The organism is Polaribacter sp. (assembly GCF_051251875.1).
In the GTDB taxonomy this organism is placed as follows: Bacteria; Bacteroidota; Bacteroidia; order Flavobacteriales; family Flavobacteriaceae; genus Polaribacter.
Window position 1 is genome coordinate 1 of the sequence record NZ_JBPOGL010000031.1, and the last position, 50,508, is coordinate 50,508.

At 30.1% G+C, this 50,508-nt stretch carries 45 protein-coding genes and 1 tRNA gene; 21 read left to right on the forward strand and 25 right to left on the reverse strand.

Annotated elements, in window-relative coordinates; all coding sequences use genetic code 11:
• Positions 1-359: 359 nt before the first annotated feature.
• From ACSHW5_RS13070 to murQ, 10 genes are all read right to left on the reverse strand, one after another.
• Positions 360-1,415 carry a polysaccharide lyase family 7 protein gene (locus ACSHW5_RS13070; RefSeq protein WP_435676587.1) on the reverse strand — a complete coding sequence of 352 codons (1,056 nt, stop codon included), beginning with the start codon at positions 1,413-1,415 and terminating at the stop codon, positions 360-362.
• Positions 1,416-1,472: 57 nt separating this feature from the next.
• Positions 1,473-1,907 (reverse strand): RbsD/FucU domain-containing protein, encoded by a 435-nt coding sequence (locus ACSHW5_RS13075; RefSeq protein WP_435676588.1) that lies wholly within the window; start codon positions 1,905-1,907, stop codon positions 1,473-1,475.
• Positions 1,908-1,988: 81 nt separating this feature from the next.
• Entirely contained in the window at positions 1,989-2,759 is a 771-nt protein-coding gene (locus ACSHW5_RS13080) for an SDR family NAD(P)-dependent oxidoreductase (RefSeq protein WP_435676589.1), read from the reverse strand.
• Between the two features lie 25 nt (positions 2,760-2,784).
• Positions 2,785-3,873, reverse strand: a complete 1,089-nt coding sequence (locus ACSHW5_RS13085) for a polysaccharide lyase family 7 protein (protein ID WP_435676590.1) — start codon at positions 3,871-3,873, stop codon at positions 2,785-2,787.
• A 7-nt stretch (positions 3,874-3,880) separates the two neighbouring features.
• Positions 3,881-4,597, reverse strand: a complete 717-nt coding sequence (locus ACSHW5_RS13090) for a FadR/GntR family transcriptional regulator (RefSeq protein ID WP_435676591.1) — start codon at positions 4,595-4,597, stop codon at positions 3,881-3,883.
• A gap of 67 nt (positions 4,598-4,664) precedes the next feature.
• Complete coding sequence (locus ACSHW5_RS13095) at positions 4,665-5,939, reverse strand: Nramp family divalent metal transporter (RefSeq protein ID WP_435676592.1); 1,275 nt, start codon at positions 5,937-5,939, stop codon at positions 4,665-4,667.
• Positions 5,940-5,957: 18 nt separating this feature from the next.
• Positions 5,958-7,859, reverse strand: a complete 1,902-nt coding sequence (gene gndA, locus ACSHW5_RS13100; RefSeq protein ID WP_435676593.1) for an NADP-dependent phosphogluconate dehydrogenase — start codon at positions 7,857-7,859, stop codon at positions 5,958-5,960.
• Positions 7,860-8,339: 480 nt separating this feature from the next.
• Positions 8,340-10,721, reverse strand: a complete 2,382-nt coding sequence (locus ACSHW5_RS13105; RefSeq protein WP_435676594.1) for a polysaccharide lyase 6 family protein — start codon at positions 10,719-10,721, stop codon at positions 8,340-8,342.
• 320 nt (positions 10,722-11,041) lie between these two features.
• Positions 11,042-12,253 (reverse strand): exo-beta-N-acetylmuramidase NamZ family protein, encoded by a 1,212-nt coding sequence (locus ACSHW5_RS13110; RefSeq protein WP_435676595.1) that lies wholly within the window; start codon positions 12,251-12,253, stop codon positions 11,042-11,044.
• A 255-nt stretch (positions 12,254-12,508) separates the two neighbouring features.
• Complete coding sequence (gene murQ / locus ACSHW5_RS13115; RefSeq protein ID WP_435676596.1) at positions 12,509-13,333, reverse strand: N-acetylmuramic acid 6-phosphate etherase; 825 nt, start codon at positions 13,331-13,333, stop codon at positions 12,509-12,511.
• 352 nt (positions 13,334-13,685) lie between these two features.
• Between murQ and ACSHW5_RS13120 the strand changes: the two genes are divergently transcribed.
• Positions 13,686-13,841, forward strand: a complete 156-nt coding sequence (locus ACSHW5_RS13120; RefSeq protein WP_435676597.1) for a hypothetical protein — start codon at positions 13,686-13,688, stop codon at positions 13,839-13,841.
• 235 nt (positions 13,842-14,076) lie between these two features.
• The gene (locus ACSHW5_RS13125) at positions 14,077-15,720 is read left to right on the forward strand and encodes a glycoside hydrolase family 10 protein (RefSeq protein WP_435676598.1); all 1,644 of its coding nucleotides are present in this window, start codon (positions 14,077-14,079) and stop codon (positions 15,718-15,720) included.
• A 12-nt stretch (positions 15,721-15,732) separates the two neighbouring features.
• Here the strand turns inward: ACSHW5_RS13125 and ACSHW5_RS13130 are convergent, their stop codons facing one another.
• Both ACSHW5_RS13130 and ACSHW5_RS13135 read right to left on the reverse strand, forming a co-directional pair.
• Complete coding sequence (locus ACSHW5_RS13130) at positions 15,733-16,974, reverse strand: glycosyltransferase (protein ID WP_435676599.1); 1,242 nt, start codon at positions 16,972-16,974, stop codon at positions 15,733-15,735.
• Positions 16,975-17,448 carry a heme-binding domain-containing protein gene (locus ACSHW5_RS13135; protein WP_435676600.1) on the reverse strand — a complete coding sequence of 158 codons (474 nt, stop codon included), beginning with the start codon at positions 17,446-17,448 and terminating at the stop codon, positions 16,975-16,977.
• Between the two features lie 135 nt (positions 17,449-17,583).
• Between ACSHW5_RS13135 and lpdA the strand changes: the two genes are divergently transcribed.
• The 3 genes from lpdA (at position 17,584) to ACSHW5_RS13150 (ending at position 20,757) form a co-directional block, all read left to right on the forward strand.
• Positions 17,584-18,984 carry a dihydrolipoyl dehydrogenase gene (gene lpdA, locus ACSHW5_RS13140; protein ID WP_435676601.1) on the forward strand — a complete coding sequence of 467 codons (1,401 nt, stop codon included), beginning with the start codon at positions 17,584-17,586 and terminating at the stop codon, positions 18,982-18,984.
• 312 nt (positions 18,985-19,296) lie between these two features.
• Positions 19,297-19,647 carry a hypothetical protein gene (locus ACSHW5_RS13145; protein ID WP_435676602.1) on the forward strand — a complete coding sequence of 117 codons (351 nt, stop codon included), beginning with the start codon at positions 19,297-19,299 and terminating at the stop codon, positions 19,645-19,647.
• A gap of 3 nt (positions 19,648-19,650) precedes the next feature.
• The gene (locus ACSHW5_RS13150) at positions 19,651-20,757 is read left to right on the forward strand and encodes a hypothetical protein (RefSeq protein ID WP_435676603.1); all 1,107 of its coding nucleotides are present in this window, start codon (positions 19,651-19,653) and stop codon (positions 20,755-20,757) included.
• A gap of 20 nt (positions 20,758-20,777) precedes the next feature.
• Here the strand turns inward: ACSHW5_RS13150 and ACSHW5_RS13155 are convergent, their stop codons facing one another.
• A complete protein-coding gene (locus tag ACSHW5_RS13155; protein ID WP_435676604.1) occupies positions 20,778-21,395 on the reverse strand; it encodes a DUF4230 domain-containing protein in 618 nt (205 codons plus the stop codon).
• Between the two features lie 156 nt (positions 21,396-21,551).
• Here ACSHW5_RS13155 and ACSHW5_RS13160 point away from each other — a divergent pair, with 156 nt between their 5' ends.
• From ACSHW5_RS13160 to ACSHW5_RS13220, 13 genes are all read left to right on the forward strand, one after another.
• Positions 21,552-22,772 (forward strand): hypothetical protein, encoded by a 1,221-nt coding sequence (locus tag ACSHW5_RS13160; RefSeq protein ID WP_435676605.1) that lies wholly within the window; start codon positions 21,552-21,554, stop codon positions 22,770-22,772.
• Positions 22,773-22,794: 22 nt separating this feature from the next.
• A complete protein-coding gene (locus ACSHW5_RS13165) occupies positions 22,795-24,099 on the forward strand; it encodes an anthranilate synthase component I family protein (RefSeq protein WP_435676606.1) in 1,305 nt (434 codons plus the stop codon).
• Positions 24,100-24,150: 51 nt separating this feature from the next.
• Complete coding sequence (locus tag ACSHW5_RS13170) at positions 24,151-25,470, forward strand: serine hydrolase domain-containing protein (RefSeq protein ID WP_435676607.1); 1,320 nt, start codon at positions 24,151-24,153, stop codon at positions 25,468-25,470.
• A 25-nt stretch (positions 25,471-25,495) separates the two neighbouring features.
• Entirely contained in the window at positions 25,496-25,729 is a 234-nt protein-coding gene (locus ACSHW5_RS13175; RefSeq protein ID WP_435676608.1) for a hypothetical protein, read from the forward strand.
• Positions 25,730-25,833: 104 nt separating this feature from the next.
• Positions 25,834-26,655 carry a lysophospholipase gene (locus tag ACSHW5_RS13180; RefSeq protein WP_435676609.1) on the forward strand — a complete coding sequence of 274 codons (822 nt, stop codon included), beginning with the start codon at positions 25,834-25,836 and terminating at the stop codon, positions 26,653-26,655.
• 92 nt (positions 26,656-26,747) lie between these two features.
• Entirely contained in the window at positions 26,748-28,076 is a 1,329-nt protein-coding gene (tilS, locus tag ACSHW5_RS13185) for a tRNA lysidine(34) synthetase TilS (protein ID WP_435676610.1), read from the forward strand.
• A 216-nt stretch (positions 28,077-28,292) separates the two neighbouring features.
• Entirely contained in the window at positions 28,293-28,667 is a 375-nt protein-coding gene (locus tag ACSHW5_RS13190; protein ID WP_435676611.1) for a hypothetical protein, read from the forward strand.
• A 175-nt stretch (positions 28,668-28,842) separates the two neighbouring features.
• Positions 28,843-31,422, forward strand: a complete 2,580-nt coding sequence (locus ACSHW5_RS13195) for a phosphoenolpyruvate carboxylase (RefSeq protein WP_435676612.1) — start codon at positions 28,843-28,845, stop codon at positions 31,420-31,422.
• 79 nt (positions 31,423-31,501) lie between these two features.
• The gene (locus ACSHW5_RS13200) at positions 31,502-32,029 is read left to right on the forward strand and encodes a hypothetical protein (protein ID WP_435676613.1); all 528 of its coding nucleotides are present in this window, start codon (positions 31,502-31,504) and stop codon (positions 32,027-32,029) included.
• A gap of 37 nt (positions 32,030-32,066) precedes the next feature.
• Positions 32,067-32,573, forward strand: coding sequence for an SdpA family antimicrobial peptide system protein (locus ACSHW5_RS13205; protein ID WP_435676630.1), 507 nt, complete (start codon positions 32,067-32,069; stop codon positions 32,571-32,573).
• The gene (locus tag ACSHW5_RS13210; RefSeq protein ID WP_435676614.1) at positions 32,570-33,472 is read left to right on the forward strand and encodes a sporulation-delaying protein SdpB family protein; all 903 of its coding nucleotides are present in this window, start codon (positions 32,570-32,572) and stop codon (positions 33,470-33,472) included. Before ACSHW5_RS13205 ends, ACSHW5_RS13210 begins: the two co-directional genes overlap by 4 nt.
• Before the next feature lie 447 nt (positions 33,473-33,919).
• Positions 33,920-35,992 carry a thioredoxin domain-containing protein gene (locus tag ACSHW5_RS13215; RefSeq protein ID WP_435676615.1) on the forward strand — a complete coding sequence of 691 codons (2,073 nt, stop codon included), beginning with the start codon at positions 33,920-33,922 and terminating at the stop codon, positions 35,990-35,992.
• A 103-nt stretch (positions 35,993-36,095) separates the two neighbouring features.
• Positions 36,096-37,631, forward strand: a complete 1,536-nt coding sequence (locus ACSHW5_RS13220; RefSeq protein ID WP_435676616.1) for a YifB family Mg chelatase-like AAA ATPase — start codon at positions 36,096-36,098, stop codon at positions 37,629-37,631.
• A gap of 3 nt (positions 37,632-37,634) precedes the next feature.
• Here ACSHW5_RS13220 and ACSHW5_RS13225 read toward each other — a convergent pair whose 3' ends face one another.
• From ACSHW5_RS13225 to ACSHW5_RS13270, 10 genes are all read right to left on the reverse strand, one after another.
• A complete protein-coding gene (locus tag ACSHW5_RS13225; RefSeq protein ID WP_435676617.1) occupies positions 37,635-38,639 on the reverse strand; it encodes a 2OG-Fe(II) oxygenase in 1,005 nt (334 codons plus the stop codon).
• 403 nt (positions 38,640-39,042) lie between these two features.
• Positions 39,043-40,035 carry a GTP 3',8-cyclase MoaA gene (gene moaA, locus ACSHW5_RS13230; RefSeq protein ID WP_435676618.1) on the reverse strand — a complete coding sequence of 331 codons (993 nt, stop codon included), beginning with the start codon at positions 40,033-40,035 and terminating at the stop codon, positions 39,043-39,045.
• The gene (locus ACSHW5_RS13235) at positions 40,036-40,449 is read right to left on the reverse strand and encodes a YeeE/YedE thiosulfate transporter family protein (RefSeq protein ID WP_435676619.1); all 414 of its coding nucleotides are present in this window, start codon (positions 40,447-40,449) and stop codon (positions 40,036-40,038) included. It lies immediately after the preceding gene.
• 92 nt (positions 40,450-40,541) lie between these two features.
• A complete protein-coding gene (locus tag ACSHW5_RS13240) occupies positions 40,542-41,099 on the reverse strand; it encodes a YeeE/YedE family protein (protein WP_435676620.1) in 558 nt (185 codons plus the stop codon).
• 2 nt (positions 41,100-41,101) lie between these two features.
• Positions 41,102-42,334, reverse strand: coding sequence for a 3-deoxy-D-manno-octulosonic acid transferase (locus ACSHW5_RS13245; protein WP_435676621.1), 1,233 nt, complete (start codon positions 42,332-42,334; stop codon positions 41,102-41,104).
• A 252-nt stretch (positions 42,335-42,586) separates the two neighbouring features.
• A complete protein-coding gene (locus ACSHW5_RS13250; RefSeq protein WP_435676622.1) occupies positions 42,587-43,309 on the reverse strand; it encodes a LytR/AlgR family response regulator transcription factor in 723 nt (240 codons plus the stop codon).
• Between the two features lie 94 nt (positions 43,310-43,403).
• Positions 43,404-45,326 (reverse strand): sensor histidine kinase, encoded by a 1,923-nt coding sequence (locus ACSHW5_RS13255; protein ID WP_435676623.1) that lies wholly within the window; start codon positions 45,324-45,326, stop codon positions 43,404-43,406.
• A 129-nt stretch (positions 45,327-45,455) separates the two neighbouring features.
• Positions 45,456-45,716, reverse strand: coding sequence for a 50S ribosomal protein L27 (gene rpmA / locus ACSHW5_RS13260; protein WP_036824185.1), 261 nt, complete (start codon positions 45,714-45,716; stop codon positions 45,456-45,458).
• A gap of 42 nt (positions 45,717-45,758) precedes the next feature.
• The gene (gene rplU, locus ACSHW5_RS13265) at positions 45,759-46,403 is read right to left on the reverse strand and encodes a 50S ribosomal protein L21 (protein ID WP_435676624.1); all 645 of its coding nucleotides are present in this window, start codon (positions 46,401-46,403) and stop codon (positions 45,759-45,761) included.
• A gap of 148 nt (positions 46,404-46,551) precedes the next feature.
• Positions 46,552-47,427, reverse strand: coding sequence for a DMT family transporter (locus ACSHW5_RS13270; RefSeq protein ID WP_435676625.1), 876 nt, complete (start codon positions 47,425-47,427; stop codon positions 46,552-46,554).
• A gap of 164 nt (positions 47,428-47,591) precedes the next feature.
• On the opposite strand from ACSHW5_RS13270, the gene ACSHW5_RS13275 reads away from it, so the two are divergent.
• Entirely contained in the window at positions 47,592-48,062 is a 471-nt protein-coding gene (locus ACSHW5_RS13275; protein ID WP_435676626.1) for a cation transporter, read from the forward strand.
• 101 nt (positions 48,063-48,163) lie between these two features.
• Here ACSHW5_RS13275 and ACSHW5_RS13280 read toward each other — a convergent pair whose 3' ends face one another.
• Both ACSHW5_RS13280 and ACSHW5_RS13285 read right to left on the reverse strand, forming a co-directional pair.
• The gene (locus ACSHW5_RS13280; protein WP_435676627.1) at positions 48,164-48,772 is read right to left on the reverse strand and encodes a 50S ribosomal protein L25/general stress protein Ctc; all 609 of its coding nucleotides are present in this window, start codon (positions 48,770-48,772) and stop codon (positions 48,164-48,166) included.
• A gap of 57 nt (positions 48,773-48,829) precedes the next feature.
• A complete protein-coding gene (locus ACSHW5_RS13285; RefSeq protein WP_435676628.1) occupies positions 48,830-49,771 on the reverse strand; it encodes a ribose-phosphate pyrophosphokinase in 942 nt (313 codons plus the stop codon).
• Positions 49,772-49,970: 199 nt separating this feature from the next.
• On the opposite strand from ACSHW5_RS13285, the gene ACSHW5_RS13290 reads away from it, so the two are divergent.
• Both ACSHW5_RS13290 and ACSHW5_RS13295 read left to right on the forward strand, forming a co-directional pair.
• Positions 49,971-50,273, forward strand: a complete 303-nt coding sequence (locus tag ACSHW5_RS13290; protein ID WP_435676629.1) for a GIY-YIG nuclease family protein — start codon at positions 49,971-49,973, stop codon at positions 50,271-50,273.
• 3 nt (positions 50,274-50,276) lie between these two features.
• Positions 50,277-50,358 (forward strand) — tRNA-Leu (locus tag ACSHW5_RS13295).
• Positions 50,359-50,508 lie beyond the last annotated feature (150 nt).

Genomic DNA, 50,508 nt, shown 5'->3' on the forward strand with positions numbered 1-50,508 from the left:
ATTACTTTTACAAAAGAACAACCTATTCTGAATCAGTCAGAAGGGCTTCCGACCGATAGGGAGGATTCGTTCAACAACAAATAAAACATTAGCAATTTAATTTCGTGCTGTTGTGTTCAAAAATAAAACCTGTGAATCAAAGAATACTTCTTTTCAGTTTTACAGAACAAAAAAAAGCCCAAAACACTACATAATAGCATTTTGAGCAAAGCATAATATTGTAAAAAGAAATCTTCTTTTAACATCAACCAAAACCTAATACTCCTACTCTAGTTAAAATACAATATGAATCCATTCAGTTAGAATTCAATTTGGTAGGTTTATTATTTCTTAGTTCATAATTGAGAAAACATATATTTTTAATTAGGTGCTGTACCAGCTCCTACAGTTGCTTCTTTAAACCAAACTTCGGCAAAGCATCCATTTGCATATTGTTTAGCAATATCACCATCATAGGTTTCAGATCCGGTATACCAAACCAAATTATCTTCAGGATTCTTACCATTTGTTTGATTGTAGGCACCTTGTTTAAAATTCTGTAACTCACCTGCATAAGCGTTTTCCTTTTCAACTCCATCTCTACCTATTGATGCGTATAACGTTAATATTTGCTGCGGAATATCCTCTTTTTTAGAAAATTCAGATTTTAATAAATTTTTAGTAAACTTTTTAGTCTCATGACCTTCACTTGTAAAAGTTAAATACATGATACCTTCGTATACATTTATTTCATAACTAAATTCTTCTCCCAACGCAATTCCATCAGAGGGTTCTTCTGGATAAGTAGTTGGAGAAGATCCAATAACAGACATATCATACCCCCAAACTGCGGTAGAAAAATCCCATCTTCCAGAATTGTCACCTTCGGTATTAATTTCATAATTCCAATAAAGAGAACCTTTTTTGTGTCCAGGAAATTTTTTATAAAATATTTTTAATGGCTCGTTTTCGTGTCCATCATTTCCATGAATTTGTCCAACTACTACTGCGTAGGAAGCGGCAACTCTTGCATCGCCAGTGGTAGAAACATGCATTACTTTAGCAGTACCTGTTAACTTACCGCCTTCCATAGGTTTCCAATATTTTTTCTGACCTAATTCTGTTCTTGTATTACTAGATGTTCTAGATGTAATACCAGAGTTTGGTGTTTTATATACTACCCAATTAGTTGTACCATCATTAGAAACATAAAAATAATCTTTGTTTTCAAAATTCACCAAATCCTTAGAAGCCGTACCATCACCACAAAGAATTTTCCATTCATCCATAAACGGAATTACATCACTAGGATACACGGTAGCTTTTGTAGTTTTATTTTCAGACTTTTTAGCAGGTTTATCACAACTTGTTAGTGCTGCCATAAAACCAATCATTAAAAAAAATTGAAATATTGATTTACTGTTTTTTATATTCATTTTATAATTTTTTAAGTTTTTGATGAGTATTACTTTATACAAACCTTATTAAAGTTTTTAAAAACCACTTTCTTCTGCCATTTTTACAACTCCTACTGTTAGTATCAAATTAGCAAATCTACGCTGTTCTCCTGTTTGAATAATTAATGTAGTATTTTGATCTCTAATTTTGTCATAAAAAGCCCATCGTTCCATTTCGTCCCAGGTTACATCTCCAAGTAACTCTTTATACGCATGGTGTATTTCTGCATTGGCTTCTGCAGGTTTTTCCATAACAATTGCACCTTGAACAGGACAAACCTCTAAGATACCTTCTAATACTGTAATTGCATCTAATAAACCCGGACGAAAATTTAAATGTACTGTGGTAGAATTAGGGCCTGTCATAGCAGCAACAGGTAAATTGCCATCTGCAATAACAACTTGCGCAAAATGACCTGATCGCGCAAGCATTTCCATAATTGTTGGGTGTATAACTGCGGTCTTTAACATAAATTAATTTTTTAGAAAATGATTATATTTAAAACACTAGGTACTTTTATTTTACCTAGTGTTTTTATTTTTTAGAGGAAACTACATATTGTAAACGCCACCATTAATATCTAATGTAGCGCCAGAAATAAAACCATCAAACTCAGATGCCAAAAATAAAACAGCACGAGCTACGTCTGCCGCATTACCTGCTCTTTGTATTGGAATACCTGCAGTAGTTTCTGCCGCAGATTCTTTAGTTGTATGCGTATTATGAAATGACGTGCCAAGAATTAAACCCGGAGCAACGGCATTCACTCTAATTCCTTGAGGTCCTAATTCTGTAGATAGTGCACGTGTATAAGTTAATATAGCACCTTTACTTGTAGCATACACTAATGAGCCTGGATGCCCTCCTTTACGGCCTGCAAGTGACGCCAAATTAACAATACTACTATGCTCGTTTTTTGCTAAATAAGGAGCAGCTGCTTTTGTTACAAACATCATAGATGTAAGGTTTATGTCCATTACCTTGTGCCAGAACTCAGCTTCCATTTCACCCAATAATCTTCTAGCAACCAGAGAACCCGCATTGTTAATTAGAATGTCTAAACCGCCAAAAGATTCTATTGTTTTTTGAACCATTGAAATTGCATCGGCTTCTTTTGTTAAATCACCAGAAATGGCAACTGCTTTTTGTCCTTTAAAAATTGCGTATTCAACAAGTTTATTTGCCGTATCTGCACTAGAAAAATAATGGATAGCAACATTGGCACCACAATCAATAAAGTGCCTTGTGATTGATTCTCCAATACCTTGAGCTCCAGCAGTTATAAGAACATTTTTACCAACTAATTTATTATTGTTTTTCATAATATACTTTTCTTAAATAATTATTTTAATCGTTTTTAGTAAAATAGCCTTCATTAGATACGGCAGCATCACTTACCAAAATACTTGCAGTTTTAAACCAAACTTCCGCGTAGTTTCCGTCTGCATATTGTTTTTGAATGTCTCCATCATGCGTTTCAGCTCCAGAACACCAATTTTTATTTACATCAGGAGATTTGCCATTTGTTTGATTGTAACAACCAAGCTTAAAAAAACAACCTTCTCCGGTATATGCTTCTTTACGTTCTACCCCATCTTGACCAATTGGTACAAATAGTTTTTGTGTTTGTTCAGGAATATCTGCTTTTGAAGTATATTCAGATACTATTAAGTTTTTTGTAAAGGTTTTTGTTTCATGCCCTTTACTGGTAAATGTTAAGTTCATAATACCATCTTTAACATGAATTTCATAACTAAATTCTTCACCAAAAGCAATACCATCTTTAGGTTCTTCTGGATACGTATCTGCCTCTTTACCAACTACAGAAAAGTCATTTCCCCAAACAGCTGAAGAAAAATCCCATCTTACAGCATTATCATCACCTGCCGTATTAATTTCATAATGCCAAAAAACAGACCCTTTGGTGTGACCAGGATATTTTTTATAAAATATTTTAAGCGGTTCGTTTTCAAATGCATCAGCACTATGAATTTGCCCTACAACAACAGCATGTGAAGCTGCTACGCGTGCATCACCAGTTGCAGATACATTCATCACTTTAAGCGTTGCTGATAATTTATCATTCGCTGTTTTTGGATACCATTTTTTTATTTGTGCCAATTCTGTTCTTGTATTGTTTGAGGTACCGTGTGTGTCTCCGCCATTAGGCGATTTAAAAACAACCCATGCCCCATTGGCATCATTTGTAGTATAAAAGAAATCTTTGTTTTCAAATTTATTTGCAATTCCGGCATTAGAACCATCACCTAAAATCAATTTCCAATCATCAAAAAACGGAATAACATCACTTGCAAATACGGTTTTCTCTACTTCTTTTTTATCATTTTGTTTCGGTTCTTTTTTACAGCTATTAAGTGTTAATAAAGCACCAAAAATTAGGAATACTAATGAGGAAGTTTTAATTTGTTTTTTCATTTTTATATTATTTAGTTTCATTTATATCTTTTTTTTCTATGTGTTTTGATAATTTATAAAAGTGATCTTTCATGCTTTTACTAGCAAGTTCTTTGTTTTGAGATGCTATTGAATTATAGATATCTTCGTGTTTTTTTATTTCAGAATTTACTAAATCTCCTTCACAAACCGTATCTCTTTCATAGGTTATGAGAATTGGCGGCGTTATAAGTAACATTAAAGAAACCATTGCTTTATTTTTACTTGCTTTAGCAATAGCTAAGTGAAATAATAAATCTTCTTCTAAATAATCATCTCCCAAAATAAGTTTATTTTTGAAAGCATTCAGTGCATCTTTTATACTTTCTAAATCTGCGTCTGTTCTTCTTTCAGCAGCTAACTTAACGGTCTTTAACTCTAGTGATATTCTTGTTTCTACAAGTTCCTTAAAAGAAGGAGCTTCTAAAGAGATTATTTCATCTACCATGCCATTAAAACCTGTTAATCCTATTGCCAAAATAGTACCACTTTGAGACATGGATTTTAAGATACCATAAAACTCTAGCCTTCTAATTGCTTCTCTAATATGATTTCTTTTTACATTAAATTTCTCTGACATAAGTCTTTCAGACGGCAATCTATCTCCACGCTCTAAATTTTTAGCGTTAATCAATTCACAAATCTTAGAGATGACCTCATTTTGTAAAATTCTATTCGAATTATCATCTATTAAACTTATTTTCACAGTAATTCTTTATTTTTAAGTTAGAGATACATCTTATTAATTATGCTTATTAACCCTCTTTAATTATTTAAAAGTAATCTAAAAGCGCTAAGATACCATTGTAAGAAATTACCAAAGAAAAGAACAAAGCTGCATACAAGCCAATGTATACGCCTAGATTTGTTTTATACTCTTTCATTACCTTTTTACTTCTTAACATCAATATAATACCTAGTACTACAATTGGTAACACAAAAACATTAAATACCTGAGATAAGATCTGAATTTCTATAGGATTTGCCCCAAAGGCTGGCCCAATTAGCGCAACCAAACAAGCAATGGCAGTAATAATTCTAAACTGACGAGAATTGGTATCTAACTCTCCAGATTGATAATCTGCAATTAATAAAGGAGCTATTAATAAACAAGGAAAAATAGACGACAAACCTGCACTTAAAGCACCAAAAAAGAAAATAGAAACTGCCCATTTACCAGCAACTGGCTCTAAGGTATTTGCCATGTCTAAAACCTGAGTAACTTCTTTACCTTCATAAAACAAAGCACCAGCTGCAACAGCCATAATAACACCACTGATTACAAAAATTAAAATTGCTGCCGTAATAGCATCTTTTTTCTGTTGATCTAAATTTTTAATGGTCCATCCTTTTCCTTTTACAAATAAGGGTCTCGATAAAAAAGTAGCGGAAGCCATTGTGGTTCCTACAAAAGCGGCAACTAACATTTTTCCGCCAACAACATCTGGTATGGTGGGTATTAATCCTTTAACAACATCTAAAGGTAAGGGCTGTACAAAACATAATGATAGCACAAATGAAAACCCCATTAAGGTTACAAATATGACAAGTATTTTTTCGAAGAAAGTATATTTACCTACCAACATTAATAAGTAAAAAGTTACAATGATAATAATGGCAGTTATTAAAACGGTTTCATACTTATAAGCACTTAAACCATCAAAATTTACTGCAAGAATTTCAAAAATGATATTGGCCGAAATTCCTAAAATACCCATTAGTGAGTTCCATTGCCCAAAAGTGATACCAATAATAATTAAGACGGCTAAAATTTTACCGTATTTTAAATGTTTTTTAAAACCATAAAGCGCAGTTTCTCCTGTTAGTAACGCATAATTTCCGTAGGCAAACATTAACACTCCAGAAAAAGTACAGCTTAATAAAAGTACCCATAATAATTGCATATTAAATTTACTTCCTGCAACAATCATAGAGGTTACACTACCTGTACCAATGGTATAACCAATGGCAAAGATTCCAGGACCAAATCCTAAAATAATCGCAATTATTTTTTTTAGTAATGACTTTTTATTTTCGGTTGTGGCCATGTTTATTGTTGTTTTAGTTTAGTTATTTATCCAATTAGTGTGATAAAATTTGTTTGAATCATCATCTTTTCTTTGATAGGTGTGTGCGCCAAAATAATCTCGTTGAGCTTGTATTAAATCTGCTGATGAATTTGCAACTGCAAAACTATTTAAAAAACTAATTGACTCACTAAAACTAGAAATTGCCAACTCATTTAAAATACATTCAGAAACCACTTTTTTAACGCTTGGTTTTAATGATTTTATTTTTTGAATTATTGTTTCATTGGTTAACAAATTATCTGTTGTTTTAAAGATGTCAACAAATTCTGCCATCAAATCAGATTTGATAATACAACCACCTGTCCAGATTCTAGCTAATTCACTTAAATTTAAGTCCCATTTGTAACTTTTAGAAGCTTCCAGAATTAATTTAAACCCTTGATAATGATTAATAATTCTTGCAAATTGATATGCTTTTAAAATATCTTCAGTGGTAAGGTTTAAATTATGAGTAGTTTTTTCTACAAAATGTAAACTTGCAGCAATGCGTTCATCTTTATAAAATGAAGTATAACGTGCAAACAATGCAGCAGCAATCATAGTACTTGGTACACCTAATTCTGCCGTTGCTATAGTGGTCCAGTTTCCTGTTCCTTTATTTCCTGCTTTGTCCATTATTTTATTCACCAACCAATCAGTTCCTTCTTTTTTTCTTAAAATATCAATCGTAATTTCTAAGAGATAACTATTTGTTGATTCTTTCCAAGATTCTAAAATGTCTGCAATTTGATCTGGGTTATACCCCAAAGCCTTTAACAATACAAACACCTCAGCTAATAATTGCATTTCTACATACTCAATTCCGTTATGAACCATTTTTACAAAATGCCCACTTCCTTCTGTTCCTATATGAGTGCAACAGGGTAAATTATTAACGTCTTTGGCTGCAATGGCTTCTAAAAAAGGCTGAACTTCTTTATATGATTCTTTATCACCTCCTGGCATAATAGAGGGGCCTTTTAAAGCTCCTTCTTCACCACCAGAAACTCCAGTTCCAACAAAACGAATGTTTTTAGATTTCAAATAATGAAAGCGTTCTTTTGTTTTATTGTAATTAGAATTACCTCCATCAATTAAAATATCACCAGCATCTAAAAATGGCAAAAGATCTTCAATTACAAAATCTATTGTTTTACCGGCATTTACCATCAGCATTATTTTTCTTGGTTTCTGAAGAGAATTCACAAAACTTGTTACATCATCAAAAGGTAGACTTGTTGACAGTTCTTTAAATTGATTCTTAAAGTTTTTTGCAACATCTTCTTCTACTCCTTTTACATGTCTGTTAAATAATGATATGTTAAATCCCTTATTTGCTAAATTTCTACTAAGGCTTTTACCCATAACTCCCAATCCAAACAAACCAAATTCTGACTTTTTTAAGATTTCCGTACTAATCATTTCTACAATATTATTAGGTGTTAAGTTTATATTTATTTCTATTGCTTTTTTTGGCGCCTCCAAAATATCAAATTGAGACTTTAACAAATCTGAGCTCATAAAATGATTCTCACGCTGATTAATTCTTTCTTTAATTTGTTCAAATGATCCATTAAGGAAAACCCATTTTGAGTGATCTACAATATTAGCAGTTAAAATGTCTCGATATTTTTCTTTTAATGCTGAGCAAACAATTACACAACCTTTCATTGATAATTGCTTTATTGCCAATTTATTTAACGTCTGCAACCAGCCCAATCTATCATGATCATTTAAGGGTTCTCCTTTTAACATTTTTAAAATATTACTTTCAGGATGAAAATCATCTCCATCAAAAAAAGGAATCTTTAACTTCTTAGACAATAAGTTTCCGATAGTGCTTTTGCCAACACCAGAAACTCCCATGATAAATATAATATTTGATTTTTCTTTCGTCATAATTCTGGTTAACCAGTTTGGGCACCCAAATATAGGTTTTTTTAATTAAATATTACGGTTCTATGTGTTTTATTTTAAAACACAAGGTAATAAACTGATTATTAGTAGATAAATAAAAATTTCATTTTGAAATAAATCTCATTAAAACTCTAAAAAAACATCTAAAAACAACAAATGATACTACTTTTACACACTCATCTCATGAAATTATCTAAAGAAAAGCAAACGACATTGCTTTATTTCAATTTCAAATTTAGTCGGTTTTATCCTAAACGAATCGCCTAAAAAAAGGCTTAGTAATTCCTCTTTTTATTACTTACAAATTGCTTATAAAAATAAACCTGTTTCACGAGATTAAAAAAACAAGAAAACTATTTTGGTTAAAAAAAATCCCCATTGAGATGACACATAATGGGGATTTACTGTTTTTACTTTTTAAACTTTAAAAAGTATGTATACTGGTTTACACCAAAATTATATTTACTGTTTTAAACCTATATTTTCAACATCATTATTATCCTTTAATAGTGGCGATTTATCACTTGGGACAAAAAGAACTTTGTCTTCCCATTTAGGATTTTTATAAATAATATTATCTTGTTGTGCGCCAACAGATACTTTTACAAAACCACTATCATGTATTAAACAATTTTTAATAAAATTAAACCTTCCTTCTAAATCTATAGGTGCTTTTATTTTATAACTACCCTCAATAACAGAATTGGTAATTTCTACTGCATGAATGCCATCCGTTTTTAAAACCTTCCCTTTTTCTTGATTAAATACATCACTAAAGACACAGTTTCTCACAATTAATTTACCTCCGGGAAGATCTACAGCTGGTGTTTTTCTAAAATAATTAACCGCCGCTTCTTCAATATTTTTAAAAATAGTATTTTCAAGTAGAATGATATTTGCATTATGCATACCCATTATATCTTTATCATAGGATAAATTTAAACCTCTAAAATTATTTTCGAATCTTGAATTTTTAAAACTTAAGGTATCTGCTTTTGTTCCATTATACGCTTTAAAAACAGACCCTCCATTGGTGTTTTTAAAGTTTAGGAAGGTAATATTATCAATAAATAAATTATAAAGTTCCTTTTCTTGTTTATCTGGCGATACAATAGCATATTTTAAATCAGAGTTTACACCGTCTAAAATTGCGTTGCTCAAATGCAAAGTAACTCCTTCATTTACTCTAAAAAGATAGCTCAAAGGTTTTTCTAATTCTTTTTTAGCTATTATAATGGTTGCCCCTCCTTTGTCTCCAATTAAAGTAATATTTTTAGTAAGTTTAATAGATTTTTCAAGAATATATTCTCCTGTTTTTAATTTTAATACAGATCCTGACGCAGCTTTACCAATTGCTTTTCTTAAGGTTTCTTCACCTGGTTCTACCGTAATTTCTTCCGCTTTTATCACTGGTGCAATAATTTCTGGTTTCCAACCAGGACCAGCTCTTAACTTTAATGCTTTTGGTAAATCTTTAGAACCTAAATTAAAAGCACCTGCATTAAAGCGCTGTTTTTCAGCATTTGTAATATCTGTATCTATACTTTTACTGTTTTTTGTAACGGTTAATAAGTCGGCATTATTTACTGTAGGAATAGGAAAAGTACCAATCTCATTCCAATCAATTTTTGTTAAAGAAAATCCATTAATGACTTCAGAATTTGGCGCATCTATATAATTACTATTAAAAGTAATTCCGTCTACATTATCCACAAAAATAATATTCTTACTAACTTTAGTATGGACTATTATATTGTTAGAAAAATTGGTATTTATAGGGGCTAAAGACTTTTCATCGTCTTTTCCTTCTCCAAAAGAAATTGGTCCTGAATTAATAATTGTATTGTTTTGTATGTCTACATTTTTAACTTGCTCATATCTATTTAAAGGTGAATTTGGCACACCATTCATCACTACAATTGGACCTCTATAACCATCTCCATTTAAGCCAATAAACAAGTTATTTCTAATGATATGATCTGAATTAATAACTCTTACTCCTCCAGTTTTAGCAACACCATTTCCTAAGAAAACATTACGTTCTACCAAAGCATTATTACCATGTCTTAATGTTAATGCTCCTTTACTCCCAACAAATAAATTGTCTCTAAAAACATTGTCGCAAGACTTGTTAGAAATTATTTCTATTTCGCCATCGCAATTCTGAAAAACATTTCTTTCTACGAGAGTTTTAGAAGATTTCTTAGAATTTGTACTTGTACCTATTCTAATTGTTTCACCACCATTTGTGCCTAATTCTGGTCTTGGACCAAATAAATTGTTATCAATACTATGATTATTTTCTATATGTTCCTCACCTTTTAGCCAAACTACCAATGTAGTTCCTGGACTTGTTTTTCCGGTAAAATTATTATGATCTACTCTGTTGTTTTTTCCCCAAATATCTACCCAATGATCTTTAATTCCTTCATGAACATTGTTATATGAAATGGTTGAATTTGTAAACCTGCAATTATTTGCAAAAATTTTTGAGTCTTTTCTAAATTGAACCACAGATTTATAAGAAGAATTTCCATTTTTAAACCATAAACCACTTACAATAATATAGTCTCCATAAATATTTAAAGTAGAATTACCAGAAATAATTACTTCTCCGGCGGTTTCAGCTTTTATAACAATGTGTTTGCCTTCTTCTCCTTTACCATAAGCGTTTATTTCAACGTCTTTCCAAACTCCATTTTTTAAGACAATAACATCTCCTGCTTTTGCCTTTTTAATAGTCTCATTATATTCGGAAATATTAGAAACCATAAATTCTTGTGCTGTTGTTTCTAAAGAAATCAAAGACAAAAAAAGAACATAAATAAGGGCTATTTTTTTCATAAAAATTAAGATAAAAGTTTACTATTTTTTTTTCAAAAAGCGGGTCAACTCCATTTTCTGTCACTTTAAAATGCTTGTTTTTTTACTACTTTGATATTAGAACTGCTGTTAATATGATTACAATGATGTACCTAAAAGCTTTAAAATAAAAAATTTGGTTAACCACACTGGTTAACCAAATATACATAAGTTATTTAGATAAAAAAACGATTCTTTAAAATTGACTAATTTTTAGCACTTCTTTTTGGTCAAAAAATGAAATTTAACACGTAAAGTTAAAAGTATCTACCAAAAATCAAATCGAAATTTAAAGATGTACATTATTCATAAAGGGTGTACTTTTTTCGAATTTTTTGGAACGCTATTAAATCTTTCTGCCAACTGAGCTTTATTTTTTCAAATGAGACACCCTCTTCTATCTGCTTTTGTAGTTCTTTTGTTCCAGCTAATTTTACAAAGAACTTATTAAAAAACTTTTCTTTATACTTTGTATGTGCATAAGATTCTATGAGCCATTCTAAATTTATACCGCTTAACTTTTTATTTCTTCGTAAATCTTTACCAAAACAAATTTCTCCATTGTGTTTTGGATGTTTAGCACCAAAATTTGGTTGTGGTGTAAAACTAAAATCATAATAATCTTTCGCCAAAAAAGGCGAACCAAAAATTTGAAATTGCATTTCTGTACCTCTACCTGCACTTACATTTGTTCCTTCATAAAAACATAAACTAGGATATAAATTAATAGATTGTGCGTTTGGTAGGTTTGGTGAAGGTAAAATTGGTAAATTGTACTCAGAATTATGTGTGTAATTCGTTAATGGAATCACCGTTAAATGACACTGAATGCCATTTTTTAACCATTTTTCACCATTAATCATTTTTCCATACTCACCAATTGTCATTCCATAAACTGTAGGAACTGGATGTAATCCTACAAAACTTTTTGCCTCTTCTTGCAACACAGGTCCATCTATATAATGTCCGTTAGGATTAGGACGATCTAACACTATTAACGGAATCTTTAATTCTGCACAAACTTCCATTATATAATGCAAGGTAGATATATAGGTATAAAAACGTACGCCCACATCTTGAATGTCAAACAACATTACATCTATACCTTTTAAATGCGCTAACGATGGTTTTCTGTTTTTACCATATAAAGAAATAATTGGCAAACCAGTTGCAGCATCAATACCATCTGCAACATATTCACCCGCATCTGCTTTTCCTCTAAAACCGTGTTCTGGAGTAAAAACTTTAGTAATATTTATTCCCAAAGAAACTAAAGAATCTACAAGATGAACATTGGTTTCACCTTTAAAAATAACACTTGTTTGATTGGCTGCAATACCAATGTTTTTTCCTTTAAGCAACGGTAAATATTTTTCCGTTTGGTTTGCTGCAACAATAATTTTAGTAGTTTCTTTTACAGGTACTAAATTAGTCTTTTCTATTTGCTTTTCTTTTTTAGGTTTAGCACTACAAGAAATTAAAACAAAAGTTAATATTAGTATAAAATTTTTCATGACTGTAATATATAAAGGTGATTTTACAATACAAATATGTTTAAGTAATTTTTATTTTAAAATATCAATTCCAGAACCCGCAATAAATTCATCATTCAAGGAAGTAGATAATTTTCTTTTGCAACTTTATTTCCCATAATAATTTCTGCGGATGCTTGTTTGGCTATAATTTAAAAAAGTGTTTAGACCATACTATTTTGTGTGCAATAAAGACCAATAAACATAAGACTTTTAGTCTTCAATTCATTTCTGTTTTTATAGATTTAATTCTTTTTTATATGCTTCTATAGATTTTCTTACACTTTTATGCGTTTGTAATAGTTTAGCAGCCAACTCACTTTCAATACTTAACTCATCTATTATCATTTTTATTCCTCTAGAAACTAGTTTTTTATTAGAAAGTTGCATGTCTACCATTTTATTTCCTTTTACCCTGCCTAACTTTATCATCACAGTTGTAGAAATCATGTTTAAAGCTAATTTTTGAGCAGTACCTGCTTTCATTCTTGTGCTTCCTGTTACAAACTCTGGTCCAACTACCAATTCTATAGGAAAATCTGCTTCTAATGCAAGTGGCGAACCTTGATTACATGTAATGCAACCCGTAATAATGTTTTGCTCTTTGGCTTTTTGCAAACCTCCAATTACGTAAGGTGTTGTGCCAGAAGCCGCAATTCCTATTAAAACATCTTTATCAGAAATAACATGTTCTTGTAGAGTTTTCCAAGCTAATTCTGTATCATCTTCGGCATTTTCAACTGCTTTTCTCAATGCACCATCTCCGCCAGCAATAATTCCGATTACCCAATTGTCAGAAACACCATAAGTTGGCGGACATTCAGATGCATCTAACACACCCAACCTTCCGCTTGTTCCTGCTCCAATATAAAATAGGCGTCCTCCGTTGCTCATTTTTTCATGAATTACATCTACAAGTTTATGTATAGATGGAATTGCTTTTTCAATTGCTAACGGAACCAATTTATCCTCAGTATTCATATTTGTCAGCAACTCCGTGGTACTCATTAATTCTAAATTATTGTAACCTGATGCTTGCTCTGTAGTTAATTTGTTATTCATTTCTATTTCTTATATGGATTAAACATACTACCGTAAGACAAGCATTCAACAAAATATTCATAAAACCTAAATCAAATGAAAACTTAACTTTAACAATGTAATATATATAATAAGTTAGTATGGCAATAAAACACAAATATATAATACCATTATATATTTAATTTATATTTTAAAGAAAATTCTATGGAGATACAACCCTAATAATTGACAGTATGTAAACCTTGCCACTTTAAAATTTGTTGTAATTACATCTCCTTTCTGAAAATAACATGATAATTATGAAAATCAGCATAGAAAAACCATGTAAAAAAATATTTTTGAGTCGTTTTTTTCTTTTGGATTTTTATGAGTGATGTCTAAAAAATCAAACGTAAAAGATGCAATTAACGCCGTTATTGACGTATCTACACTAGAAAATGAAGCTGCAGTAATTCCTAAAATAAAACTGATTGCCGCTACACTTGTAAAACTACTAAGAGAAAGCATTGGAAATAAATTATCTGTATAAATAAATTTACCGTTTTCTATTTCTACTTGAATTCCGAATTATTTAAGGTAAAGATTTAGAAAAAATAAACTAAACATCAGACTTAATTATGATATTTGCGTCAATAAAGATCTTAATACTGCAATTACAAATTTAGAACTAAAAGATCCTATATTAAAACCTTATGTAGACGCTGGCGTAGTGTTCATGTAATTTTTACCTAATAAATTAGGCAAAATTATTAAAATAAACATCAATGAAAATACTTTTTTACCAAAATACCAAACCAATACATTTTATATTACTTATTACTTTCCTATTTATAAATTGCAGTAAAAAGGTATACAATACAGAAGTAAAAAAAAGTAACGATACACAAAAAAGTATTGAGGTTGAAAAAAACAATAAAACACAAAAAAGTGTTCAAGTTGAAGAAAGTAATGAAATACAAAAAAATATTGAGCTAATAAAAAGAGAAATCCCTTTCCCTGAAAGAGAATTTAGAGCTGCTTGGATTGCAAGTGTTGCCAATATTAATTGGCCAAGTAAACGAGGTCTTACCACCAAACAACAAAAAGAAGAAGCTATTAAATTATTAGACCTTCTCCATAAAAATAATTTTAACGCTGTTGTATTACAAATAAGACCACAAGCGGATGCCTTGTACCAAAGTAATCTAGAACCTTGGTCTTATTTTTTAACAGGCACACAAGGCAAAGCACCTTCTCCATATTATGATCCGTTAGAATTTTGGATTAAAGAAGCACACAAAAGAGGACTTGAAATGCACGCGTGGTTAAATCCTTATAGAGCACATCACACAACGGGTGGCAAAATAACAGAAGCTTCTATTGTACTTAAAAACCCAGAATTAGCCGTAAAACTAGAAACTGGTTTTTATTGGCTAGATCCAGGGAATAAAAAAACACAAAACCACAGCTACAATGTTGTTATGGATATTGTAAAAAGATATAATGTTGATGGAATTCATTTTGATGATTATTTTTATCCTTACCCATCATACAATAACAATAAAGATTTCCCAGATGAAAAAAGCTGGCAAACATACTTAAACTCTGGTGGAAAATTAAAAAGAAATGATTGGAGACGAGAAAATGTAAATCAATTTGTTGAAAAAATATATACAAATATTAAAACAGTAAAACCCAATGTTAAATTCGGAATTAGTCCTTTTGGTTTTTGGCGCCCTAATTACCCAGCTTCAGTAACTGCTGGCTTTGACCAATATAACGAATTGTATGCGGATGCAAAACTCTGGTTAAATAAAGGATGGATAGATTATTTTACACCACAATTGTATTGGCCTATTAATAGAATGGATGTAAGTTTTCCTGTTTTATTAAATTGGTGGAAACAAGAAAACACAAAAGAAAGACATCTTTGGCCAGGAATGAGCATTGGAAGAAAAAAAGGAGATGAAGCCATAGATGAAGTGATAAATCAGATTATGATTACTCGAGGAATGACGCCAAAATCTCCCGGAACTATTCATTGGAGCATTGCTCCTTTGGTAAATTCACCCGAACTTACAAAAGCTATTTTTAATGGTCCTTATAAAAAACAAGCCCTAGTACCTAGTTATCCTTGGCTTAACAGTACAGCACCAGAATCTCCAACATTAAATTATACTACAGAAAAAGACAATTTATTGGTCACTTGGACTCATAAAAACATCGATAAAATTGCAAATTGGGTGGTGTATTACAAATACAACGCTACATGGAATTATAACATTCATGGTTCTTTTACAAACTCACAAAAAATCCCATTATTAAAAATTGATGCTAAGAACGTAAAAAGCAAATTAAGCGCAATTGCAATCACTGCTGTTGATAAATTTGGAAATGAAAGTGTTATTAAAGAAATTAAATTACCCTAAATAAAACGAAGCCTAAATGTTATTCTTAGCTTCAATCCATTTACTCATAAATTTAGTGGCTTGTAAGGTTTGGTGTTGCAGTAATCCTCCTAAAAAGTTACGCGTTCTATGATTTTCTAATTGCTCTTGTATTTCTAATATTTGGTTGATAAAAAGCGGTCCTAATTTCTCTTTATTATAAATATGGTTAATAATTTCAAAACCCGTTAATTGATAAATTTCCCACAAATTTTTACTTCTATACAATTCTGCAGACATCAATGCAAAGTCAGAAAAATTATCCTGAACAAAGCCACACCAAGGAAATTTACCACACATTCCTTCCGCTCCAATTTCTGTGGTAACACTGGGAGTTCCGCAAATCATCGCTTCGGTTAACTTCCCTTTTATGCCTGCCCCAAAACGCAACGGCGCCAAAACAACTCTCGCATTTTTAACCACTTCTTTGGCGTTTTCTGCAAAACCCTTAATAATAAAACCTTCTTTTTTATTATGCAATTGATTTATTTGTTGATTTGCATACGCGCCATAAATATGAATTTCAGCTTTTGGCAAATAACCTCTAAGTTCATCCCAAATTTCATGTTTTAAGGTTAAAACGGCATCAACATTTGGTTTGTGAAAGAAATTACCAATAAAAACAAAATGTTCTCTTTCCTCAAAAGACTTCCGTTTTTTTTGTTGATTTTCATCAATTTCATCAAAAAGAAAAGGTAAATAATACAGAATATTTTCATCAATTTTGAAAACATTTTTTAACAAATCCATTTCAAAAGAAGAGATAATTAACGATAGATCGCAACGTAAAATAGCTGCAATTTCTCTTTTTGCATCATCAGACTTTAACAAGGCTTCCGTAGAAAACGCTTCTCCTTTTTTTAATTGTTGATGTCTAGTTTTTCGTAAAAAATGTAAATCTTCAGTATCTAAAATCCGTATTGCCTTTGGGCAATTTTCTGCAACTCGCCAACCAAATTGCTCTTCCATCATAAACCTATCAAAAAGCACAATGGTTGGTTGCAATTCATTTATAAAAGTATCAAAAGAAGTATTATTTAATTCAATAGCAACCTCATCTACCCCTAAAGAATGTAGGCTTGCTGCTTTCTCATTTTTTTGAGCAGGAGAAGCAAAGGTTAACTGCCAGTTTTGTTGTAAAAACAGTTCTATAAGCTGCAACATTCTACTTCCGGCAGCAGATGAATTGGGTTCTACCCAAACATAACCTATTATTAAAAGGCTTTGTTTATTCAATTATTCAGCAATTAATTGCTTCTTATAATCTGCTTGCACTTTTTTACCCCAAGCAACTACAGCGTCTATTTGTTCTGCTGTTAATCTTGCTTCAGCATGGGTCCAAGTATAAGAATCTAATGGCATCTTTTTCTCTGCAACCTCTTCATGAAGTTCATCCATTTTATGTTCTTTCTTTTTCAAAGAATAATCACTCCAAGTAGAAAAATTAAAATGTTTTTTTCCATCTTTTACATGATCTGCTAACCAAAAATTTACGGGTGTAATATTATGATACCACGGATAATTTGTTTTGCTAGAATGACAATCATAACAGGTTGTTTCTAAAATCTTTTTTACATCCGCTGGCGGCTTTGTTTCTTCTATAAAAACGGCTATAGATTCTAAACTTCCTTCATTTTTTTCGGGTCTAAAAAATTGAGCAATCACAAAAATAATTAACAAAACGTATACTATCTTTTTTATAATTTTCATCGATAAAATATTTAAATCTATAAGATTGTAAAACTACTAAATTCTCTCTTTATTTTGTAAAAATATCCGTATTTTTGTCAACTATCATTAAAAAACAAACCGAAAGGTTATATAATACGCAAATCAAACCCACTCATGAAATACGATATTATTGTAATAGGATCTGGTCCTGGAGGATACATTTCTGCAGTTAGAGCTTCTCAATTAGGTAAAAAAGTAGCAATTATTGAAAAATATGCTACGTTAGGCGGAACTTGTTTAAACGTTGGTTGCATTCCTTCTAAAGCATTATTAGATTCTTCGCATCATTATTACGATGCACTTAATCATTTTGAAGAACATGGAATTTCTGTTGAAAATCCTACCTTCAACTTTAGTAAAATGATAGAAAGAAAAGCCAAAGTTGTAGAAACAACTACAGGTGGAATTAAATATTTAATGGACAAAAACAACATTGATGTTTTTGAAGGTTTAGGTTCTTTTGAAGATGCTACACATGTAAAAATTTCTAAAAATGATGGTTCTTCAGAAATTATTGAAGGAACAAATATAATTATAGCAACAGGTTCTAAACCTTCTACATTGCCTTTTATATCTTTAGACAAAGAGCGTGTAATTACCTCTACAGAAGCTTTAGAATTAAAAGAAGTACCTAAACATTTAATTGTTATTGGTGGTGGAGTTATTGGCCTAGAATTAGGATCTGTTTACAAACGTTTGGGTGCAAATGTTACGGTAGTAGAATATGCGCCAAAAATTACGCCAACAATGGATGCTGATGTTTCTAAAGAACTTTTAAAAGTGTTGAAGAAACAAGGAATTAAATTTGCCGTAAGTCATGGTGTTTCTTCTGTAGAAAGAAATGGTGATGAAATTACCGTAAAAGCAAACAATAAAAAAGGAGAAGAAGTAACTTTTACAGGAGATTATTGTTTAGTAGCTGTTGGTAGAAAAGCATATACCGCAGGTTTAGGTTTAGAAAAAGTAGGTGTTGAAGTAAATGAACGCGGACAAGTTTCTGTAAACGATCATTTACAAACAAATATCTCTAATATTTATGCCATTGGCGATGTAGTAAAAGGTGCCATGTTAGCGCACAAAGCCGAAGAAGAAGGTGTTGTTGTTGCAGAATATTTAGCGGGCGAAAAACCACATATTGATTATAACTTAATTCCTGGTATTGTATACACATGGCCAGAAGTTGCTGCTGTTGGTAAAACAGAAGACCAGTTAAAAGAAGCAAAAACAGATTATAAAGTAGGTAAATTCTCTATGAGAGCCCTAGGAAGATCTCGCGCAAGTGGAGATACCGATGGTTTTGTAAAAGTTTTAGCTGATAAAAACACAGATGAAATCTTAGGAGTTCACATGGTGGGCGCACGTGTTGCAGATTTAATTATGGAAGCGGCAGTTGCTATGGAATACCGAGCATCTGCAGAAGACTTAGCAAGAATTTGTCATGGTCACCCAACATATTCTGAAGCTGTAAAAGAAGCTGCAAAAGCTGCTTGGGACGGCAAACCTTTAAACGCTTAAACACAAAATATTTTAGATTACATTTTTAAAATTCACATGACCACATAGAAACAAAAAAAGCTGTTTTTATGTGGTATTTTTTATGAATGAACCTCTCTATTTCCATTTTCTTTCCTTACAAATATACAATTCTAAACAGCAGATTCTTAGTTGCATTATTTCTAAAAAAAGAGTATCTTTAAACAACTAACTGTATTTAATTACCCTACGCTTATAAGTACAGTAATCATGGTATGCATTTTCATCTTTATTCAATTTAGTAAATAAATAAAACCTATCAACAGCATGTAATCTCATAAAAACATACAGCATATGGAAACAATTAAAATTAATGCAGGCGCTACAATAAAACTTTTTGTAGAAATAAGTTCAGAAGCTATTGTTGGTTCCTTAATTAGGCTAGATCATAAAAAAATTAGAACTAGTGAATTGTATGAATTTAATGTAGATTTAGGCTTAATAGATGATATAGACAACACTATATTATCTTGTAGAACTGCTTTTGAAGTAGTAGAAGGAGACGCTACAGCAATCTACAAAAACACCATTGTAAACTACAAGCTCTCTTTTAATTCTGGCGAAAAATTCTTTAAGGGCGTAAAAGTTAAAGCCGGTTTGGGATTTTTTATGGCGTTCAATAAAGTTAAACTTCAAAAAATTTAACTTATGAAAAAGCCATTACTTCTCATTGTTTTTAGCATAATGTACAGCATTGCTTTCTCGCAACACGAAAACAAACAGGTTCCTTTAAGTGAGTTTAATTTAGCCAATAATACATCACCTGCTTTTGTATTGATTAATGAATCTCCATCGGAAGTTTACGTGCCCGAAAACCTAAAAGCTTTAACCATACATGCGCTAAATAATTTTGACGGAAGCCTTTCTGTAGAAATAAGTCCTTACTACTTTATAAATACTAAATCTATGGGACGCACATTCTTTACATATCTTGGTATTAAAAAAACAGGAGACACTTATAAACAAAATCCTTTTTCTGGCATAAATACAACAACCTTTTCATTTGCGTATTCCAATAAAGAATTTGAAAATTTTTCTACGGATAAAAGAAAGGTTTTTTCTTTCGGATTAAGAACTAAATTCCTTCGATTTTACAATACAAATGAAGTACAAACATATTATCATAAAATATCAAAAGTGTTAACGGCAATTCTTATGAATCTTCCGGATGATATTGAGGATAAAATTCTACAATTTTCTGATGATGAAGAAAAAAAGACAGCCATACTAAATGAATATTTAAACACAAAAAAAGCCATTGAACTTCTAAAAGAAAAAGACTTGTACACAAAACCTTTAAAACCTGTTTTTCAAATGGATGGAGCCATTGGTTATAGTGCATTATTTAAAGAAAATACAATCTCTTCTGCAACTTTAAATAGATTTGGAGCTTGGATAACTTCCGAACTTAGTTTAATTTTTAATAAAGATTCAAAAACTAGTAAGAGTAATAATTATTTGAACGCTTTTGTGATTGCTAGATATATAGAAGACGGTTTTAATATTCAGAATAAAAAGGTAACTTATAGAGATTTAGGCGGTAAACTTGAGCTTGAATTTGGCAAATTTTCTCTTGGTTATGAATACATTAAAAGAAATGGTGGCAATTACAACACACGTTCTGTTGGAAATGTAAAATACCTTGTAAATAAGAACATCAGTTTAAATGGTGGGTTTGGAAAAGATTTTAATTCTGATGAAAATTTAGTGGCTCTTTTTGGCATCAATTGGGGATTAAATTTTGATGACAACTAAGAATAACTTCACCAACAAACTTACTTCTTAAAAAGCTCTATCTTTTTCTTTTCTTCCTTTGTTTCTAAAGCTGTAAAATCTAATTTCCACCCAATAGTTTCTACTAAATTCTCCATTAAAAGAATGGCTTCTAAGGCTTCTTTATTAGCAAGTTGAATTAAATTACTTTCTGGTATTTTACTAAGAACATGCTCTTTAGCCTCTTTATTTAACGTTGTTAAATCTTCCGTATCAAACTTGTTTAAATAGCCATTTTTAAGATCGTAAAATTTAATATCACATTCTATAGAAATTACTTCTGGTTGCGGAAAATCTGACAAAACAATTTCTTTCTTTTTGGTGTTTGCATCTAATTTAATTTTTCTAAAATCGAAACCAACATGTGCTTTTGCATGAATTAGAATAATGGCTTTTTTCTTACTGCTAAATCCCCAAAAATTTTCTTTGGTATTTTCATGATGATAAATTTCAGAAAAATCTCCTTCAACAGTAATCAATTTTGATACTTTCTTTATTTTATCTAATAAGATTACAGATTGTTTTTCGGTCAAACTTTTTTTTCTTGATAAAGAAAACCGTTGCGATATTAAATAGGAAATTCCTAAACCAGCAACTAACCCTATAATAATTAATTCCATAATGTAAAGATACCATTGTTTTATTAATTTTTAAAGCAGATTAATACTTTGAAGCACAAAATTATAAACCAATAATTAGATTTATAGACAAAATGTAATTGACTTAAATACGGCAGATGCTTTTTTTATTAAACTCCTTTAGTCTATTTTTATCCCATGAAAAAAAACTATTTCCTATTCTTTTTTCTACTTATTTCTGGAATTAGTTTTTCACAAATACAAGACACTATTCCTCTAAAGAACGGAATAGACAAACCTAGCATGTTACCCATTCATCATTTTGGCTTGTTTTCAGCAAGAATAAATCAGAATTTTAAAGTCCGCCCAGAGGCTAAAAGTAGTTTTAATTTTTCTTTTGCTAGTGGCAATACATTTCATCCTTTTGTAGAAATGTATTTACCAGAAAATGAAGACGTAAGACAAGAACAACGCTCTAAAATTTGGTTTAATAGACAGTTTCAATTTAAAAACCAAGAAACCACACCAGCTGAGTATTCAAATATTGTAATAGATGCTGTTTTTAAGAATTTACGAATAGAATATACTACAAAAATTGCCCAAAAACACGAACTACAAATTAACCTCCGCTCCTATTTGGTTACCAAAGGAAAATATCCTTTTTCTTTATTTACAAGTGATGAGTCTATAGAATGGTTTCACAGCAATATTGCCGGTGGCGAAGATGCTTTTGGTAGAAGATACTATGGTTTAAACCAAGTAAATGTTAAATATCAAGATAGAAACGGACGCGTTTTAGTACTAAAAAACGGAGAATTTATTTTTGCCGGAATTGAACTAAACCATTATTATTACCCAACATTTATCAACCTAAATTCTAGAAACATTTTTATTAATTTTGGTTCTCATTTAGGGCTAAATACTTCTAAATACAATCCATCTTTAGACATTGGTGTATCTACAAATATTATAAAAAAATGGACTTTTAATAACACCAACGAAATAAGAACTTCTTTTGGCTCTGCGCTATTAAGAAAGAATTTTGTCAGTTTTAATGAAGCGGTAGATTTAGGAAACAACAAGTTTTTAGGTAGTGTAGAAACCATGCTTGAATTTACAAAATATACTAAAAAAGGCAATTACAATGCTATTTCTTTAAACTTTCAGATGCAAACTCGTTTTCATAAAAAGGACGAAGCTAATTACTATCAATTAGTTGGTAAATGGCAAGAAATTAAGTCGGGTTGGCAAAATGGTTTCGAGCAATTGTACCACACACAATCTACTTGGACTTGGTTGTATACTCACGGACGTAAAAACTACAGTTTTTCTATTTATATAAAAGAAGATTTGTTAGTTAATAATGCGCCAGATTTACAAACAGGCATTAGCTTAAAAATTCCGATTTTAAAAAAATAACTTTTGTATTTTTACGGCAATTATGCAAAGAACTATTCGTACTTTTTCTATCAAAAAAAATGCTCATTTTAAAGAAAACATGTTGTCTTGGGCACAACAATTTGAAACCGTAATTTGGTTAGATTCTAATAATTATAAAGACCAATACAATAGTTTTGACGGCATTTTAGCCGCAGATGAATTTACCGGAATTAAAACCGATTATAAAAATGCATTTGAGAAATTAAAAGAATACCAAACACTTACAAAAGACTTTATTTTTGGGTATATTTCTTATGATGTTAAAAACGATGTAGAACAGCTAACTTCTTTAAATTTTGATGGATTAGATTTTGCCGATTTGTATTTTTTTCAACCTAAAAAACTCATTTTTATTAAAAAAAATAAGGTCGAGTTTCATTATTTAAAAATGGTAGATGATGAAATAGAAAACGATTTTGAAGAGATTTGTGCTTGGTTTCCTAAAACCGAGCCTAAAGATGTTAACAACAACATTAAAATAAAACTACGCATACACAAAGATGATTATTATAAAAAAGTTACTGCCGTTTTAGATCACATAAAAAGAGGCGATCTTTATGAAGCCAATTTTTGTCAGGAATTTTATGCAGAAAACAGTACTATTAATCCTTTAGAAGTTTACCATCATCTTAATACAATTTCCGAACCACCCTTTGCTTCCTATTTAAAAATTGAACATCAATATCTATTATGTGCATCACCAGAAAGATATCTTAAAAAAGAAGGAACAAAAATTATTTCTCAACCCATTAAAGGAACTGCAAAACGGTTAAGAAGTAAAATTGATGATGCTCAAATTGCCTTTGACTTAGTGCGCGATGAAAAAGAACGCTCAGAAAATGTGATGATTGTAGATTTGGTAAGAAACGACTTATCTAAAACAGCCAAAATTGGCAGCGTAAAAGTAGAAGAATTGTGCAAAGTATATTCTTTTAAACAAGTGCATCAACTAATTTCTACGGTAGTTTCTGAAGTAGAAAAAACCACGCATCCTGTATCTATTATAGAAAGTACTTTTCCGATGGGAAGCATGACTGGCGCTCCAAAATTTTCTGCAATGAATATTATTGAAAACTTAGAAGAAACCAAACGCGGCTTGTATTCTGGAACCGTTGGTTATTTTACGCCAAATGGAGATTTTGATTTTAATGTGGTTATTAGAAGTATTTTATATAACGAAGAAAAAAAATACATCTCATACTCCGTTGGTGGCGCTATTACTGCAAAATCTACACCTCAAAAAGAATACGAAGAATGTTTATTAAAAGCAAAAGCAATGAAATACGTATTATTAAATCCTAAATAAATTATATTTTTAATGATGATATTTCGAAACATTAATAAATGCAATTTAAACATGAATGTATCTAAAAACAGCTTTAATTTATTCCTTCTTATATCTTTCTTTATTTCTACATTTAGTTTTGCTCAAAACAAGTATCATCAAAAAATAACCTACGGATATCCTTCTGAAGTAAAAATGGATTCTCTGTATATTCACACCAAAGTGGATTCCATAATCACCAACGCAATACAACAAGAAGCTTTTCCTGGCGCACGAATTTTAGTTGTTAAAAACCACAAAATTATATTTAACAAAGCCTACGGATTTCATACGTATGACAGCATTCAAGAAGTACATTTAAATGATATTTATGACCTAGCTTCGGTTACAAAAATTTTAGGCCCTTTACCCGCAATTATGAAATTGCATAGCGAAAAAAAGTTAGCTTTAGACAGCCCTTTTAGCAATTATTGGAAACCTTGGAAACATAGAAAAGATAAAAAAAACGTAACGCTTAGAGAAATTCTAGCTCATCAAGCAGGTTTGCATCCTTATATTGTTTTTTTAAATGAAATTTTGAAGAAAAATGGAAAAATAAAAAACCGTTTTATTAAAACCGAAGCAAGTAAAAAATATAAAAATGAAGCTTATGAAGGTCTTTTTATTAAAAATAGATTTAAGAATAAAATGTTCCGTCAAATTAACAGATCTAAAGTTTCTGAACTTAAAAAGTACAAATATTCTGGTCTCAGCTTCTTATTATATCCTGAGTTAATCACACAAATTACAGGTGAAAATTATACGGATTATCTTAACAAAAATTTCTATACACCACTCACAGCTAATACCTTAGGATATAGACCAAAAACAAAAAACCTTAAAAACCATATTGTTCCTACAGAAATAGACAGTCTTTTTAGAAAAGGACTTACAAAAAATTGGGTTCATGATGAAAATGCAGCATTATTAGGCGGAATTTCTGGAAATGCTGGCTTATTTGGCACCGCATTAGATGTTGCCAAAATAATGCAGATGTATGTAAATTATGGAATTTATGATGGCAAAAGATACATTTTGGAAAACACCTTAAGAGAGTTTACAAAAATACAATATCCAGAAAATGACAACAGAAGAGGACTTGGCTTTGACAAACCGTTGTTTAATAACGCCAATTTATCTATTAAAGAAGCATATCCTGCGCCAGAAGTTAGTGCAGAAAGTTTTGGTCATAGTGGTTTTACAGGAACCTTTGTTTGGGCAGATCCAAAAAATGATTTGGTCTTTATTTTCTTATCAAACAGAGTGTATCCTACTAGAAAACACAGAAATATTTATAATTTAAATATTAGACCAAAAGTTCAACAAGTTTTCTACCAAGCTATAAAACAATAAAATCATATTTATCTATATTTACGAAATGATAATTAACCAAGAAGAAATCTTTACAACAGTTGCAGAAAATTTAGAAGAAAAACCTACAGAACAAAGTATGTTTACTAAATTTTTAGAATTGTATCCTGAAGAATGGAAACAACTAAAAATAACCTTTTCTAAATTTAACAGAAGCAAACAATTTGGCAAAACAATTCCGTTACCAAAACCAGAACAATCATTACGTAAGGAAATTAGATCTTGGTTAAAAAAACAATAATTTATCCATGAAAGATGTACTAAAATAGACCATAATTTAATTAAAAAAGGATAAAACTTCACCTACTTCAGAGGCGTTTTTATCAACCAATAAATCACCAATTTATGACACATCAAGAATTCAATTTTAAATACCATAACACTGAATTTTACGGTCAAAGTTGGACTGCAAAAAACACAAAAGCTGTTGTTGTGTTGGTGCATGGAATGGGAGAACATTCTGGAAGATACACTCATGTAGCAAAAAAACTAACCGAAAATGATTTTTCTGTGGTAGCTTTTGATCATTTTGGACATGGAAAAACCACGGGTAAAAGAGGTCATAATCCTAGTTTTGAAGCCGTTTTAGAAAGTGTAACAAAAACTATTGATATTGCTAAAAAGCAGTTTCCGAATAAACCAATTTTCTTATACGGACATTCTATGGGCGGCAATGTTGTTATTAATTATGTTTTAAGAAAAGACAATGCTGTACAAGGAGTTGTTGCTACAAGTCCGTTTTTAAAATTAGCGTTTCAACCACCAGTTTGGAAACTGTGTATTGGAAAAATACTTCAAAAAATTGCACCTTCTATAACCATGGGCAATGAATTGGATTCAAATGATATTTCTAGAGATAAAATTGAAGTAAAAAAATACACAAACGATCCTTTAGTACACAACAAAATAAGTCCTAATTTTTCTCTTACATTTATAGAATCTGGAAAATGGGCCATTGAAAATGCACATACATTAAAAACACCAATGTATGTATTACACGGAACTGACGATAAAATTATTGATTATACAGGTTCTAAAAAATTTACATCCACCACAGAAAAAGCAACGTTAAAATTATATAAAGGCGGTTATCATGAACTGCATAATGATATTTGTAAAGATGAAATGTTACAAGATGTTGTTAATTGGTTACAATCTAAAGTGTAAATAAACCTCAAAAATTTTTAGCTCTTTTTTAATATTTATCAATCTAAAAAAAACCTAGAACTACTTTTAATTTTATTACTTTTGGAGTTCAAATGGTAGAAAAATTTAAGAATCATATTGATGAAAATTTTCCTTTTCTAAAGGATAAAAAAATATTAATTGCCATTTCTGGCGGTGTAGATTCTGTGGTTTTAGCCCATCTTTTTTCTGAATTAAACTACACTATTTCTTTAGCTCATTGCAATTTTAATTTGCGAGGAAAAGAAAGTGATTTAGATGAACATTCTGTAAAAGAATTGGCCAAAAACTTAAACATAACATGTTTTGTAACTTCGTTTGAAACAGCAAAATTTGCTCAAAAAAACAAACAATCTACACAAATTGCTGCAAGAAACCTCCGTTATAACTGGTTTCAAAAACTAATAAAAGAACATCAATATAACTATGTGTTAACCGCACATCATGCAGATGATAATTTAGAAACTTTTCTAATAAATTTAACACGCGGTACTGGCTTAAAAGGTTTTACAGGTATTCCTGCAATCAACGGAAATATTGTACGTCCGTTATTAAATTTTTCTAGACAAGAAATTGTGAATTTTGCTCAAAAAAATAAGATTCATTGGCGAGAAGATGCTAGCAACGCCTCTACAAAATACATTAGAAATAAAATTAGACATCAAGTAATACCTGTTTTAAAAGAAATAAACCCAAACTTATTAGCAACATTTTCAAATACTATTGAAAATTTACAAGAAAGTGAGCTTATTATTAATGATAAAATGAGTGAGGTTTCTAATGACGTTTTTCAAAAATTGGATTCTTCTTCCTCGATAAATATTTCTAGAATTAGTATTGAAAAAATAAATAAACTATCCAATCCAAAAGCATATTTATACCAACTTTTAAAAGAGTATAATTTTACAGAATGGATGGATGTTGCCAAGTTATTAACAGCACAATCTGGCAAACAAATTTTTTCTAAAACGCACCGTTTGGTAAAAGATAGAGATTTTTTGTTGCTTTCAAAATTAGATAGCAAAAGGGGCTCGGAAACCATATTTCTGGTTGAAGAAAATAAACTAGAAATTAAAAACCCCATTCATTTACTTTTTAAAGAAGTTGATAAAACATCCACCGAAAACAAAAAAACAATCTATATTTCTAAGGAACTGATATCCTTTCCTTTATTTATTAGAAAATGGCAAGAAGGAGATTATTTTTACCCTACAGGAATGACTGGAAAAAAGAAATTGAGTAAATATTTTAAAGACGAAAAATTATCGATTTTAGAAAAAGAACAAACCTGGTTACTTTGCAATAAAAACAATGAAATTATTTGGGTAATTGGCAAACGTTTAGACAGAAGATTTATCTCTAATACAGCACAAAAACCTTTTTTAAAAATCACTAATAACTAGCTACAAACTAGGTTAAAATACGAAATAGTAAAGCTTTATTGGTTTTAAATATAACGGTAGTTTAGTAACCAAAAATCTTTTAATAAAAGCTTCAAAAGCACTAAAATAATTTTAAGTAAAAAGACAACAACTATTCAATGTTAAGGCATTTTGTATTTTTACAATGCAGCAACCGAACAATAAAAACAGTATCTTTAAATTAACAAATTTTACTTTATGATGAAAAAAACATATATAACGGTAATGCTGTTTTTACTTTTTACAAATATAATTACCGCACAAAACAGTACTGAAAAACATCAAAAATCACCTTTAAGCATATATACTTTTTCTGGTTTTTTATCAGATGCTAATGGTTTCTTTTGCATCAACAAAAAACTTAATTTTGGCACTTATTCTTTTGTTTTTAAAAATAGATTGGTCTTAGAAAAGGAACATTTTTCTACCCTTTCTGATGCAGAAAATAACCAGCCAACAACCTTTACCTACAATGCTATTCAAAAATATTTAGACCAAAAATTGGTGAAAGATTTTATTCAAAAAAATGATCCTACTCAATGGAACTTACACTGCCCACAACCTAATTTATAAGGTTTACAACCTATTACATCAAAGCAAATTCAATGATTAACCACATAAATTAAACATTTAATTTAAAAGGCATTATATTTCTATCGATTTCGTAATTAAACCCCTCATTATTGCAAAAAACCTAGCTTTTGTAGTGCTACTTTTTTGTAATTTTACTGGGTAAAACTTATATAATATGTCTACTTTACCTAAATTGGCTCGTTTTAATGATAATGTACTGTCTAAATATCAAATTTATAACAGTATTTTTATCACCCTTCCTTTTGATAGCATAAATGATACAGGTGTATTATTACCATTGTTTCATAAAATATGCGAAAAAGGATATAAAGTTGGAGAGAACCCAACACAAATTGTTGAAACCTTTTTCAATAAATATCAAGAAAATCCTACCACAGAAGATAAATCTAATTTATTATTTCGTTTTATTCAATATATAGAACGTCAAGTAGTTTTATTTGATGCTGTTGAAGATGCTGCTTTTCCGGTGGTAAATAATATGGACGGAATTGGTACTTTAAGAAACTCTAAGGAAATTGCAATTTTAAATGATAAAAAGGAAGAATTAAAAGCCTATTTAGAAGATTTTAAAGTTCGGGTAGTATTAACTGCGCATCCTACTCAGTTTTATCCGGGTTCTGTTTTAGGAATTATTACAGATTTAGACCATGCAATTCAGAACGATGATTTATTACTTATTAAAAAATTATTGGCTCAATTAGGAAAAACGCCTTTCTATAAAAAAGAAAAACCGACTCCTTATGATGAAGCTATAAGTTTAATTTGGTATTTAGAAAATGTATTTTATCATTCTGTAACAGAAATATACAACTACATACAACACAATGTTTACGACGGAGAGCCTATAGATAATCAAATAATTGATTTAGGATTTTGGCCAGGAGGAGACAGAGATGGAAACCCGTTCGTAACTACAAAAATAACGTTAGATGTGGCAGAAAGACTACGTCAATCAATCTTAAGAAACTATTACAGAGATGTTAGGCGTTTAAAAAGAAGATATACGTTTGATGGTGTTCATGAAATTTTAACTAAAATAGAAAAAAGATTATACAAACATGTAATTAGAAGTTACACTAAAGTAAACTTTTCTCAAACAATATTATTAGAAGAACTAGAAAGAGCAAGACAAATCATTGTAACTAAACATCAATCTTTATTTGTTGAAGAATTGAATGATTTTATTAACAAAGTCCGCATTTTTGGTTTTCACTTTGCAACGTTAGATATAAGACAAGATAGTAGAGTACATCATGAAGCTTTTACACAAATTGTTTCTGATTTGCAAAAAATTGGAGACACTACTTTTCCTGAAAACTACTCGCATTTATCTGAAAAAGAACAAATTAAAATATTATCTATTGTAAAAGGAAGTATAAATCCGGCTATTTTAACTGATGAAATGTCTGTTAAAACAATAGAGTCTATTTACGCATTAAAAGAAATTCAGCAAAGAAACGGAGAACGCGGCGCAAACAGATACATCATTAGTAACAACCAAACGGCATTAAATGTGATGGAAACATTTGCCATGCTAAATTTATGTGGTTTTGAAAATGAATTACCAGTAGATGTTATTCCGCTTTTTGAAACTGTAGAAGATTTACAAAATGCAGAAGATGTAATGCGCACATTATACACCAATAGAACCTATAGATACCATCTAGAAAAAAGAAAAAACAAACAAACTATTATGTTAGGTTTTTCTGATGGAACTAAAGATGGTGGTTATTTAATGGCAAATTGGGGAATTTTTAAAGCAAAAGAAGCACTTACTAAAGTGTCTAGAGAATTTGATATTGATGTTGTTTTCTTTGACGGACGTGGAGGACCTCCTGCACGTGGTGGTGGAAAAACACACCAATTTTATGCTTCTTTAGGACCCACAATTGAAGACAAAGAAATTCAGTTAACCATACAAGGACAAACTATTAGTTCTAACTTTGGTACGTTACATTCCGCACAATACAATTTAGAACAATTGTTAAGTTCTGGAATTAAAAACGATATGTTTAACAAAGATCAATTAAATGATAAGCATAGAGAATTAATAGAAGATTTAGCTGCTATTAGTTATAAAACTTATGTAGATTTTAAAAATCATCCTCAATTTTTATCGTATTTAGAAAAAATGAGTACGTTAAATTATTACGCAAAAACCAATATTGGTAGTAGACCAAGTAAACGTTCTTCATCTGCAGAATTAGATTTTTCTGCATTAAGAGCTATACCTTTTGTAGGAAGTTGGAGTCAGTTAAAACAAAATGTTCCCGGATTTTTTGGTGTAGGTACTGCTTTAAAAAAATACGAAGATGCAGATAGGTTTGATGAAATTGTAGCTTTTTACAATGCTTCTGATTTCTTTAAAACCTTGTTAGAAAATAGTATGATGAGTTTAACAAAATCTTTCTTCGGATTAACAGCTTATATGGCAGATGATCCTGTATTTGGAGAATTTTGGAAACTTATTTACCAAGAATATAAAACCACAAAAAGACTATTATTAAAACTTACTGGTCATAAAGAATTAATGGAAAACTACCCTGTTGGTAAAGCTTCTATTGAAATGAGAGAACAAATTGTATTGCCATTATTAACCATACAACAATTTGCTTTAAAACAAATTCAGGAACTTCAAAAAACAGAAGGAAATGAAAAAGAAATTGAAGTTTTTGAAAAAATGGTCATGCGTTCTTTATTTGGTAATATTAATGCCAGTAGAAATTCTGCATAAATAAATAAAACCTTCCTTTACTTATTTTTTTATCTTTGTATTTATTAATTTTAACAAAAATTGGTAACAACTATAAATCATGATAAGAAAAGGAAGGTTTTTTACATTTAAAAACTCGTTTTTAATTCTATTTATTTTTCTTCTTAGCTGCAATACTTCTACAAAATCTACTACATTAAAAAAAGATTTTACTGGTGAAGAATTATTTTCGGGTATTTATTTTGGTGGTAATGAATTTGCTAAAAGTATCTCTATGCTTAGAGATGTACCTTTAAAAAAAGAGTATCAACAAAAAATAGAAAAACTTACCTTACAAATTAACAACTCTGATTCACTGTTTTTTAAGAACTTCAAAAAAAACATACTGAGTAAGAATCATCAATTAATTAGATTTTGGCTAGAAAAAGGAAATCTTGAAATAGATAAAAACAAGACTATTTTTTTACCAAACACAACACTTCTCCCAATTAATAATTCAGAAAATATTAACCTTTTACACCAAAACCGCATCACAAAACTCAATAAAAATTATAAAAAAGACCTTACTACTTTAAATTCCGAAATTCTAATTAATGAAATAGCAGTATATGACTCAAAAGTTCAATAAAAAGCACCTTTATACAATAAACTTCCTAGGGGCTTGTATGGTTTTTTCTTACTTTCTTTTTCACTTATTTTTTTCTTCAATATTAATAAATCCTGTAAAACTTAAACCGGGAATAAATAGAAAAATTTCACGAATAATGCCGCAGAATTGGCCTTTTTTTACTAGAGATTTTAATGAAGCAGAACTTCTGTTATATAAAAAAAACAATCATCAAAAATATCAAATAGTAAACCTAAATTATAACCATTATTCTAACAGTTTTGGCTTAAAAAAGAAATCGAAAAAGATAATACAAGAGCTTACTTTTTTGAAAAGAGAACTACATGATTCTTTATTTATTTCAACAGAAGGAAATCACCGAATAGGTCTTTTAGGCGCTATACCTGACAAAATTATCAACATAAAAAACCACATGTTAGCACCAATACTTTGTGGAGAATATGTGCTTTTTTTAGAAGAACCAATTCCTTGGGCCTGGATAGAATCTAAGAATATTTTAAAAATGCCAAGTAAAGCAATTCGTTTAAACATTCAATGTCCATGAATAAATTAAACAAAATACTAGAAAACCTAACTTTAAAAAACTTCCCTTATACAAATGTGATTGGTTTAGCTAGAAGTATTATTGCTTTTGGTACTTTAATGACCTTGCTTTTTAATTCTTATGCCATGTTGGTTTATGAAAACTCAAAGTATGGCGCAGTTAAAACTTTTGGTAATTTTCAGTTCAACTTTTTTACCCTTTTTGGTCAGGAGAATTTTGTAATTATGAAATGGCTTGCCATTGCCATTTTACTGGTAACAATATCTGGTTTTTTTATTAAAATTACAGCAATCCTACATTGGTGGATTTCTTTAAGTTTTTTGTATTTCTGTTCTTTAGGCGCGGTAGAAGGAGGCGATAAAATTGCTGCAAATATTACTTTTTTATTAATTCCAATTTTATTAACAGACAAACGTAAAAATCATTGGCATTATAGTACTCCATATAAATCAGCCAATACAATTTTTGCACTTTTTGCCGTGTGGGCAATTCGCATTCAGATTGCTATTGTTTATTTTCATACTAGTATTGCAAAAATGTTTGTACAAGAATGGTCAGACGGCACGTATTTATATTATCTATTTAACAGCACCATTTACGGAATGCCAAGATGGATTTCTCCTTTTATGAATGTTCTTTTAGAAAATTCTATAGCGCTTAGCCTGCTAACTTATGGAGCTTTACTTTTAGAAATCCTACTTGTTTTAGGCTTAACGGCCTCTATTAAATACAGAAAAATAGTACTTGTATTTGCCATACTATTTCATTTTAGTATCATCTTCTTTACCGGAATATTTACTTTTTTCTTTGCAATTTCTGGTGGATTAATTTTGTTCTTATACCCAACGTTTCAAACAATAAACTTTAATTTAAATCGATTTAAAAAAGTAAACCAATAACTGCTTTTTAAAACACGTAATCCATAATACGCGTATTGTTATGTACTAGTTTTAATCTATGTGTAAAATTTCAGATTTTTATACTTTTTTTTGGGAAAAATCAACCTAGTAATGCTGTACCATTTTACCAACTTTAGGCTTTGAAGTTGCAAATGCGAATAATGACGGATTTTTAAATATATTTGGACTAAGAAATTTGGAGGATGCAGAAGTAGAATCAAATAAATTTAATATCTCTAAAAAGGCTCTTTTAAACGGAAATAAAGATAAAACATTCTAGTTTACAAGTGATGAAAATTACTAGGACAAGAAAAACTTAAAGGCAACTATAAAGATTGTAATACATACTTTTTTGTATTTTATCATTTTTAAACACAATTGATACTTTAACTAATTTAAGAGCAACCAATGCTAAAATATAATTCCCTTATTTTTCTATCTTTTTTGATGATTTTTATTCGTTGCACAGATAAAATAAAAAAAGAAACGCATCAATTTACAAATGATTTAGTGCATGAAACAAGTCCGTATTTATTGCAACATGCGCATAATCCGGTAAACTGGAAAGCATGGAATAAAACCTCTTTAGAAGCGGCAAAAAAGGAAAATAAATTACTTGTTATAAGTGTGGGATATGCAGCCTGCCATTGGTGTCATGTAATGGAGCAAGAAAGTTTTGAAGACTCTATTGTTGCTACTATTATGAATAAAAATTTTATCAACATTAAAGTTGATAGAGAAGAAAGGCCAGACGTAGACAAAGTGTATATGAAAGCGGTGCAATTAATGACCGGAAGTGGTGGTTGGCCTTTAAACGTAATTGCTTTACCAGACGGAAGACCAATTTTTGGCGGCACTTATTTTCCGAAAGAGCAATGGCTAAATATTTTAAACCAAACTTCTGAAGGATTTAAAACAAAACCGGCAGATTTTTATGCTTTTGCAGATAAATTAGAAAAAGGAATTAAAGGATTAGATTTAATTCAATTTAATACAGATGAAGCCGTTTTTACCAAACCCTTTATAGCGAAAGAAGTAGAAAACTGGAAGCAATCTTTTGATAATAATTTTGGAGGAACAAACTATTCACCCAAATTTATGATGCCTAATAGTTATCAATTTTTATTGCGGATTGCTTATCAAAATAATGATAAAAATTTGATGAAACACATAGAAAACACGCTAGATAAAATGGCTTTTGGAGGTATTTTTGATCAAATAAATGGTGGTTTTTCTAGATATTCTGTTGATAAAAAATGGCATATTCCTCATTTTGAAAAAATGTTGTATGACAATGCTCAATTGGTAAGCTTGTACGCCAAAGCGTATCAAATAACTAAAAACGAAACCTATAAAGAAGTTGTTTTTGAAACCTTAGATTTTGTTAAAAATGAACTTACTTCGCCAGAAGGAATGTTTTATTCCTCATTAGATGCAGATAGTTATAATCATGAACATATCTTAGAAGAAGGTGCATATTATTCTTGGACAAAATTAGAATTGCAAACATTGTTACATAATGATTTTGAGTTGTTCTCAAAATATTACAATATTAATGATTTTGGCTTTTGGGAAGAAGACAAATACGTATTGATAAAATCTGTTGATGATGTTACTTTTTCTAAAGAAAACAACCTTACCATTTCTAAATTAAATAAGCTAAAGAACAATTGGAAAAAAACCTTAAACTCAGCACAAAAAAAACGTAAAAAACCAAGATTAGATGATAAAAGCTTAACTTCTTGGAACGGTTTAATGATCACAGGATATTTAGACGCTTATGCTGTTTTTGGTGAAAAGTCATATTTAGATGCTGCCCTTAAAAACGCCCGTTTTATTTTAAAAAATCAAATTACAGAAAACGGAAAATTATATCATAATTATAAAAAAGGAAAAAGTACTATAAACGGGTATTTAGAAGATTATGCCACAACCATAGAAGCTTTTATAAAACTACATGAAATTACTTCAGAAGAAATCTGGCTACAAAAAGCACTAGAATTAACCACCTATGCTATCAATCATTTTTATGATGAAACTTCTAAAATGTTTTATTTTACTTCTAAAAAAGATGCTCCTTTAGTTGCAAAAACAATAGAATATCAAGACAATGTAATTTCTTCTAGCAACTCTATATTGGCAAAAAGTTTAATATCTCTTTCGCATCATGTTAGTGAAAAGAAATATCTGGAAATGGCAACGGCTATGCTTAACAACATCAAACCAAAAATAGCAGATAATGCGGCTTCTTTTTCTAACTGGTTAGATGTGATGTTAAACTATACCAATCCGTATTACGAAGTTGTAATTGTAGGTAAGAATGCCAAACAAAAGCTACAAGAATTACACAAAAATTATTTGCCAAATATTCTAATTTCTCATAGCCTCAAAAGTTCTAAATTACCGCTTTTAGAAAATAGATTTGTAGCAGATGAAACCTACATTTACGTTTGTGTAAATAGCGCTTGTAAGTTACCCGTTAAAACTGTAAAAGAAACTTTAAAATTGATAAAAAAATAAGAATCTCATTTTTTTGTTTTTTGTAATTATTTTAGGGGCGCTATTATTAAATAAGCAGAATTTTACATAAGAAGCTATTTTTTTTTATCTTTAAGAAAAAAAAATGCTAGTAAAAGTTTATGGTTCAGCAGTTTTTGGTATTGAAGCTACCACAATAACGGTAGAAGTAAATATAGACAAAGGTATTGGATATCATTTAGTGGGGTTGCCAGACAATGCTGTACGAGAAAGTTCTTTCAGAATTTCTGCCGCTTTAAACAATAATAACTACAAACTTCCGGGTAAAAAAATCATTATCAATATGGCGCCTGCTGATATTCGTAAAGAAGGCGCTTCCTATGATTTAACCTTGGCAGTTGGTATTCTAGCTGCTTCAGATCAAATAAAATCGACAAATATTAATGAGTTTATCATCATGGGAGAACTTTCTTTAGATGGAAGTTTGCAACCGATTAGAGGTGTTTTGCCTATGGCGATAAAAGCCAGAGAGGAAGGTTATAAATATTTTATTCTACCAAAAGAAAACGCAAAAGAAGCCGCTATTGTAGACAATTTAGAGGTTTTAGGTGTAGAAAATATCATGGAAGTAATCAATCATTTTAATGGTGATGAAAAAATTGAACCCACCATAGTAGATACAAGAGCAGAATTTTATAAAAACATAGACTTTCCAGAACATGACTTTTCTGATGTAAAAGGACAAGAATCTATAAAACGTTGTATGGAAATTGCAGCAACAGGCGGACATAATATTATTCTTATTGGTCCGCCAGGCGCAGGAAAAACCATGTTGGCAAAAAGGTTGCCATCTATTTTACCACCAATGACATTGCATGAAGCATTAGAAACCACAAAAATTCATTCTGTAGTTGGTAAAACTAAAAATAATGGATTGCTGTATCAGCGCCCTTTTAGAAGTCCACATCATACAATTTCTAATGTTGCTTTGGTGGGTGGCGGCCAATATCCGCGTCCTGGAGAAATATCCTTATCTCACAATGGCGTTTTATTTTTAGACGAATTACCAGAATTTAAACGGGAAGTTTTAGAAGTAATGCGTCAACCTTTAGAAGATAGAGACGTTACTATCTCTAGAGCAAAATTTACCGTTACGTATCCGTGTAGTTTTATGTTGGTAGCAAGCATGAATCCTAGTCCATCTGGTTTTTTTAACGACCCAAGTAGCCCAATGACCTCTTCACCACAAGAAATGCAGCGTTATTTAAGCAAAATATCGGGTCCTTTATTAGATAGAATTGACATTCATATAGAAGTAACTCCTGTTCCGTTTGAAAAACTTTCTGAAGAACGAAAAGGAGAATCTAGCGTAGAAATTAGAAAACGCGTTACTGCCGGCAGAGAAATTCAATCTGAACGTTTTAAAGATTTCGAAAATGTACATTACAATGCCCAAATGAGTGTGAAACACATCAGAAAATATTGCAAATTATCTGATGAAAGCAAAACACTTTTAAAAACTGCCATGGAAAAACTTAATCTTTCAGCAAGAGCTTATGATAGGATTTTAAAAGTTTCTAGAACCATTGCAGATTTGGCAAATGTAGACCATATTTCTCCAGACCATATTGCAGAAGCAATCCAATACAGAAGTTTAGATAGAGATGGCTGGTTGGGATAAATTTCAACCTTTTATCCAAATATTACAAGCATATTTTACGCCATTTAATATTGAAGAACCTTGATGAAAAGATTGAGGTATTATTTTATTATCCTCATCTAAATTTTGAAATATTAATAATCTTCCTACTTTTGGGGTAACAATAAAATCTATTTCAGGAAAATATGTATTACCTCCAGAAAAACCATCGTTTAAATACAAAAGGCAAGTTAGTTTTCTTTTTAAATTATCATCCACATCATAATGTGCTTTAAATCCTTCAGACTTATAATATCGCACAGTTTGTAATCCTTCAATTTTACTAAGATTGCACCCTAAAAAAGTTGCAATCTTTTCCTTTAAATCAGAAATAATTATCGAGCTTTCATTTTTTTCCATAAAGGCTGAACTACTTGTTCTACTATTAGATTGTCTGTTATTAACACCAAATCCAACTTTACTTCGCCTAAATAAAACATCTTCTTCACAAAAAGTAATAATTTTTTCGCACTCTTCTTTCGATAAAAAATCGTCTAATACGGTTACGGAATTAATGTATTCTTTATCTTGTTTTTGCTCTTCATTGTACTTTTTTAAAATATTTTCTGTTGGCTTATACGTTTCTTCTTCTTTAAGAATAATAATAGACCCTTTTAACAAATTTTGAAATTCCTCTGTAGAAATAGTAAAGTCTTTTTTGTCTTGTTCAAAAATTAAGACTTTATCTTCTTCAATTTTAATTACAACATAAATAAAAAATTCATTCTCTTTTGTGTGTAAAAGAAAGCAAGGTGTAATTATATAATCGAGATTGTCTATTTCAGAATTAATTTGAAAAACAATTAAATCTGAAAAAAACTCACTTAAAAGTCCGTGTAATTTAGATAAATCTAAAGTCCCTTCTATTTTTTTAATAGATTCTCTTACACTTGATCTAGATATTTTAAATCCACTTGCATCTATAAATCTTTTTACAGTTAAATAGTAAGGGTGATTTATTAAAGAGTTTAGGGTAGATTTAGTAGACATTGAGCAAAATTTTATTGCAAATTTAACTATTTTATACTACTTCCAACACTTTTTAAGTGATGATTTATATGGGGCTCTAAAAAACGAACAACTCTACTTGTAGTTAGATGATCAAATAAAGGGCGTCTGAAATAGATATTTTTATCAAATTTCCTATTTTTTTACGTTCAAGTTCTGTTTAGCTTCTTCAAATTGTGTAATAATAGTTGTTTTGAAAAAGCTTAGTAATCTGGAATATAACTTGCTAACGTTTTGGTGTTTTTAGTATTGATAATGATTTTCCAAATACTAACCTTGTATATCTTAGCCGTAAAACAAACAATAGCGCCCTAAATAGCAGATGTGCTAGAAATAGTAGAAATCAATTGAATACCTATTATTGTACCTTTTAAAGCAAACAAAATTACCCGCCAATAGTGCTCATGCTTTCAGAAACACCGCCTTTTTTACGGTTAGCTTCTGCAATAAAACCATTTTCTGGTTTTTGTTTTACCAAGGATAAAAAGAGTTCTTTTAAATCATCATTAGATGCTCCTTTTCTAATAAAATCTCTTAAATTAAAAACGCCATCATCAAACAAACAATTTTTAAATGTACCTGTAGAAGTAATTCTAATTCTATTACAATCATTACAAATTGTTCTGGTAAAAGCAGGAATAATACCAACTGTTCCTACATGATTTTCAATGCTATAATTTCTAGAGGTTGATGATTTTTCTGACTGAATTTCAGAAACATCAAATTCTGTTTTCATCTCATTTAAAATCTTCTTAAAGGTCCAATTTTCTTGCATTTCTCGTTGTCCTTTCCCATTAAAAGGCATTTCTTCAATAAAACGAACGGCAACGTTTTTATCTTTTGTTAATCTAACAAAATCTACAATTTCATCCGTATTAAAACCAGATTGCACCACCACGTTCAGTTTTAAATTTAAACTACTTTTTTCAAGCAATTCAAAAGTTTTATAAACTTCAGGAAAAACATCTCTTCTAGTTATTTTTGCAAATTTCTCTCGCTGTAAACTATCAATACTTAAGTTGATGTTTTTTACTTTTTCTAACATTTCAATAGTAGCAATATGTTTTGAAATCATAGCGCCATTGGTGGTAATGTTTATAGCTTCTAGCAAATCATTATAAGACAGCATTTCTAAAAAACCAACAAAATCTTTTCTCACAAAAGGTTCTCCACCTGTTAATCTTACTTTGTTAACACCCAGTTCTGTTAACACCCTAATTAACCGATACATTTCTTTAAATGTAAGTAATTCTTGTCTAGGTACAATATCTATTCCGTGAGCAGGCATACAATATTGACAACGTAAATTACAGCGATCTGTAACTGCCAATCGCACATATTCCATTTGTCTTCCAAAATTGTCTAGTAACTTGCTCATTTAGTTTGGTAATTTATTACTTAGTAAACCATATATAAATGCACCTAAAAGTGCACCTAATAAAAGAATAATAGCGGGTATTAATTTAAAGCCAAGAATTACAAAAATAGGCGCTGCACAAGCACCAGAAATTCCCCAACCTAAACCAAAAAATGTTCCTCCTAAGATAGTACTAATAAACCCTTTTTTCTTTAGTTCTGGCACAATTTTATGTCCATGAATATCTTTGATAATTCCCTTTTTAAACAATTGCATAAATACCATAGAAATAACAACAGCACTGCCTATAATTCCAAACATGTGAAAAGATTGAAATTTAAACATTTCATAAAAACGATACCAAGAAATGGCTTGTGTTTTGCTTAAAACAATAGCAAAAAAGATTCCTAAAATTAAAAAATAAACTTTTTTCATCTACTAAATATTTTTAAACTTTCAAATAAGTATTTAACGGTGTTCTGCTAACTAACATGAATGTTCTATTCTTTTTTAACACTAATTATTGATTAAAATAATATTGGAATTATATACCAAGTAGCAATAATACCACCAATAAAAAAACCAATAACCGCTAGTAATGACGGCAATTGTAAACTACTTAAACCGGTAATTGCATGTCCTGAAGTACAACCTCCTGCATAACGCGTTCCGAAACCAATAAGTACTCCGGAAACCAACAAAATAAAAAATCCTTTGAGAGAAAAGAAAACCTCTTCTCCAAAAATTTCATCAGGAAAATACTGATTTCCAATACTTGAAAACCCTAAATCTGCTAATTCTTGAACCGTTTTTGGGTTTAAATCTATAGACTGATTAGGAATTAAATATGTTGCCGAAATAAACCCTCCAATTATTAATCCTATGACAAAAAGCAACGCAAAATCGCGATCTTTCCAATCTTTCTTAAAGTAATCTGAAACCCTACCCGCACCTGCCAAGGTACACAACGTATCAAAATTTTTAGAAGCGCCAAAATTCTTACCAAAATAAAAATATAATAACAGTGAAATTGCTATTAACGGACCCCCAATATACCATGCCCAAGGTTGTAATATAAAATCCATATTTATAATTGAGCTTTTAAATAATTCATAATTAATTTTGTTGCGCCAAGATTGTCTTCGATATATTTTTTATTGATAACACCTGTTAATTTTCTAAAGTTTTCATCTTTCTTTAGAAGGATAAAATTATTAGTAAATTCTTGTTGATTTTTTATCGAAAGACATCCTCCTATTTTAACCAAATCTACCGCCTCTTTAAATTTGTCGTATTTATTACCTATAATTACCGGAATTCCGAAAGTTGCCGGCTCTAAAATATTATGCAAGCCCGTTTTTAAGCCTCCGCCAACGTAGGCAACATCTGCAGCAGCATAAATTTTAGTTAAAATACCAATAGTGTCTATTATAAAAACCTGATAATCAGCTAAATTTTTATCCGATTTTTCAGAAAACAACACCGTTTTTTTATGGATTGATTTCTGTAATTCTAAAATTGATTCTTGCTTTATATTATGAGGAGCAATTACAATTTTTTCATTTTCTGAAGCCTCATTATTTATGTAATTTATCAAAAATTCTTCGTCCTCTTTCCAAGTACTTCCAGCAACAATGGTGTATTTATTGTTTTTAAATTGATTGATAAAATCTAGCGAGTTGTCTTGTTCTAAAATCCTTGAAACTCTATCAAATCTGGTATCTCCAGCAATGGTTACATTTTTAAAATTGATAGATTTTAATAATTTTTCTGAGTTTGTATCTTGTACAAAAAAGTGTTGAAAAGCTTCTAAGGATTTTCTCATAAAACCTCCATAATTTTTAAAAAAAAGCTGCTTTTCTCTTAAAATTCCAGAAACTAAAATTGTAGGAATTTCTTTTCTTTTTAATTCATTTAAAAAGTTTGGCCAAAATTCATACTTTATAAAAATTGCAATGGTAGGGTTTACTTCTTTTATAAATTTTCTGGCATTAGATTTAGCATCTAAAGGCAAATAACAAACTACATCTGCTAAGTTGTAATTTTTTCTAATTTCATATCCCGAAGGAGAGAAAAAAGTAACTATAATCTTATACTCAGTGTGGTTTTTTTTAAGTTCTTCAATTAAGGGTCTTGCCTGCTCAAATTCACCCAAAGAAGCCGCATGAAACCAAATAACTTTAGAGTTTTTTAGTGCGCTAATTTTAGAAAATGTTTCTTTTCTACCATCAACAAAAAGTTTTATTTTTTTATTGAACACACCTATTATAGGCAACAAATGAGAAGAAATTAAAACCGCAAGATTGTACAAAAATTTCATAGCTGCAAAAGTACGAAATACTAGTAAGTAAGTTTATATTAAATTCATATCAAAAAAAAAAGCTACCCGAAAAAGAGCAGCTTAATTATTTAATATGAAAATTAGATGTTTGTTACTATAACAATTTCCCCCAAAACCGAAATAAGAACAATCTAAATTCGCACTCAAAGATACTTTAAATGGTGGTTACAATGATTAAATATGTTCTAAACGACGCTATTTTGTTCTAAAAATCAAAGAGTTATTGATTTACTATATTAAATTAATTTTTTTTACGATATCTTCTTTGTATTTTTTTCCAATAGGAATATCTTCATTTAAAACTTTTACAGATGTTTGGGTAATTTGAGATAAATACGCTGTATTGATGATAAAACCTCTATGAACTCTAATAAAACTATCATTTAATTTTTCTAAAATATCATTTAAGCTTGTTCTTACCACCATTTTCTGCTGAGATTTTAAAATAATCTCTATATACACATGCGAACTTTTTAAATATAAAATATCATTAAAATGTATTTTTGTATAAAAACCTTTGTCTTTTACAAAAAGAGATTCTTTAATAATGATGTTGTTACTGTCTAACTCGCCAATCTTTTTAGAAAAATTATGCAGTGCAATTTCTATAGATGTATATAATTCATCTTTAGAAAAAGGTTTTACCAAATATGCAGAGGGCATTACTTCTTTGGCTTTGTTTAAGGTAAACGCATCTGAATTAGATGTTAAAAAGATGAATGGAAAGTTATAAGATTCTCTAATTTTTCTAGCAATGTCAATCCCTGTTTTTTTTCCAGACAATTGTATATCTAAAATAGCAATGTCTGGTTTTTCTTCTTCTATTGTAGCAACAGCTTCTGTATAATTTATTGCCGGTTCTAATGCTTCATAACCTAAATCTTCTAAAGCATCACAAATATTATCTGCAATAATAATTTCATCTTCAACAACTAAAATTTTTACTTTACTCATGGCGTTCAATTTCATACTAAAGTAAGAATTCGTAGAATGAATTGATATTAAACTTAGTTAAAATGTTCTAAAGAGCTCTTATATTGTTCTGAAATTAATTTACCAATTGTCTCGCATTGCTATCTTTAAAGTAAATTTCGAATTTTGCACCTTTAGAATTTGTTTGTTTTAAAGTTCCGTGCAATTGTTTTACCAACCTATTTACCAATCTTAAGCCTAAACTTTTTGCTTTTTTAGCATCAAAATTATTTGCTAAACCTGGTCCATTATCTTCAATAACCAATTTATAATCTTCATTTTTTTCTTTATGAATTGATATTGAAAGGTTATTTTCTTTATCATTTCTGAAAGCGTATTTATAAGAATTGGTAATAATTTCATTGATAATTAACCCTAAAGGAATTGCAGTATCTACATCAAACATCATATCTTCTGAGTCTATTGATGTTTTTACATTGTTTGATGAAGAATACAATGAAGACAACTCTCCAATCAATAATTTTATATACTCATCAAAATCTATTAAGCCAGTTTCATTTTGATATAATTTTTGATGGATTAACGCCATAGATTTTACTCTATTTTTTCCTTCGTTTGCCAATTCTAATGCTCTTTCGTCTTCAATTCCTTTGGTTTGTAATTCTAATAAACTTGCAACAATTTGAAAATTATTTTTTACTCTATGATGCACTTCTTTCACCAACAATTCCTTCTCTTTTAAGTTTTTTTTGATGACTATATTTTTCTCAGACAATTCTCTAGATTGTTTTTTAATTTTCCTTAAAACGAATAGTGTAATTAAAAATAAAACAAAAGCTAACAAAGCAATAACACCGTATAAAGTAGTTTTCTCTTTCTCGTGAGTAATTTCCTTTTCTTTTTCTTTTACAGCTATTTCGGTTTTATAATTTGCCAAAGATTCTGATAATTCTGTAGAATAAATTTTTCTAGTAAGTTGTATGGCTTTGTCTTTATAAGTAATAGCTTCATTATAAAAACCATGACTTGCTAATGCTTGTGAACTAGCATTTACAACATGATAAAAATCATTAGAGTTTAAATCTTTTCCTAGTATTTCAAATTTACTTACTAAATCTTTTACATTTTTAACTTCGAATTTATTTAAAATTTCCTTTTTTAAGGGAGATTTCTTATCTAAATTAGAAATCAATTGTGCATACAAAGAATATGAAAACACCTTGGTGGAAGCATTATTATACAACGTATTAATTAATGCAACTACCCGTTCATTATTATTTCCTTTATAAATATAGGCATCAATTAAGTGCTGAATAGTACTAAAATAATAAGAAGAATTTTGAGGCAATTCTTTTTCTAACAGCAAGCTTTCTTCACTAACATCTATGTATTCTTGCAGTTTTCGTTCTTCAACTAAAAAATCTGATAAATGGTATAAAAAGATAATTTGTAGCTCTTTATCATTTAGTTTTTTTGCTGTTTCTAAACTTTTTAAAACAAGTGCTTTACCGTTTTTTATATCTTGTTGAATTTGAAACAAAACACAAGCATGTGTTGTAAGCTTTACCTTTGCTTTTATAACATTAATATCTTTAGCATCAAACTTATTTACATAACTTTCTAAGCTATTTTGTATGTTTGAAGCTTCATCTAAACCTACTTCATCTCTTAATTTAGAAACTTGCAGCCACTTAATATTAACATAATCTACATCTATTTTTTTTTCTTTAGGTTCTTTAATTATGGTATTTATAAAATTAGAAACTTTCTTGTATTCTACAGATTGTCTATCACCAATTTTTGCAATAAATTGGTAATAATCTGCATAAGAAACGGCTTCTTTTTTTGCAATTTTACCTAATATTTTTTTGTATGCATCTTCTTTAATATCTTTTAGATAGTACTTTGCAGAATCTAATTTATTTTCGATAATAAATTCTTCTATTTTATGAATTTCAATAGCTGCAGTTGAAGCTGTTTTTTGAGCATAAGAAGTAAAAACAAGAAAGAAAATAAAAATATGTAGGGTAAATTTCATTTGATTATAGGTTTAAAATTCTAAATTTAATAAAATAGTATTTATATGAAGCTATATCTGAAGTAAAAATAAAAAACGCTCAAACATTTTCATGTTGAGCGTTTTTAAATCATTTTAAAATTTAATTTCTTAAACTTCAAATGGAGTAATAGATACATAAGATCTATTATCTTTTTTCTTGCGGAATTCTACAACCCCGTCAACCTTTGCATGTAAAGTATGATCTTTACCCATGTAAACGTTTTCTCCTGGATTGTGAGTTGTACCTCTTTGACGAACAATAATGTTACCTGCAATTGCAGCTTGTCCTCCAAATATTTTTACACCTAGACGTTTCGATTCTGATTCTCTACCATTCTTCGAACTACCTACACCTTTTTTATGTGCCATTTTATTGAGTTTTTTTTAGGTTAAAGTTAAATTTTTCTTGGATTATTTTTCAATACCTCCGTCTAATCTATCTTGTAATTCTTTTAATTCGTCCCATTTACCTTCTGCAGCTAAACCAGCTTGTTTAGGCCATGTTACAGTAACAATATGAGATAATCTTGAGCTTGCTTCTGTTAAGATTTCACTTAATTTAGCAGCATCAGTATTAGCAACTTTTGCAAAAGTATCTAAACCTGCGTTTACTAAAGCTTCAGCAGCTTTAGGTCCAGCACCTTCAATTTTCTTTAAATCATCTGCTTTTGCAGATTTTTTTGGAGCAGCTTTTGCTTTTGGAGCTTTTGCTTCTTCCTTTTTAGGAGCAGCTTTTTTAGCACCAGAAACAGCAATAGATTCTATTTGAATCTCGCTTAAATATTGTCTGTGTCCATTTTTCTTTTGGTAACCTTTTCTTCTTTTCTTTTTGAAGACAATTACTTTATCACCTTTTAAGTGACCTAAAATTTTGGCCGTTACTGCGGCTCCTTCTATAGCTGGGGCGCCAATAGTTACATTTCCTGCGTTGTCAAGTAAAAGAACGTTATCAAAAGTAACTTCTGATCCTACTTCTCCTTGTAAACGATGAACGTATACTTTTTGGTCTTTTGCAACTTTAAACTGCTGCCCTGCCATCTCTACGATTGCGTACATACTATTTGTTTTGCGTATTATTACTTATTAGTTTGCATTCACTTAGTGAAAATGCGGGTGCAAATATACGTTTTTATTTATTATGTACCAATACTGTTTTATAAAATAATTACATCAAAATCAAGAGAATAACTTTTTAGAACCAAAACTATTTTGCCTTATTTACTAAATAAACGCCTAAAAGAATAATAACACCTCCTAAAAGTTGAAGTAAACTTAACTTTTCTCCATCTATAACTCCCCAAAAAATAGCTACAACAGGAATTAAATAGGTTACAGAAGATGAAAAAACAGGGCCCGAAATATGTACTAATTTATTATAAATAGTTTTTGCGACTCCTGTACCAACAACAGATAAAATAGCTAAATATCCCAAAGATTGCATTAAAATTTTGTTTTTAAAATCAAATGTTGCAAAGAAATCTGTACAACTTAAAACAATTGTTGCCGGTACTATTAATAATAAAAAATTTCCTGTTGTAATTGCCAAAGCATCTAAATCATACAAATATTTTTTTACCATATTGGCATTTAACGCATAACCAACAGAGGCAATTATAATTAACAAAGCAAACCAATAATTTTGATTCGGATTTAAATCGGCGCCTTTTAATATTAAAATTAAAGCACCTATTAAACCAATTAAAACACCATATAATTGAGCTTTCTTAAAAGCAAAACCAAATACAATTGCGCCAAAAATTAAAGTATTAAACGGTGTAAAAGAATTTAAAATAGATACAATAGAACTATCTATGCTAGTAATTGCAAAGGCAAACAAAAAACCAGGTATAAATGTACCAGCCAGCGCTGTATAAGAAATGTATTTCCAATGTTTTTTCTGAATCTTTTTTATGGATGGAAAAGCCACAGAAAGTAAAAAAATTGCTGTAAAAATCATTCTAAGTGCACCTACTTGTACTGCAGAAACTCCTAGCAAGGCCTTTTTCATCAAAATAAAAGAGCTACCCCAAACTATTGATAAAATAATAAGATAAAACCACTTTTGCTGCTGATTATTCATTTGGATAAAAATATTGCGTAAAAATCCGACAAATCTTTAAAAGTCAGCTCTTTTATTAATAAATTTGTAACATCATCTTATCAACTAATTTTATGCCTTTATTACAGGTATTTTAATTTGATTTTAGATTGAAACACTTAAATAAAAACCATAAATCTATTATAATGAAAACTAAAAAATTATTATTTTCTTTTGTTCTTGTTTGTTTTGTATTCGTTGGATGTAAAAATGAAGTAAAAAAAGAGAATCAAGTTGCTAAAAAACAAAATGTAACATTAGCTATTTCTGGTATGACCTGCGAGATTGGATGCGCAAAAACCATTCAATCTAAATTATCTAAAAAAGAAGGTGTTTTAGATGCTAAAGTAGTTTTTACAGATAGTATTGCAAACATAGAATTTGATGCTAACAAAACATCAACAAAAGACCTCATAGCCTTTGTAGATGGTATTGCTGGTGGAGACTTATATTCGGCATCAGAAAGTTCTAAAAAAGAACATGTTTGTACAGACACTTGTAAAGAAAACTGTAAAGTAAAAGGAGAAAAAAAAGCATGTTGTTCTGGCGAAACTAAAAACGGCAAAATGACTTGTGCAGAAGATTGCAAAATGGCGTGTTGCGCAGATAAAATTTAAAGAGCACCTATACGTTAAACATTCTATTTATTTACAACATCTCTTAAACAAAAAAAACTGCCTTTAAGGCAGTTTTTTTTATATACAAAAGTTTAAAAAAACTATTCAGTTGCTGCTGCTTCTTCAGTTTCTTCTACTTCTTCATCATCTAAATCTTCTGCAGATGCATTACGTGATGTTCTTACCTGAACTACAACAGTATTGTCTGGGTGCATAAAAGTATAGTCTTTATTAACTAATGACGTTATTACTAATTTATGTCCGATTTTTAATTTAGAAATATCTGCAGTAATAAAATCTGGTAAATTAGTAGGTAAAGCTTTTACTCTTAATTTACGGTTTGTAAAACGTAAAGATCCACCATTTAAAACTCCAGGAGAAGTTCCTGTTAATTTTACAGGTATCTTCATTGTAATTTCTTTATCATCAAATAATTGATAAAAATCTACATGTAAAATTTTGTCTGTTACAGGATGAAACTGAATGTCTTGTAAAATTGCTGCTATTTTTTGTCCATCTACATCAATACTTGCTGTATAAACGTTAGGAGTAAATACCAGTTTTTTAAACGCTTTTTCTTCTGCTGAAAAGTGTATAGGTGTTTTTCCTCCGTATATAACGCAAGGAACCATACCAGCATTACGTAAGGCTTTAGTAGCTACTTTACCCACGCTTTCTCTTTTTGATCCTTTAATCGAAATTGATTTCATTACTTTTTGTTTAAATTAATTATTCCATTTTTCTTTTTTGAAAGATGGAAATGTGTTTTACATTAAAAATTTTCCACTAATTGACGTATTGTCTTGCACTTTATGCATAACATCCGCAAATAATGGCGCGCAAGATACTACTTTTATTTTAGATGTCTCCTTTTTTAACGGAATTGTGTCTGAAACAATTAACTCTGTTAAACCGGAGTTTTCTATTTTATCATAAGCACCTCCAGAAAGTATTGGGTGTGTACATATTGCACGCACACTTTTAGCACCTCTTTCCATCATTAAATCTGCTGCATGTGCAAGCGTTCCTCCGGTATCAATCATGTCATCAACCAAAATTACATTCTTACCTTTTACTTCACCAATTAATTCCATGCTAGAAATTACATTGGCTTTTTTACGTTGTTTGTAACAAATTACAACATCAGAATGTAAGTGTTTAGAATATGCATAAGCTCTTTTAGAACCTCCCATATCTGGAGAAGCAATTGTTAAGTTATCTAATTTTAAGCTTTCTATATAAGGCATAAAAATAGTTGATGCATATAAATGATCTACTGGTTTTTCGAAAAAACCTTGAATTTGATCTGCATGTAAATCCATGGTCATAATTCTAGTTGCTCCGGCAGATTCTAAAAGTTTTGCAACTAATTTTGCTCCAATAGCAACTCTAGGCTGATCTTTTCTATCTTGTCTTGCCCAACCAAAGTATGGCATTACCGCTGTAATATGTCTTGCTGATGCTCTTTTTGCTGCATCACACATTAACAACATTTCCATTAAATTATCTGCATTGGGAAATGTAGAACCTATAATAAAAACTCTTCTTCCTCTTACAGATTCTTCAAATGCTGGCTGAAATTCTCCGTCACTAAAGTAAGTGGTTTTCACTTTTCCTAACGTGGTATTATATTCTTTCGCAATTTTCTCTGCTAAAACTGAGCTTTGTCTGCAGGTAAAAAGTTTTGGGGCTAACTGATTTGTAGGCATTTAGTTGATTTTTTGTTGTGTTGTTGTAAGAGTACAAAAGTAGAAATTATTTATTGAGTTTCGTATTTATTTTTTCAGTTTAAAATAAAATATTTTTATACCTTTGCAATCCTCTTTTATCAATGTAAAAAATTTAAGAGGATGCTATCAAAAAAAAAGGCAATGTGTTTTTTAATACAAAACCTTTAAGAATGCTCAAGTGGCGGAATTGGTAGACCTGTCTGCCGACAAAGGCAGGCGCGCTAAAGGGATGGATATGTTTACAGTATATGCTATTTCAAGTTTAAGTAGAAATTATATTTATGTGGGTATGACATCTAATTTAGATGAAAGATTAAAAAGACATAATGGTTTAAGAGAAAAGACGACAAAACCTTATGCTCCTTTTAAACTTATTTTTTCTGAAGTTGTACCAACAAGAATTGAAGCTAGAAAAAGAGAAAAGTATTGGAAATCTGGTATAGGAAAAGAAAAATTACGTTCTTTGCGAGACTCCTCGTAAATTGCTCAAGTGGCGGAATTGGTAGACGCGCTGGATTCAAAATCCAGTTCTTTCGGGAGTGTGGGTTCGATTCCCACCTTGAGTACTTTAACCTTTGTTAATCAATTGATTTTCAAAGGTTTTTACTTTTTTAAAACCTCATCTTGCCAACCATTTGCCGGATCATTCGCAATTGTTGTGTTTAGGCAAAAATTGTTGTTAATCTAAATAGGAAAAATTCTACATTTTTAACACC

Bases quoted from the DNA above. Each gene is read 5' to 3' on its own strand.
- ACSHW5_RS13070 (WP_435676587.1), bottom strand. From the start codon at position 1,415: ATGAATATAAAAAACAGTAAATCAATATTTCAATTTTTTTTAATGATT.
- ACSHW5_RS13075 (WP_435676588.1), bottom strand. From the start codon at position 1,907: ATGTTAAAGACCGCAGTTATACACCCAACAATTATGGAAATGCTTGCG.
- ACSHW5_RS13080 (WP_435676589.1), bottom strand. From the start codon at position 2,759: ATGAAAAACAATAATAAATTAGTTGGTAAAAATGTTCTTATAACTGCT.
- ACSHW5_RS13085 (WP_435676590.1), bottom strand. From the start codon at position 3,873: ATGAAAAAACAAATTAAAACTTCCTCATTAGTATTCCTAATTTTTGGT.
- ACSHW5_RS13095 (WP_435676592.1), bottom strand. From the start codon at position 5,939: ATGGCCACAACCGAAAATAAAAAGTCATTACTAAAAAAAATAATTGCG.
- gndA (WP_435676593.1), bottom strand. From the start codon at position 7,859: ATGACGAAAGAAAAATCAAATATTATATTTATCATGGGAGTTTCTGGT.
- ACSHW5_RS13105 (WP_435676594.1), bottom strand. From the start codon at position 10,721: ATGAAAAAAATAGCCCTTATTTATGTTCTTTTTTTGTCTTTGATTTCT.
- ACSHW5_RS13110 (WP_435676595.1), bottom strand. From the start codon at position 12,253: ATGAAAAATTTTATACTAATATTAACTTTTGTTTTAATTTCTTGTAGT.
- murQ (WP_435676596.1), bottom strand. From the start codon at position 13,333: ATGAATAACAAATTAACTACAGAGCAAGCATCAGGTTACAATAATTTA.
- ACSHW5_RS13120 (WP_435676597.1), top strand. From the start codon at position 13,686: ATGTCTAAAAAATCAAACGTAAAAGATGCAATTAACGCCGTTATTGAC.
- ACSHW5_RS13125 (WP_435676598.1), top strand. From the start codon at position 14,077: ATGAAAATACTTTTTTACCAAAATACCAAACCAATACATTTTATATTA.
- ACSHW5_RS13135 (WP_435676600.1), bottom strand. From the start codon at position 17,448: ATGAAAATTATAAAAAAGATAGTATACGTTTTGTTAATTATTTTTGTG.
- lpdA (WP_435676601.1), top strand. From the start codon at position 17,584: ATGAAATACGATATTATTGTAATAGGATCTGGTCCTGGAGGATACATT.
- ACSHW5_RS13145 (WP_435676602.1), top strand. From the start codon at position 19,297: ATGGAAACAATTAAAATTAATGCAGGCGCTACAATAAAACTTTTTGTA.
- ACSHW5_RS13150 (WP_435676603.1), top strand. From the start codon at position 19,651: ATGAAAAAGCCATTACTTCTCATTGTTTTTAGCATAATGTACAGCATT.
- ACSHW5_RS13155 (WP_435676604.1), bottom strand. From the start codon at position 21,395: ATGGAATTAATTATTATAGGGTTAGTTGCTGGTTTAGGAATTTCCTAT.
- ACSHW5_RS13160 (WP_435676605.1), top strand. From the start codon at position 21,552: ATGAAAAAAAACTATTTCCTATTCTTTTTTCTACTTATTTCTGGAATT.
- ACSHW5_RS13165 (WP_435676606.1), top strand. From the start codon at position 22,795: ATGCAAAGAACTATTCGTACTTTTTCTATCAAAAAAAATGCTCATTTT.
- ACSHW5_RS13170 (WP_435676607.1), top strand. From the start codon at position 24,151: ATGAATGTATCTAAAAACAGCTTTAATTTATTCCTTCTTATATCTTTC.
- ACSHW5_RS13175 (WP_435676608.1), top strand. From the start codon at position 25,496: ATGATAATTAACCAAGAAGAAATCTTTACAACAGTTGCAGAAAATTTA.
- ACSHW5_RS13180 (WP_435676609.1), top strand. From the start codon at position 25,834: ATGACACATCAAGAATTCAATTTTAAATACCATAACACTGAATTTTAC.
- tilS (WP_435676610.1), top strand. From the start codon at position 26,748: ATGGTAGAAAAATTTAAGAATCATATTGATGAAAATTTTCCTTTTCTA.
- ACSHW5_RS13190 (WP_435676611.1), top strand. From the start codon at position 28,293: ATGATGAAAAAAACATATATAACGGTAATGCTGTTTTTACTTTTTACA.
- ACSHW5_RS13195 (WP_435676612.1), top strand. From the start codon at position 28,843: ATGTCTACTTTACCTAAATTGGCTCGTTTTAATGATAATGTACTGTCT.
- ACSHW5_RS13200 (WP_435676613.1), top strand. From the start codon at position 31,502: ATGATAAGAAAAGGAAGGTTTTTTACATTTAAAAACTCGTTTTTAATT.
- ACSHW5_RS13205 (WP_435676630.1), top strand. From the start codon at position 32,067: ATGGTTTTTTCTTACTTTCTTTTTCACTTATTTTTTTCTTCAATATTA.
- ACSHW5_RS13210 (WP_435676614.1), top strand. From the start codon at position 32,570: ATGAATAAATTAAACAAAATACTAGAAAACCTAACTTTAAAAAACTTC.
- ACSHW5_RS13215 (WP_435676615.1), top strand. From the start codon at position 33,920: ATGATTTTTATTCGTTGCACAGATAAAATAAAAAAAGAAACGCATCAA.
- ACSHW5_RS13220 (WP_435676616.1), top strand. From the start codon at position 36,096: ATGCTAGTAAAAGTTTATGGTTCAGCAGTTTTTGGTATTGAAGCTACC.
- ACSHW5_RS13225 (WP_435676617.1), bottom strand. From the start codon at position 38,639: ATGTCTACTAAATCTACCCTAAACTCTTTAATAAATCACCCTTACTAT.
- moaA (WP_435676618.1), bottom strand. From the start codon at position 40,035: ATGAGCAAGTTACTAGACAATTTTGGAAGACAAATGGAATATGTGCGA.
- ACSHW5_RS13235 (WP_435676619.1), bottom strand. From the start codon at position 40,449: ATGAAAAAAGTTTATTTTTTAATTTTAGGAATCTTTTTTGCTATTGTT.
- ACSHW5_RS13240 (WP_435676620.1), bottom strand. From the start codon at position 41,099: ATGGATTTTATATTACAACCTTGGGCATGGTATATTGGGGGTCCGTTA.
- ACSHW5_RS13245 (WP_435676621.1), bottom strand. From the start codon at position 42,334: ATGAAATTTTTGTACAATCTTGCGGTTTTAATTTCTTCTCATTTGTTG.
- ACSHW5_RS13250 (WP_435676622.1), bottom strand. From the start codon at position 43,309: ATGAGTAAAGTAAAAATTTTAGTTGTTGAAGATGAAATTATTATTGCA.
- ACSHW5_RS13255 (WP_435676623.1), bottom strand. From the start codon at position 45,326: ATGAAATTTACCCTACATATTTTTATTTTCTTTCTTGTTTTTACTTCT.
- rpmA (WP_036824185.1), bottom strand. From the start codon at position 45,716: ATGGCACATAAAAAAGGTGTAGGTAGTTCGAAGAATGGTAGAGAATCA.
- rplU (WP_435676624.1), bottom strand. From the start codon at position 46,403: ATGTACGCAATCGTAGAGATGGCAGGGCAGCAGTTTAAAGTTGCAAAA.
- ACSHW5_RS13270 (WP_435676625.1), bottom strand. From the start codon at position 47,427: ATGAATAATCAGCAGCAAAAGTGGTTTTATCTTATTATTTTATCAATA.
- ACSHW5_RS13275 (WP_435676626.1), top strand. From the start codon at position 47,592: ATGAAAACTAAAAAATTATTATTTTCTTTTGTTCTTGTTTGTTTTGTA.
- ACSHW5_RS13280 (WP_435676627.1), bottom strand. From the start codon at position 48,772: ATGAAATCAATTTCGATTAAAGGATCAAAAAGAGAAAGCGTGGGTAAA.
- ACSHW5_RS13285 (WP_435676628.1), bottom strand. From the start codon at position 49,771: ATGCCTACAAATCAGTTAGCCCCAAAACTTTTTACCTGCAGACAAAGC.